The 57,671-nt window shown below is 59.3% G+C and carries 50 protein-coding genes, 1 pseudogene and 1 riboswitch (2 of these 52 cut by a window edge); of the genes and pseudogenes, 18 read left to right on the forward strand and 33 right to left on the reverse strand.

The genetic code is table 11. The features are described from left to right. The 5 genes from CORAM0001_RS10880 to CORAM0001_RS03550 form a co-directional block, all read right to left on the reverse strand. On the reverse strand, positions 1-318 hold the 5' portion of the coding sequence (locus CORAM0001_RS10880) for a hypothetical protein (protein ID WP_005510165.1). 390 nt of this gene lie to the left of the window's left edge; 318 of the gene's 708 nt are visible here — the first part of the coding sequence; the start codon lies at positions 316-318; its stop codon lies off the left edge, out of view. A 64-nt stretch (positions 319-382) separates the two neighbouring features. Next, positions 383-985, reverse strand: a complete 603-nt coding sequence (locus CORAM0001_RS03535; RefSeq protein ID WP_157752526.1) for a hypothetical protein — start codon at positions 983-985, stop codon at positions 383-385. Next, positions 978-1,925, reverse strand: coding sequence for a hypothetical protein (locus tag CORAM0001_RS03540; RefSeq protein ID WP_005510149.1), 948 nt, complete (start codon positions 1,923-1,925; stop codon positions 978-980). Before CORAM0001_RS03540 ends, CORAM0001_RS03535 begins: the two co-directional genes overlap by 8 nt. 311 nt (positions 1,926-2,236) lie before the next feature. After that, positions 2,237-3,448 (reverse strand): acyl-CoA dehydrogenase family protein, encoded by a 1,212-nt coding sequence (locus CORAM0001_RS03545; protein WP_005510085.1) that lies wholly within the window; start codon positions 3,446-3,448, stop codon positions 2,237-2,239. A gap of 42 nt (positions 3,449-3,490) precedes the next feature. Beyond that, positions 3,491-4,897, reverse strand: a complete 1,407-nt coding sequence (locus tag CORAM0001_RS03550; RefSeq protein ID WP_005510173.1) for an acyl-CoA dehydrogenase family protein — start codon at positions 4,895-4,897, stop codon at positions 3,491-3,493. Between the two features lie 307 nt (positions 4,898-5,204). Here CORAM0001_RS03550 and CORAM0001_RS03555 point away from each other — a divergent pair, with 307 nt between their 5' ends. Next, positions 5,205-5,636 carry a hypothetical protein gene (locus CORAM0001_RS03555; RefSeq protein ID WP_005510218.1) on the forward strand — a complete coding sequence of 144 codons (432 nt, stop codon included), beginning with the start codon at positions 5,205-5,207 and terminating at the stop codon, positions 5,634-5,636. Between the two features lie 114 nt (positions 5,637-5,750). Here CORAM0001_RS03555 and lysS read toward each other — a convergent pair whose 3' ends face one another. From lysS to dacB, 21 genes are all read right to left on the reverse strand, one after another. Beyond that, entirely contained in the window at positions 5,751-7,283 is a 1,533-nt protein-coding gene (gene lysS, locus CORAM0001_RS03560) for a lysine--tRNA ligase (protein ID WP_005510198.1), read from the reverse strand. A gap of 70 nt (positions 7,284-7,353) precedes the next feature. Next, on the reverse strand, positions 7,354-8,916 hold the full coding sequence (locus CORAM0001_RS03565; RefSeq protein ID WP_005510083.1) for a polyamine aminopropyltransferase: 1,563 nt from the start codon (positions 8,914-8,916) through the stop codon (positions 7,354-7,356). After that, on the reverse strand, positions 8,917-9,438 hold the full coding sequence (locus tag CORAM0001_RS11165; protein ID WP_005510183.1) for a DUF350 domain-containing protein: 522 nt from the start codon (positions 9,436-9,438) through the stop codon (positions 8,917-8,919). A 2-nt stretch (positions 9,439-9,440) separates the two neighbouring features. Beyond that, positions 9,441-9,905 carry a DUF4247 domain-containing protein gene (locus CORAM0001_RS10885; protein ID WP_005510135.1) on the reverse strand — a complete coding sequence of 155 codons (465 nt, stop codon included), beginning with the start codon at positions 9,903-9,905 and terminating at the stop codon, positions 9,441-9,443. A 4-nt stretch (positions 9,906-9,909) separates the two neighbouring features. Continuing rightward, a complete protein-coding gene (locus CORAM0001_RS03580) occupies positions 9,910-10,449 on the reverse strand; it encodes a DUF2617 family protein (RefSeq protein WP_005510230.1) in 540 nt (179 codons plus the stop codon). Between the two features lie 11 nt (positions 10,450-10,460). Continuing rightward, on the reverse strand, positions 10,461-11,075 hold the full coding sequence (locus tag CORAM0001_RS03585; RefSeq protein WP_005510127.1) for a DUF4178 domain-containing protein: 615 nt from the start codon (positions 11,073-11,075) through the stop codon (positions 10,461-10,463). Between the two features lie 171 nt (positions 11,076-11,246). After that, on the reverse strand, positions 11,247-13,424 hold the full coding sequence (locus CORAM0001_RS03590) for a PhoX family protein (protein WP_005510223.1): 2,178 nt from the start codon (positions 13,422-13,424) through the stop codon (positions 11,247-11,249). Between the two features lie 259 nt (positions 13,425-13,683). Beyond that, entirely contained in the window at positions 13,684-14,106 is a 423-nt protein-coding gene (gene panD / locus CORAM0001_RS03595; RefSeq protein WP_005510194.1) for an aspartate 1-decarboxylase, read from the reverse strand. A 137-nt stretch (positions 14,107-14,243) separates the two neighbouring features. Continuing rightward, the gene (panC, locus tag CORAM0001_RS03600; RefSeq protein WP_005510078.1) at positions 14,244-15,362 is read right to left on the reverse strand and encodes a pantoate--beta-alanine ligase; all 1,119 of its coding nucleotides are present in this window, start codon (positions 15,360-15,362) and stop codon (positions 14,244-14,246) included. A 97-nt stretch (positions 15,363-15,459) separates the two neighbouring features. After that, positions 15,460-16,380 carry a Rossmann-like and DUF2520 domain-containing protein gene (locus CORAM0001_RS03605; protein ID WP_005510213.1) on the reverse strand — a complete coding sequence of 307 codons (921 nt, stop codon included), beginning with the start codon at positions 16,378-16,380 and terminating at the stop codon, positions 15,460-15,462. Between the two features lie 64 nt (positions 16,381-16,444). Then, the gene (locus CORAM0001_RS03610; RefSeq protein WP_005510099.1) at positions 16,445-17,704 is read right to left on the reverse strand and encodes a DUF6779 domain-containing protein; all 1,260 of its coding nucleotides are present in this window, start codon (positions 17,702-17,704) and stop codon (positions 16,445-16,447) included. Then, complete coding sequence (locus CORAM0001_RS03615; protein ID WP_005510112.1) at positions 17,701-18,207, reverse strand: DUF3180 domain-containing protein; 507 nt, start codon at positions 18,205-18,207, stop codon at positions 17,701-17,703. The genes CORAM0001_RS03610 and CORAM0001_RS03615 overlap by 4 nt, the downstream gene beginning before the upstream one ends. 2 nt (positions 18,208-18,209) lie before the next feature. Further along, complete coding sequence (gene folK, locus CORAM0001_RS03620; RefSeq protein ID WP_005510148.1) at positions 18,210-18,722, reverse strand: 2-amino-4-hydroxy-6-hydroxymethyldihydropteridine diphosphokinase; 513 nt, start codon at positions 18,720-18,722, stop codon at positions 18,210-18,212. After that, positions 18,719-19,123: a dihydroneopterin aldolase gene (gene folB, locus CORAM0001_RS03625; RefSeq protein WP_005510214.1), complete on the reverse strand. Its 405-nt coding sequence runs from the start codon at positions 19,121-19,123 to the stop codon at positions 18,719-18,721. The genes folK and folB overlap by 4 nt, the downstream gene beginning before the upstream one ends. Before the next feature lie 4 nt (positions 19,124-19,127). After that, positions 19,128-20,069, reverse strand: coding sequence for a dihydropteroate synthase (folP, locus tag CORAM0001_RS03630; RefSeq protein ID WP_040361117.1), 942 nt, complete (start codon positions 20,067-20,069; stop codon positions 19,128-19,130). Positions 20,070-20,155: 86 nt separating this feature from the next. After that, positions 20,156-20,731, reverse strand: a complete 576-nt coding sequence (gene folE, locus CORAM0001_RS03635; protein ID WP_005510157.1) for a GTP cyclohydrolase I FolE — start codon at positions 20,729-20,731, stop codon at positions 20,156-20,158. A gap of 9 nt (positions 20,732-20,740) precedes the next feature. Next, entirely contained in the window at positions 20,741-23,425 is a 2,685-nt protein-coding gene (gene ftsH, locus CORAM0001_RS03640; RefSeq protein ID WP_005510184.1) for an ATP-dependent zinc metalloprotease FtsH, read from the reverse strand. 269 nt (positions 23,426-23,694) lie between these two features. Continuing rightward, complete coding sequence (gene hpt, locus CORAM0001_RS03645; protein WP_005510094.1) at positions 23,695-24,279, reverse strand: hypoxanthine phosphoribosyltransferase; 585 nt, start codon at positions 24,277-24,279, stop codon at positions 23,695-23,697. Between the two features lie 121 nt (positions 24,280-24,400). Further along, positions 24,401-25,474: a tRNA lysidine(34) synthetase TilS gene (gene tilS, locus CORAM0001_RS03650; RefSeq protein WP_244261984.1), complete on the reverse strand. Its 1,074-nt coding sequence runs from the start codon at positions 25,472-25,474 to the stop codon at positions 24,401-24,403. Continuing rightward, positions 25,467-26,747: an amidase family protein gene (locus CORAM0001_RS03655; protein WP_005510150.1), complete on the reverse strand. Its 1,281-nt coding sequence runs from the start codon at positions 26,745-26,747 to the stop codon at positions 25,467-25,469. Before CORAM0001_RS03655 ends, tilS begins: the two co-directional genes overlap by 8 nt. A 48-nt stretch (positions 26,748-26,795) precedes the next feature. Beyond that, on the reverse strand, positions 26,796-28,280 hold the full coding sequence (gene dacB / locus CORAM0001_RS03660; RefSeq protein ID WP_244261985.1) for a D-alanyl-D-alanine carboxypeptidase/D-alanyl-D-alanine endopeptidase: 1,485 nt from the start codon (positions 28,278-28,280) through the stop codon (positions 26,796-26,798). Positions 28,281-28,404: 124 nt separating this feature from the next. Between dacB and CORAM0001_RS03665 the strand changes: the two genes are divergently transcribed. The 5 genes from CORAM0001_RS03665 to CORAM0001_RS03685 all read left to right on the forward strand — a co-directional run bounded on the left by CORAM0001_RS03665 (position 28,405) and on the right by CORAM0001_RS03685 (position 36,195). Next, positions 28,405-28,878, forward strand: a complete 474-nt coding sequence (locus CORAM0001_RS03665; RefSeq protein ID WP_005510088.1) for an inorganic diphosphatase — start codon at positions 28,405-28,407, stop codon at positions 28,876-28,878. 153 nt (positions 28,879-29,031) lie between these two features. After that, on the forward strand, positions 29,032-29,328 hold the full coding sequence (locus tag CORAM0001_RS03670; protein WP_016421494.1) for a rhodanese-like domain-containing protein: 297 nt from the start codon (positions 29,032-29,034) through the stop codon (positions 29,326-29,328). A 157-nt stretch (positions 29,329-29,485) separates the two neighbouring features. Beyond that, complete coding sequence (locus CORAM0001_RS03675; protein ID WP_005510259.1) at positions 29,486-30,328, forward strand: MarR family winged helix-turn-helix transcriptional regulator; 843 nt, start codon at positions 29,486-29,488, stop codon at positions 30,326-30,328. Beyond that, entirely contained in the window at positions 30,325-34,377 is a 4,053-nt protein-coding gene (locus CORAM0001_RS03680) for a Pls/PosA family non-ribosomal peptide synthetase (RefSeq protein ID WP_005510160.1), read from the forward strand. The genes CORAM0001_RS03675 and CORAM0001_RS03680 overlap by 4 nt, the downstream gene beginning before the upstream one ends. 96 nt (positions 34,378-34,473) lie before the next feature. Then, entirely contained in the window at positions 34,474-36,195 is a 1,722-nt protein-coding gene (locus tag CORAM0001_RS03685) for an AMP-binding protein (protein WP_040361080.1), read from the forward strand. On the opposite strand, the gene metE is transcribed toward CORAM0001_RS03685, so the two are convergent. Then, a complete protein-coding gene (gene metE / locus CORAM0001_RS03690; RefSeq protein ID WP_005510219.1) occupies positions 36,185-38,509 on the reverse strand; it encodes a 5-methyltetrahydropteroyltriglutamate--homocysteine S-methyltransferase in 2,325 nt (774 codons plus the stop codon). The two genes, CORAM0001_RS03685 and metE, sit on opposite strands and share 11 nt — an antisense overlap. Positions 38,510-38,548: 39 nt before the next feature. Continuing rightward, a riboswitch (cobalamin riboswitch) is annotated at positions 38,549-38,746 on the reverse strand. A 192-nt stretch (positions 38,747-38,938) separates the two neighbouring features. Between metE and CORAM0001_RS03695 the strand changes: the two genes are divergently transcribed. After that, positions 38,939-40,060: a Dyp-type peroxidase gene (locus tag CORAM0001_RS03695; protein ID WP_005510196.1), complete on the forward strand. Its 1,122-nt coding sequence runs from the start codon at positions 38,939-38,941 to the stop codon at positions 40,058-40,060. Between the two features lie 315 nt (positions 40,061-40,375). Then, a pseudogene (locus CORAM0001_RS11020) lies at positions 40,376-40,714 on the forward strand (IS1249 family transposase); the annotation flags it as partial. Between the two features lie 106 nt (positions 40,715-40,820). Here CORAM0001_RS11020 and ppk2 read toward each other — a convergent pair. Continuing rightward, on the reverse strand, positions 40,821-41,720 hold the full coding sequence (ppk2, locus tag CORAM0001_RS03705; RefSeq protein ID WP_005510168.1) for a polyphosphate kinase 2: 900 nt from the start codon (positions 41,718-41,720) through the stop codon (positions 40,821-40,823). A 152-nt stretch (positions 41,721-41,872) separates the two neighbouring features. Between ppk2 and CORAM0001_RS03710 the strand changes: the two genes are divergently transcribed. Further along, positions 41,873-42,349: a DIP1984 family protein gene (locus tag CORAM0001_RS03710; protein ID WP_005510231.1), complete on the forward strand. Its 477-nt coding sequence runs from the start codon at positions 41,873-41,875 to the stop codon at positions 42,347-42,349. Positions 42,350-42,691: 342 nt separating this feature from the next. Here CORAM0001_RS03710 and groL read toward each other — a convergent pair whose 3' ends face one another. Continuing rightward, entirely contained in the window at positions 42,692-44,317 is a 1,626-nt protein-coding gene (groL, locus tag CORAM0001_RS03715) for a chaperonin GroEL (RefSeq protein WP_005510152.1), read from the reverse strand. Between the two features lie 327 nt (positions 44,318-44,644). Here groL and CORAM0001_RS03720 point away from each other — a divergent pair, with 327 nt between their 5' ends. The 8 genes from CORAM0001_RS03720 to CORAM0001_RS03755 all read left to right on the forward strand — a co-directional run bounded on the left by CORAM0001_RS03720 (position 44,645) and on the right by CORAM0001_RS03755 (position 53,780). After that, the gene (locus CORAM0001_RS03720) at positions 44,645-46,030 is read left to right on the forward strand and encodes a dipeptidase (protein WP_005510246.1); all 1,386 of its coding nucleotides are present in this window, start codon (positions 44,645-44,647) and stop codon (positions 46,028-46,030) included. Between the two features lie 238 nt (positions 46,031-46,268). After that, positions 46,269-46,823 (forward strand): 2-isopropylmalate synthase, encoded by a 555-nt coding sequence (locus CORAM0001_RS03725; RefSeq protein WP_005510166.1) that lies wholly within the window; start codon positions 46,269-46,271, stop codon positions 46,821-46,823. 219 nt (positions 46,824-47,042) lie between these two features. Continuing rightward, positions 47,043-50,195, forward strand: a complete 3,153-nt coding sequence (locus CORAM0001_RS03730; RefSeq protein ID WP_040361084.1) for a Na+/H+ antiporter subunit A — start codon at positions 47,043-47,045, stop codon at positions 50,193-50,195. Next, positions 50,192-50,707: a Na(+)/H(+) antiporter subunit C gene (locus tag CORAM0001_RS03735; RefSeq protein WP_005510181.1), complete on the forward strand. Its 516-nt coding sequence runs from the start codon at positions 50,192-50,194 to the stop codon at positions 50,705-50,707. Before CORAM0001_RS03730 ends, CORAM0001_RS03735 begins: the two co-directional genes overlap by 4 nt. Beyond that, positions 50,697-52,403: a Na+/H+ antiporter subunit D gene (locus CORAM0001_RS03740; protein ID WP_005510080.1), complete on the forward strand. Its 1,707-nt coding sequence runs from the start codon at positions 50,697-50,699 to the stop codon at positions 52,401-52,403. The genes CORAM0001_RS03735 and CORAM0001_RS03740 overlap by 11 nt, the downstream gene beginning before the upstream one ends. Further along, positions 52,400-53,026, forward strand: coding sequence for a Na+/H+ antiporter subunit E (locus tag CORAM0001_RS03745; protein ID WP_005510109.1), 627 nt, complete (start codon positions 52,400-52,402; stop codon positions 53,024-53,026). Before CORAM0001_RS03740 ends, CORAM0001_RS03745 begins: the two co-directional genes overlap by 4 nt. Beyond that, a complete protein-coding gene (locus CORAM0001_RS03750) occupies positions 53,023-53,433 on the forward strand; it encodes a monovalent cation/H+ antiporter complex subunit F (protein ID WP_005510176.1) in 411 nt (136 codons plus the stop codon). The genes CORAM0001_RS03745 and CORAM0001_RS03750 overlap by 4 nt, the downstream gene beginning before the upstream one ends. Beyond that, the gene (locus CORAM0001_RS03755) at positions 53,430-53,780 is read left to right on the forward strand and encodes a monovalent cation/H(+) antiporter subunit G (RefSeq protein WP_005510100.1); all 351 of its coding nucleotides are present in this window, start codon (positions 53,430-53,432) and stop codon (positions 53,778-53,780) included. Before CORAM0001_RS03750 ends, CORAM0001_RS03755 begins: the two co-directional genes overlap by 4 nt. A 73-nt stretch (positions 53,781-53,853) precedes the next feature. Here CORAM0001_RS03755 and CORAM0001_RS03760 read toward each other — a convergent pair whose 3' ends face one another. From CORAM0001_RS03760 to CORAM0001_RS03775, 4 genes are all read right to left on the reverse strand, one after another. After that, on the reverse strand, positions 53,854-55,077 hold the full coding sequence (locus CORAM0001_RS03760) for a glutamate--cysteine ligase (RefSeq protein WP_005510221.1): 1,224 nt from the start codon (positions 55,075-55,077) through the stop codon (positions 53,854-53,856). Between the two features lie 17 nt (positions 55,078-55,094). Next, positions 55,095-55,652 (reverse strand): hypothetical protein, encoded by a 558-nt coding sequence (locus CORAM0001_RS03765; protein ID WP_005510155.1) that lies wholly within the window; start codon positions 55,650-55,652, stop codon positions 55,095-55,097. A gap of 97 nt (positions 55,653-55,749) precedes the next feature. Further along, complete coding sequence (locus CORAM0001_RS03770; protein WP_005510229.1) at positions 55,750-56,670, reverse strand: LytR C-terminal domain-containing protein; 921 nt, start codon at positions 56,668-56,670, stop codon at positions 55,750-55,752. Between the two features lie 51 nt (positions 56,671-56,721). After that, positions 56,722-57,069, reverse strand: coding sequence for a DUF3263 domain-containing protein (locus CORAM0001_RS03775; RefSeq protein ID WP_040361086.1), 348 nt, complete (start codon positions 57,067-57,069; stop codon positions 56,722-56,724). 200 nt (positions 57,070-57,269) lie between these two features. On the opposite strand from CORAM0001_RS03775, the gene CORAM0001_RS03780 reads away from it, so the two are divergent. Continuing rightward, positions 57,270-57,671, forward strand: partial view of a peptide deformylase gene (locus CORAM0001_RS03780; protein ID WP_005510195.1) — the 5' portion only. 180 nt of this gene lie beyond the right edge of the window; only the first 402 of its 582 coding nucleotides appear in the window; the start codon lies at positions 57,270-57,272; its stop codon lies off the right edge, out of view.

The raw sequence follows: 57,671 nt of genomic DNA on the forward strand, positions 1-57,671 counted from the left end.
ATCTCCCTGCGGCGCGAACGCAGAGGTCGGGGCATCGGTATCAAAACTATTCTGGCCAAAACCGCTCTGGCCGAAGCCGGAGCCTCCACCAAAGGAATTCGGAGTTTGCCCAAACGAGTTCGGCGCCTGTCCAAACGATCCTGATGACTGACCGAACGAGCTATCGCCAGACCCAAATCCTCCAGCGCTCCCGCTGTTGTCATTTCCGGAGGGACCGGCACCCCATCCGCCAGTGCCACCTTGGGCTCCGAAGCCCGAGTTACTCTGACCTGAATCCCCTTGGGAACCAAATCCACCTGAGCCAAATCCATTAGTCATATCTGAAAACCTGTGTCCTTATTCCAATCGCCTTTTGCTCACTACCGTTTACGCTCGGCGGTGGTTATTTGTTGGTCCAGTCCTTTTGCTCTTCGGGCTTGGTGATCTTCCATGTGAAGTAGTCATCGAAGTCAATCGGGTAGTTACATTTCACAACAGGCTCTCTATTTTCCCTGTTTGCAGCAATTTCTTCTGCCGGGTCAGCGCTGGGAGTGTCTTCCACTGGAGATATGGGGTTTCCGTCGAGAAGAATTCGCTCGCACTTGCCGTCTTCTGTTGGCAATAGCGATTCTGTATAAAAATGAGATTTCGTCAACTCTTTATCGGTGAACGTGAACCGGTAATAGAACTCAGGCTTTGAATTCTCTATCATCTTCGAAGCCTCGTCTTCGAGGTTGTCGGTCAAAGAATATGAGAGTTCCTCTCGACGAGAAGTCTGACTGAACTTCCCCCCATCAGTCTTTTCAAACTGCTCCTGATTTCCCTCGAGCTTGATAGCGCTCTGCCCCATGCGATAGCCGTAGACATTGACAGCATGGCCAAAGGAAAATGCAACAATCGCACCAATCACGAGTGCGACAAACAGAAGCACAAGCCTTGGCATTACTTCAGGCTTCGGGGCCACCGAAGCTGATGTTGTCTCAACATTCTGGTTCTGATTAGTCATTGGAAGCACTCCGTCGGCTCGCGATTGGAAGGTAGCAAGACACTACAAAGATGAATGCAAGGAATTGACCAATAGGAAACTTCCCCAGTATTTGCATGAAAGCTAGATGAAGGTTCGTCGTGAGATACCAAGGCGCAACCCAAGGAACGCGGATTTCCTGACCACCTGACTGCCCGCCTGTGGCTATGTGATAGAAAAATGCAAACAAGCCAAAAACTGCGATTGGGAACAACAACGAGAGGAAGTAAGCTCCGGCAGTACCCAGCCGCTCACCTCGCGCATCCGCAATGATGCCCATAAACAAAAGCGCGATTGGGAAAACGATTCCCGCCAAGAGCACCAGAATTCCCAGCATCCAGGGGCGGTTATCCATGCGCAAGAAAAAAACGCTCAGCCACACAACTGCCAACATCGATGCCCACAGAAATGGCCGAGTATCGCTAGAAAGCCAGCGAATAAAAACAAATACAAGACCAAGTCCGAGATAGAGACCAAACTGGATATAAACCAGAAGAGAACTGAACCGATCGAAGTCCGCGACAAGGTCTTGCAAATAGGAAAAGACAAATAGAGAAAGCGCCGCAATAACAAGAGCAAGCGCTACCTGCGCGAAGTTGGGCCAGCCGGCGAGCGGCGCCTTCTTCGGCCCCGCTTTACGGGTCTTCTTCTTGTCCTTCACCGCAGGCTCTGGTACCGAATTAGTGGCTGCAGGTTCTGCCGTCGCAGGTCCCCTCTGAGGTGCAGCAGCATGAGGAACGCCAGCATTCACTCCGGCCTGACCACCCCACTGAGCATTGTTCCCAGGAGTGGCGGTGCCACCACCTGGAGATTGCCGAGATCCGCCCCAGCCCGAATTAGGCTGAGCACTTCCCCAGCCTGCGTTTTGACCGCTATTGCCATGTGGCTGCCAGCTTCCCCCCTGACGTGGCTGCTGATTCACCGCTGAATTCCTTTCACACAGAGCTCTTATCCTTTGTTTACCTTACCGCGGGGAGCGGATTACCCACACGATAATTCGAACAATCCCCCCGCTTTGATTCTATTTTTATAAAGACTCCCAAGCGAAAGAAGCCCGACAGTTTAACGTTTTTAACCCAGTGTTTATTTGCGCATTCCAAATATTAGGAATCAGTTAATCTACAAAAATAGGCGCCCGCAGTACCGTTACGGTACTGCGGGCGCCTTTCTGTAGTTGAACAGTTACCAGCGCAGCAATCTAGGAATTACACCGATTGCTAACGCGAGCAACGATTACTTGAGCTCCTTGGAGGACAGCCCCAGGGTGCGGCGAGCAACGACCAGCTGCTGAATCTGCTGGGTACCTTCGAAGATGTCCAGGATCTTGACGTCGCGGGACCACTTCTCCAGCAGGTTACGCTCAGAGTAACCGAAGGTACCTGCCAGCTGAACGGCACGGAGGCAAATCTCGGTGCCAGCACGGCCGGCCTTGGCCTTACACTCGGAAGCTTCCAGAGTGTTCGGCTGCTTGTTGTCAGCCATCCACGCAGCGCGCAGAGCCAGGAGGTATGCAGCCTCCCAATCGGACTCCAGCTTGAGGTACTCAGCTGCAGCAGCACTCTGGGTGTGTGCCGGTGCATCGTAGTCAATCTCGATGCCAGCCTCTTCGAGGATGCGACGCAGCTCTTCCAGCGAAGCGCGGGAGACACCGATGGCCATACCAGCAACCAGCGGACGAGTGTTGTCGAAGGTTGCCATTGCGCCGGCGAAGGACTTCTTAACGTCGATCTCCGGGGAACCCAGCAGGTTCTCCTTCGGAACGCGGACGTTGTCCAGGCGGAGCACTGCGGTATCCGAGGAACGAATACCCAGCTTTTCCTCCAGGCGCTCAACGGTGAAGCCCGGGGTGCCCTTCTTCACCAGGAAGGACTTAATGGCAGCACGGCCCTTGGACTTGTCCAGGGTTGCCCACACAACGACGGAGTCGGAACGCTCACCCGCGGTAACGAAGATCTTCTCACCGTTGATGACGTACTCGTCACCATCGAGCTTGGCGGTGGTGGAAACTGCGGAGGAGTCAGAACCGAAGGACGGCTCGGTAATTGCCATGGAAGCCCAGGTCTTACCGAAAGCCTCCAGCTGCTCATCAGTAGCAACAGCTGCGATGGCTGCGTTGCCCAGACCCTGGTACGGCAGGGACAGGGTCAGCCCCACGTCACCCCAGCAGGTCTCAATAACGTTGAGCAGCGAAGCCATGTTGCCACCGTTCTTTACACCGGTGCGCTTCTTTTTCTTTTCGTCGCCACGTCCACCGGAAGCACCGGAGAAGCCACGGCCACCATCTGCCATGCCGTCCATCATGGAGGCAAGGGTGTCGAGTTCCTTCGGGTACTCGTGCTCAGCGAGATCGTACTTACGGGAAATCGGTCGGAAGATCTCAGCGGCGGCCTGATGCGACTGGGACGCGCCCGCCTTGAGGAACTTCGGCAGTTCGAGGTTAATCATTTTCTTTCCTCTTAATTCTTTTCGGCTGAAGTATCTAGCGGTTTACAGAACGACGATGCCTTCGGCGACACCGATTGCGCGGAGGTCACGGTACCAACGCTCAACCGGGTGCTCCTTGGTGAAGCCGTGTCCACCGAGCAGCTGCACACCGTCGGAACCAATCTTCATACCCTTTTCCGCGGCGAAGGTCTTAGCCAGAGCTGCCTCGCGAGCGAAGCCGCGACCCTGGTCAGCGCGGAAAGCACCGCGGAGGGTGATCATGCGGAGACCATCGAGCTCAATCTTGATGTCGGCGACCATGAAGGCCACTGCCTGGCGGTGGGAAATCGGCTCGCCGAATGCCTGACGCTCATTGACGTAAGGAATGACGTAGTCGAGAACTGCCTGAGAAGTACCCATTGCAAGAGCTGCCCAGCCAAGGCGGGAACGACGCAGAATGTCGAGGTATGCCTCTTCACGGCCTGCAGCCGAGGTGCTAGCGCCGCCGAGAATGTTCTCGGCCGGAACCTTGACATCCTTCAGGATGACGCGACCCATTGCGGCACCGCGCAGACCCATGGACGGGTCAGCCTCAACGTGGAGACCTTCAGTGTCGGACTCAACGATAACCAGAGCCGGCTTACCCTCGAGCTCAACACCGATGATGAACAGCTCAGCTGCGCCGGCGTTCGGAACGAAGGACTTAACACCGTTGAGGACCAGCGAATCGCCCTCGCGCTTTGCGGTGGTTTCAGGCTTGCGTGCGTCGAAAAGCGGGCGCGGCTCTGCGAGTACAACAGCGGCAGCCGGGACGTTCTCACCAGCGAATGCGGGCAGGTAGGTCTTCTGCTGCGAGTCGGAGCCGTGAGCGGTCAGGGTGGCAGCGACACCGGCCGGAGCCAGCACTGCCAGAGCCAGACCCATGTCACCGTAGGACAGAGCCTCAGCGACCAGCGCGTTGGTGGTGACGTCCTCACCTGTAGCGATGCCCTCGAAAGCCTCCGGGACGTTGATCATGGTGACGCCCAGCTCAGAAGCCTCAGAGACGAGGTTCTCCGGCGGAGTTGCCTCGTGGTCGGACTTGTAAGCAGCCTCGCGCAGACGAGACTCAGCGAACTCCTTAACCGTCTCGACGATCATCTGCTGATCCTCGGTCGGGGTGAGGTCGAAGAGCTTCTTTGCCTTCTCCTCGGCTGCGGCCTCCTGTGCAGCCTGGGCTTCCTCAGCCGGACGCTCCGGCTTACCGGAACCGGAAATCTTCTTAAACTGACGGTTCGCGGCACCAAGGGTCTTGAAACCGGACTTGGTGGACTGGTACACCACACGGTCGATCTTTGGCTGAAGGTCGTACTTCTGGGCGAAGTCCGAACCAGTAATCGACGTGATGAACCGCATTGCCGCTCCGATAGCGTCGCGACCAGGGTTATTGCGGCCGACAGTCGAATCTTCGCGGTTCTTCTTCTCGCTCATGTGATCATGGCCTTTCGAGTCAGAACTATTACTGGCATAACAATAAATCAATCGCGTGACCGTTGTCACAGGAATTGAAAAAACATTGCCAAGTAACAGAACACTTTCAGGTTTTCAGCTCATAGGATCCAGCAATGTGGTGTTTACGGGGTAACAAAGGGGCGCTCTCAACTTCATCCATAAGCCCGACGGCGGGAGAACTCCCCTAGTCCTAGGTATTGAAGGCGAAATAAAGTCAAAACTGCAACATAACAAGACAGCGGCACTGAAGAGTTTTCAGAAGCCAACCTTTACTGAAAGGACCAACGTGAAATTAAAGAATCTTGCCATCATTGCAGTTTTACTTCCCGTCGCTACCGCTCTCACAGCCTGTGGCGAAGAAGGATTCGAAGCGAGCACCAATGATCATTTTTATGAAAAGGCTGCGGAGTTTCTCAATGCATTTGGCGAACCAGACAACGATAAGGTCATGGAACTCGCGTGCCCGGATTCTCGACTCTATGAGCGTGCGGAATCCGGCGAGCTAGACGGAGCTAAGGAGCCATTTGAGATTGATCTGTCGGACCCTAAAGTCTCGAAGGTCGGAGTAGAAGAAATGGGCAAGGAAGTCATTGCAATCATTAAACCTGACGATGACTACAAGGCGCTTGCTGTCAGCTTTGCGCACCCCTCGCCTGATTCTGAACGCTGGTGCGTAACCGGCATGGATCAGGACGACTATGGTTTTTTCCGCAACTAAAAACGTCTTGAGGTGACAGTGTTTAGCCACCTTATTTCGGATTACACTACCTCGAAAAGGATAATGAGCCACCCTGGCGTGGGCCATGGGTGACTCACCGAGCATTAGCGCCGCTTACGCTTCCGGCTTCACAATCGGGAACAGCACGGTTTCGCGAATGCCAAGGCCGGTCAGGGCCATCAGCAGGCGGTCAATGCCCATGCCCACACCGGTTGTCGGCGGCATGCCCTGCTCCATTGCGTGCAGGAAGTCCTCATCCAGAACCATGGCCTCGTCGTCGCCACCGGCGGCCAAACGCGCCTGATCCTCGAAGCGCTCACGCTGGACAACCGGGTCAACCAGCTCGGAGTAGCCGGTAGCCAGCTCGAAGCCGCGGACGTAAAGATCCCACTTCTCGGTCACGCCCGGCTTGGAGCGGTGCTGACGAGTCAGCGGAGAGGTCTCAACCGGGAAGTCGCGGACGAAAACAGGACCGTCGAGCTGGTCTTCACAGAGCAGCTCCCAGATTTCCTCGACCAGCTTGCCGTGGCCCCAGCCGCCCTTTTCCGGAACCTCAAGTCCAATCACATCGGCGATTGCCTTGAGCTCCTCGACGGTGGAGTCGATGGTCACTTCCGGCTGACCAGGGAACTTGCGAGCGAGTGCCTCGTTCAGCGACGGGTACATCTCAATCTGCTTCCACTCGCCGCCGAAGTCGAACTCCGTGCCGTCGGCAAGCGTGACAGTCGTCGAACCGAAGACCGCGACGCAGATTTCCTGAATGACCTCGCGGACGGTGCGAGCGGAGTCATCGTAGGTGCCGAAAGCCTCGTAGTACTCCAGCATCGCGAACTCCGGGCTGTGCGAGGAGTCGATGCCCTCGTTGCGGAAGTTACGGTTAATCTCAAAGACTCGCTCCATACCGCCGACAACGCAGCGCTTCAGATAAAGCTCAGGCGCGATACGCAAGTAGAGATCGATGTCCAAAGCGTTGGAATGAGTCACGAATGGACGTGCAGCAGCACCGCCGTGCAGGGTCTGCAGCATCGGAGTCTCAACCTCGAGGAAACCGCGACGCTCAAGTGCGTGGCGCAGCTCGCGGATGACCTTGATGCGAGTCAGTGCGTTAGTACGAGCCTGCTCACGCATAATCAGGTCCGTGTAGCGGTGACGCACGCGGCTGTCCTCGGACAAATCAGCGAACGACACCGGCAGCGGACGCAGAGCCTTCGAGGCCATCTGCCACTCGGTAGCCATCACGGACAACTCGCCGCGGCGCGAAGAAATTACGCGGCCAGTAATGAGGACGAAGTCGCCCATATCCACGTCCGCCTTCCAAGCAGCCAGGGCGTCCTCGCCGACCTCAGCCTTGGAAAGCATAGCCTGCAGGGTCGTGCCGTCACCCTCCTGCAGAGCGGCAAAGCAGAGCTTGCCAGTGTTACGAATAAACATGACACGACCAATGACGGTCACGACATCCTGAGTCTCCTCGCCGGCCTCGAGGTGGCCCCACTCTTCACGGACATCCTTGAGAGAGTGAGTACGGGGAACCTCAACCGGGTACGGCTGAATTCCAGCCTCGAGCAGGCGGTCACGCTTCTCGCGGCGAATGCGCAGCTGCTCAGGAACGGTGGCGGTGTTTTCAGGGGTCTTCTTCGCGTCAGTCACGGCTATAAAGGTTAGCCGACTACACCGCCGACCTGCTACTCGCCCGCCCCTTTGCGAAATACTCGGCGGACTACTCCCCTGCCTGCCGCCAACCTCGACGAATATCCTCCACAATTCGAGGATGCGCAAGTGTCGACGGTTCCAATTGTTGTGGACCATTATCGGCACCGAACACGGTCGCAGCCCGGGCCACGTCAGGAGTGAGGAATTTCAGCGGCGGGGCGCCGTCGTAAAGCTCGAGTGTAGGAAGCTCAGGTCCGGCCTGCGCGAGTACAAACCCCCAGTCCCCGAAGGTGGGAACATGCACGTGGTACGGAGTGGTCGACCACCCTGCGGCGCGAATCGAACTGTCGGTGCGCCAGAAGGCCTGCGGCGTCGAAAACGGCGAACCCGACTGCACCACCAGCTTCGCGCCCGGCGCGGCCACCGTGCGGATCAGCCCGTAGAACTCCTGAGAGTAAAGCTTGGCTAGCACTGCGTTGTCGGGATCGGGAAGGTCTGCATAAATGGCGTCGAACTTCTGCACCTGCGACTTACCACGTGCCTGCTCGTGAAGCCATGTGAAAGCATCCGCAGTAATCTTCTCCACTCGGGGATTGTCCAGGCTGCCGCGGTTGTCTTCCCGCAGCACAGTGCGGGCGACCTCGATGACATCCGGATCCAAATCGACCTGAACAATGCGTTCGATGTTGGGCATCCGCAGCAGCTCCCTGGCAGCCAACCCATCGCCTCCGCCGAGGATTAACGCCGACTTCGTGTCTTTATCCACCGCCGGGTAGACCAGCGACTCGGTGTAGCGGTACTCGTCACGACTGGAGTACTGCAATCCCCCGTCGAGATAAAGCCGCCGGTCCCCGCCAAATCGAGTGACGACGATGTCCTGGTACTTCGAGTGCTTGGCAAAAACAATGGGCTGCGCGTAGAGCGACTGCCGGGCGGTCGCCTCGATGTCCCGGATTCCGGCCAGTAACGCTACCAACCCAACCAGTGCTGCGACGAGGGCGGCGACAGATGCGACAAGTGCCCGGCGGGACAACATCTGTTTCAGTAGCAGCGCGGCGATTATCAATGCCGCGGTGACGTTGATCAGTCCAGCGATGGCAGTGGCCTTCAGCATGCCCACCGTAGGCAGGAGCACGAACGGCCAGATTAAACCGCCGACCAAGGCTCCGAAGTAGTCCGCAGCGTTGAGATTCGCCAGCACGCGACCGGTGTCCTCGGCGGAGGACGTCCGGCCGGTCTGCAGAAGTGTCATGAGTAACGGCACCTCGGCACCAACCAGCGTTCCGATTATGAAAGTGGCGGCGACCAATGCTCCGAGGCTCTCACCTGTAACCGAAAACACCCAGTACAGGGCGGTTGCGGAAACACCGCCGAGCAAACCCAAAGCGCACTCGATGCCGAGGAAAGACACCGCGGCACGGCACACAAACGGCTTCGCCGCCACGGCGCCAAAACCCAGCGCTGCGACATAACCGGCCACAATCAGAGAATTCGCAACGACGTCGCCGCGGCCAAGAGAAGCCGACAGCGCCAGTAGTGCCAGCTCATAGACCAGGCCGCAGGCAGCACAGGCCGCCACAGAGCCCAGCAGGAGAGCCCGCCAGCGCCGGGAAGTTGTGGTGGTCTCCATCTATGACAGCGCCACCGCGTTAATCACACCGATAACGATGAAGGTGGTAGCGGCCAACATCGCTCGGGGACGTACCTTCGCGTCCATCACGACATCGCGGAAGCGCCCCGGAATCAGGGCTTCCAGCACCAGTAACGATGCTGCCTGCAGCACAATGCCGAGGGCACCGTAGACGAGGGTCTCCCCCAGCCCCATCATCAGGTCGTCGTCGGATGCGCGGATTACCGAAACGACAATGCAGGCCAGCGCAATCTGCTGTGAGCCCGCTATCATCGCGGCGCCCGCACGATTTTCGAGAAACACCAGGTCGCGCAGCTTCCCAGGCGTAATCAGATCAAGGACAATGAAGCCGACTACGAGCACTAGGGCACCCGCAAGGAAGTAACCGATGGTGGCCGGCACTCCGACGGCCAGATGCTCACCCACTGTTGAGGCCACGACCGACTGCGCCGTCTCTGATGTCTCCGACTGCGCCGTGCGGATAGCCGTCCCGGTGGTGTCCATGTACGTTACTGGTCCCATGTTTATTTCGCTCCTCCGAATGATCCTGCCGATCCACCCGAACCGCTGGAGGGGGCGGATGGACCGAAACCGGGGCCGAGATAGATGAAGTGCCCACCCGAATAGCGGCCACTAAGTGATTCTCTGGTTATCAGGCACGTGTCCTTCGCCCCTGTCTCAGGGGTCTGACGCGAAACGATGAACAGGTGCTTCTTCGTCCTCAGGTACGCCGCCCCGCCATCTTCGTTGTATGCCTGTGGCTTGATCTCTTCTTTCAGCTCACGCCCCACCTCAATGGGGTCGCGGTCGCCACAGGTCCAACGTCGATCAATTCCGCTGCTGACCTGTGTCGCAGATGCTGCGCCTGGCGCAGACTGATAGCGCTCACTAATCCTCTCTTCCGCAGATTTCCCGCCGACGAAGAAACCGGCCAGCGTGACCATAATGCCGACAACAATCAGTGCGTAACCAATACTTCCGCGTCCCATAGACTCAGGAACCTCCCTTTACGCGGTCTGCCTCAGCCCCGTGGATACCAGCAACGGCAGTCCAAGTATTCGACGTCCACACGAGCTGCCCCGGCGGGTAGCCGTGCCACGTATCCCAGCGATACCCCTGCTCAATCGGCTCCGCGGACAACACAGTCAGCGCGCCGGGAGAACCGGGAAACTCTGCGACGACCGAATGGGGATGCCCCGCTCCGAACTCACGCCGTAAAGCATTTGCGCGCTGAGCGAAAGCTTCTGGCGAGAGGTTCTCCACACGAGCTTTCACCATCACTCCCGCCCCGCTCAGGGGCACACCGTGTGATGCGGTACAGGAGATCTCTTCGGTAAAGGACGGATTCTCCCGCTTACCGACGAAAACCACATGCGACGCTCCGAGGACTCCGAGTGTCAACGGCGGTGTCGTGCCGTCGGGGTGAGAGATAACCGCCTCGCAGAGGGTGTCCGGGACTTGGCCGTCAAAAGCAATGCGGAGTTGCTCCGCAGCTGTGTCTTTGAACGGCACATCTAGAATTGCCAGCGACATAGCGACCGCCACTAGCGATTGTCCGCGTCCGGATTATGGTCCGGCGCCGCCATAACATCAATCTCACCGGGGAGAATCCTAATACCGGTGGACGCCTCCCACATCGAGTCACCGTAGCGTTCCAGTCCGAGCAAGCGACCGTCACCGGACTTGTAGTCGACAAAGTCCGTAGCCCCCTCGGGCGGCAGCCCAGTAGTTCCGATCGCGGTGTAGCGGGCGGTCCCGCGTTCTTCCTCCCAGTACTCCACACCGTCGACAACGATGGGATTAGCTGGTTCGAAGCTACCTGGAAGCTTGCGCCACCAGGTGAGGATGACTTCACCCTCATCTTCCTCAACGCCGAACCAAGAACCATCTGCCCCACCGTCGACGAGATGCTCCCACCAGCGGAACGGCCCCTGAGAGAGCTCAAGTGATCCGCGCACAACATGGGAGGCACCACCGTAGTTCAGGATTGCGCCCGGCGCGACGGAGGTTGGGCCGTACTTGCGGTACTCATCAGTCATCAGCGGATCGACGAAGCGCTCCCGATCAGAACCCGGAACCTGAGTATTCCGACGCGCTACAACAACGACGATGACACCGATGACAACGAGGATGATGCCGATTATGACAATGCTGTTCACTAGGATTAATCCCATCGATAGTGCGGTGGCGCTGAGAAAAACGCCCGATTACTAACTTTCTACCGAACACAGTCGCGGCGCGTCGTCGAACAATATTTTCGTTCGAGACGCGCCGCGATAGGTCTACGCGCTAATCCGCGCGTATTTGCTTAGCTCCTTGCCAAGGGCAACCTACGCACCAATCTTCTTACCATCAGTGCGGACAACCTGAACGACTGCCGGGCGTGGCTGCTCCTTGCCACCGTCCGGCCAGTGCGAGGTCGGGTTGGTGGTCGGGTCCGGGTTGTCGCCGACCGGATGCCCCTGATCCGTCTCGATTTCGCCCGGGTGCTGGACGTTGACCATCACGCGGTTGGAGAAAATCTGCGGACCACAGGTCTCAGCAGCAACCGGAACAGTCAGGAAACACTTGGTCTCACCACGACGCTCCCCCTCAACAGCAACGGCGAACAGGCCGTCGTTAGAGTCCAGAGCGTTACCGTCAGTGGAAATCCACAGGTTGCCGTACTCGTCGAATGCCAGATTGTCCGGGCAGGAAATTGGCGAGACCGATTCCTTATCGAAACCACCGAAGTAGGTGTAAGCCTCGTTCGGGTCACCACAGACCAGCAGGAGGTTCCACTTACCCTTGGTGCCAGCGTGGTCATCTTCCATCTCCAGAACAAGGCCATTCTTGTTCTCAGTGACGGGTGCAACCTCGACGGCGTCGGCAAGCGGACGACCCGCACCATCAGTGCGTTCCTTGCCCTTGTCATCCTTCTCACCGGCCTTACCGCGGTACTTGTTGTTAGTCAGCGCCACGTAGACCTTGCCGGTCTTCGGCGATGGCTCGATGTCCTCCGGACGGTCCATACGGGTGGCACTGACCTTGTCACCTGCGATGCGGGTGTAGATACAGACCTCTTCTGCACTCATGCCGTCGACGTGGGATTCGTGCTTGCCGTCGGCCTTTGCAGTCATCAGCGGAAGCCACTCAATGTCACCGTCGAAACGGCCGTCCTTCGGCAGCTCACCGGAGCCGTCAATCTCGGACTCGGAGTTACCGCTGAACTTACCGACGTAGAGCGTGCCCTCAGACAGAATGCCCATGTTGTGCTTGAGATCGCCCTCCTTGACCTTGCGGGAGGAGACAAATTTGTAGACGTACTCGAAGCGCTCATCGTCGCCGGAGTAGCACACGACCGTGCCGTCATCGGTAACGTGAATCTGACCAGCCTCGTGCTTGAACCGCCCAAGAGCAGTGTGCTTAATCGGAGTGGAGTTTGGGTCAGACGGATCGATTTCTACGCACCAGAAGAATCGGTTCGGCTCATTCGGTTCCTTGGAGACATCGAAGCGATCGTAGTACTTCTCCCATGCGCGGTCAGACAGCTCCTTGTTCTTGACCGAGTAGCGCTTGAGCTTCTTAACAGCTTCCTTGTCCTCGAGCTTCTCAACGTTTCCGAAGTACTGGTCAACGTTTTCCTCACCGGACAGGTAGGTACCCCACGGAGTAACACCACCGGAGCAGTTGTTCAGGGTGCCCTCAATCTTCATACCGGTCGGGTCAGCCTTGGTCTTCAGCAGATCGTGACCAGCAGCCGGGCCGTCAACTGTGAACTCGGTGAAGCCAGTAATGCGACGGTTACGCTTGTCGCTCAGAATCGGCTTCAGGAATCCCTTGTCATCCTCTTCCACAGCAAGGATGGTCTGGCCGTGGGCAGCCAGTCCGATGTCGACCTGCTCCTTAGTAGCATCTTCTTTCTTGTAAGCACGGAACATCATCGGCTCGGTGGTGTACTCGTGCGAGCAGACGTACAGCAGTGTGCCGTCTTCAGCCTTAATCAGGCCAGCGAAGTCATTGTTGAATCCGAACTGCTTCTTCTGGTTTTCCGGAGTCTGCTTGTCAAAGTCGAACTCCGGGCCACCCTCGTGGATTGGGTCGCCCCAGCGAATCAGAACATTCTGCTCGTAGCCGTCCGGGATAACGACTGCGTCTTCCGTGTTCGGCTTAACGGCGTCGAAACGCATACCCTCCGGCGATTCGCCCTTGCTACCGTCACCGGCAGCGGCGGTACCGGAGGCATCGGAGCCACCTGCGGCGCTGCCCGAACCGTCAGAGGAGCAAGCGGCCAACACGGCGCCACCGCCGACCGCAAGAGCACTAGCACCAGTGACCTTCAGTGCAGCGCGACGGGAGAATGCGCGCTGGGAGAATGCCTCCTTCGCGACATCACCGAAGTACTCGTTGTCAGAGAACTCATTCGGGGCATCGTCAGCACAGGCATTACCACACTTGTAAGTGCAGGTCAGGGAGCTGCGAGAGGTAGCAAAAGGATTTGTCAGCAGATTCTTGCCAATACGAACCACGGGGAGACCGCCTTTGTATAGCTTCGACTAGGTGAGGAAATGGAAAACTAAAACTTTTAGATCCTCTAAGAAGCTAAGGACGTTGCGTTACCTTTCGGTTTCTAAAAATCAACTCGCCAATGAGCTTTAGCTGACGGTCTAATGACTTGCGCTTTAACGCAAAGTAAACACCCTGGTGTTGTGGTTTTCCCGCTCGACTTTTCTCTCCAGCTACCTCACACACTACACAGTCGAGCCCTAGCTCTGAGGGCTACGTGGACTAGCCCTGGTTCTCCGGGCTACGCGGATTCTTCAAATCAGAACCATCCGGCACATCCGCCGGGTCATTGCCACTTTCCAGAATTTTGTTGTCCTCATCGACGAAGATGACATTCGGCTTGTAAGCACGCGCCTCAGCGTCATCCATCATGCCGTAGCCGATGATAATAACCAGATCACCCGGCGAAATCAGACGAGCGGCGGCACCATTGATGGAAATGATGCCCGAGCCGCGCTCTCCGGTAATGCAGTAAGTGGTAAGCCGGTTGCCATTATTGATATCGACAATGTCGACGGCTTCACCTTCAAGCAGGTCGGCCGCTTCCATCAGATCAGCGTCAATCGTGCACGATCCAACGTAGTGAAGATCAGCCTGAGTCACCGTGGCACGGTGAATCTTGGACTTCAACATAGTGCGAAACATGAAAAAGGTAGGTCCCTTCCTGGATTTGTCCCCTGGATGCTTGCCTACCGCGGCACCCCTTAGCGTGGCAGGTTATTAGTCGGCACACTATAATACGACAACTTCCCAGCCACGAGAAACTACTTCTAAAAGCCGTCCTACTCGCTGTCCTGCTCAACGCCAAAGCCAGCGTTCTTCAGAGTTTCTCTGCTGGACTCATCTTTCAGACGCGCATCTCGAGCAGCACGAACCTTTTCCTGCAGCTCAGCCAACTCAGCGGCCTCTTCCTCAGTCAGTTCGCCGTCCAGTCCCGCCGCCGACAGAGCCGCCGACGCAATTTCGGCGTCCTTCTGATCGAGCTGCCCGAAACCATTTGCTGAATCCGGGCGCGGCGCACCCAGAATCAAGCCAACATTATCAATGAGACGAGTAGTGCCGACCTTCGCAGCAACCAGCAGGCGAGCTTCAGTCTCCTGGCTGTCGCCGCGCAACGCCTCGTCGGAAAGCGGGGCAAGCGCAGCGTCACGCAGCTCCAGGTAATCCAACTCGACTTCAGGCTGGCTGGCGAGCACACCACGCGCGGTCTCCAGCACAGCATCCGCACCACGGTCCGCGACAAAAGCACCGGCAGTCAGCGCAGCGGACAGGGTTACTGCGAGATTGCGCTGCTCCTCGGACAGGTAGCGGTTGCGGGAGCTCATAGCCAGCCCATCGGCCTCGCGAATCACCGGTACACCGTGCAGCTGCACCGGCATATTCAGGTCAGTGACCATCTGCTGCATCAGGCACAGCTGCTGGTAGTCCTTCTCACCAAAAACGGCATCAGTGCAGTTGGTGATGTTGAAAAGCTTGTTGACCACCGTCAACGCACCGGCAAAGTGCCCCGGGCGAGTAGCTCCTTCGAGCTCCGAAGCCAGCGGCCCTGGCTGCACGGTCGTGCGGAAACCGTTGGGGTACATCTCCTTCGCGTTCGGAGCAAAGACCAGCTCAACACCGACAGCGCGGAGCTTCTCAACGTCTTCCTCCAGAGTGCGCGGGTAGGCGTCAAAGTCCTCCCCCTCACCGAACTGCAGCGGATTGACGAAAATCGACACCACCACAACAGCGCGCGGCAGCGTCTTCGCGGCCTGTACTAGTTCAAGGTGCCCCTGGTGTAGCGCACCCATAGTAGGTACGAGCACCACCGGCCGCCCAGTCTTCCGCAACGCACGGGTGACCTGCGCGATTCCAGCAATAGTCTTGTGAACAGTTGTCTCTCCGGCGGTATACCCCGTCATGTTTCCTCCGCGTTCAGATCTACCGGACCAAACTTTTCGCCCGACGGCAATACCTTACGCCACATCCCGGATGACCAGAACAGCCAGCCCGCTCAGCTCATCGGCGTAGGTACCGCAAAACCTCGTTGGCGCCGCGCAGCTCGGCGATACGCTCGGCAAGAGCCAGGTAGGCGGTTCCCATTTCCGGCGCCACCGCTTCAATTTCACGTTCGTGCTTGACGACGGTCCCAAGGTCGTCCCGCGTCACCGGGCCAGTCAGCCCCCGGGAACCCCACCTCAAGGCATTGTCCAATGAAGCTTCCAGCAGTGGGCGGAGCAGCTCGGCGGCCTGGCCTCGACGCAGCTCAGCTAGGTCGGTGTCTTCGGCTGCCGCATCTCCGCCGATAGTGGTTGCCAACATTTCTACTGCATCGACCACAACTGCACCCAGACCGTTTGAGCCGTGGGCCATAGCCGCGTGATAGAGGCCGCGGTGCCGTTCGTTGATGAACACCGGACGACCGCCGAGTTCGCTAATGAGCAGTTCACTGACTGTTTTCGCGAGCTCGTCCCCGACCGTGATGCCCCATGGGCAACCGGTCAGGAGCTCGGAGTCGTCGTCAAGCCCTGCGAACGTCATTGCAGGATGGGCGGCGATGGTCAGCGCGCCGGTGAGTGCGACCGGATCGAGCACCGCACGCCCGAGGGAACCAGAAGTATGCATGACGATGCGCCCGGGGCCGACGTAGCGGGCGACTTCCTCGGCGACCTCTGCGATGACGCGATCCGGCACGGCAATGACGATGAGCTCGCAGGTGGAAGCTGTGTCGGCAATACTACTGACCTGTGCGTTCGGGAGACGTAAATGCGCTCGTGTGACAGATTCTGGTGAGCGCGCGACCACGTGAGTGACACGATGCCCACAGCGCTCTAACGCCTGGCCGAGCGCGACCCCGACTTTTCCGGCAGAAATAATCCCCACCGTCAACCGCGGAGCGGTTGTCCGATGGGGATGGGAATCATGCTGGCTTTGCGTCATGACTGACTAGGTTAGACCAAACCAGCTATGTGCGGTGAGTAGGCCGCGCACACTCGGTAAGCGACTAGGCTTCTTCGTCCTCGCGCTGCTCCCTCTTCTTGCGCATCTGCGCCATCAGCTCAGCAACCGTCAGGCTGCCCTTGTTGTCCTCAGCACGACGCCGACCGTGGCTTGCAAGCTCCTGCGCCGGAGCCTGAGCTGGCTCTTTTGCGAGGTCCTCATCGCGAATGGCCTGCAGCTGGCGAGTCGGAGAGTCCGAGGCGTCGTCCGATTCCGGCGCAGCGAATGGGTGCCATGCACCGTGTGCCTCGTGAGCGCCGCCCTGAGAATCATCTTCTGCGACATCCTCGGCCGGGGTTTCCATCCAGTTGATGGCGCGGAAAGAGTTAGTGGAGAACTTCTCCTTGGCAACGGTTTCGTCATCCTTGGAATCGGCGACTTCGTGGACGTCAACAGGCTGACCAGACGGCGAGAATGTACGGCGCATGTCGGTGGCCTCAGCATCTTCAACCGGCGAAGCGGAGGAAGCGGAGCCCGTGCCACCGTGCTGCGTATGAGCGCCAACAGTGCCGTTAGCGGTCATCTCAGCGCGGTGGGAAGTTGCGCGTGGTGTCGGCCGGTCGTGACCGGTCGGGTCCTTCATCGGTGAGGCCTGCTGTGGCGAGTCGAGCTCACGCAGACGCTCAGCCTGGGCGCGAAGGGCAACCTGCTCGTCGTCGAAATCCTCCCCCATGAACTCAGCAAGCTGGGCGCGCAGTGCAAAGACCTCAGCGCGCAGCGCCGCAATGTTGTCATCGTTATTGCCCTCAAGCGAGTCCAGGTAGTTCTGCTCGAGAATCAGTTCCTGCTCACGGTGAGTGGCCAGCTCGCGGTCAAGCTCCACCTTGTGCAGCTCCTCGATTGTCTCCAACCGCTTGCGCTCCAGCGCAATGGTCTTGCGGTATCGAGTCACCAGCACAGCCCCGATAACTGCCGACCACAACGCCAACAGCACGGCGACCTTCATCCATCCGGCAGAGGCGGCAAAGAGCATAACGATACTGGCAATCACCGCGAGCACCAGCAGCACAACCATGAGAATGACGGCGGTTTTCTCCGTCATACCGTCGGTAGATCTGGATTTCGTCACATCATTGCTCTGCTCATCTGCATATGCCGCATCAGCCCCGGAGTTAGCCCCGGCGGAGTAGCTTTCGAAGGCTGAAGAAGGCGACGGAGACGGAGACTCGGCCATATCCGACGAAGTAGGCGCCGCGTCGCTCTGAAAATATGCGGCATCACCCGAGCGCTTCGGGTCATTACCGGCGTTGGAGAGGTCAGTCATAACTCCCACCCTACCGAGTTAGTTCCCATTTCCCCGTTAGGAGGCGAAGAATTTTCGCCATCAGTTGGCAATTGGCAAACTTTTTCCAGCCACAGCCCCGCTGCAGCGAGCAAAATGCCGGATACTGTGCCGGCAATCATGATCGGTCCGTCGGCCTGTGCGGCCGCAAGCTCCGTCCACTTCGGCAAGGCCCACAGCACGCCACCGGCGTACAAACCTCCGAGAATCGCACCCAACCACGCGGATGCCGTACCGACCACCAGCCATCGCGACAACGTTAACGGCTGCACCTGGCTGCGATCCTGCCCGACCTTCCCTTCTTCCAGTACCGACTTAATCCACCGCGCTGCTGCCACACAGACAGCTGTGAGCAACCAGGGAAACCCAAGGTCCCACCAACTTCGTGGCCCGAGCGCACCGAAAAACTGTGCCAGAATCATCCATGACGCCAGCGCCAGAACCAGCGCAGATGCTGCCAACGTAATCGGTGAGGTCGGTTTCATCTCTAGGCCTCTTCTCCATCCGCGCTGTCTGCTAGGCGCACCGCGTTTACGTCTTCAGGTGCCAGCTTATCGACGAGTTCCGCGACCCGAACTCCCTCCAATTCGGCATCCGGGTCGGCATCGAGCCACGGCACCAGCACAAAAGCACGCTCAGTTGCCCACGGATGTGGCAGGGTCAGAGTCGAATCGGCCGAGATGATCTCCTCGCCGGAGTCCTTGTCGATGATCTGCACGATGTCCACGTCGAGCGCCCGTGGCCCCCAGTGAATTTCGCGCACTCGACCAGCGTCATTTTCCAGTTTCCAACCAGCTTCCAGTAGCTCCACTGGTGTCCGGGACGTATCGACAATGAGCACGGCATTGAGGAAGTCACCCTGCTCTACCCCACCCCAAGGCGGGGTGGCATAAATCTTTGAGGCTGCGACCAATTCATCGGCGAAGAAGGCCTGCACACCAGTTAGGTTTTCTCTCGCGCGGTCCATGTTCGCGCCGATAGAAAGAACTGCGCGAATCATGCCAACCGCTTCTTCCGCGAACGGCGGGCTGTCACCGCAGCGTCATCAAAGTCGAGCGGAATGGGCGCATGCGGTTTGTGAATGGTCACTTCCACCGCATGTAACAGCGGGGACAATCCGCGTTCGGCGCGGGCATCGTCGTCGGCAAGCACTGCTTCGGCAATCTCGGTCGCGACGGTCTCGATGAGGTTGCGCGGAGTGCCGGTCAAGATTCCGTGCGCTGTGGCTGCGATGTCGGCGTAGTTGACGGTGTCGTCCAGCTCGTCACTGGCAGCGGCACCGGAGAAATCCAGCCACAGAGTGACGTCACAGATGAAGTCCTGGCCATCGCGGCGCTCGAAGTCGAGACAGCCGTGGTAGCCGTGGGCTTTCAGACCTTTGAGTTCAATGCGATCAGCCACTGATTTACTCATCTCCTTCCAGAGCCGACTCGGCTGGCGATCCAGCAAGCGACTCATCGTGCTGCGCAGCGCGGTTAGAGCCACCTTCCGGATAGTCTCCGGCCGCGGTGTAACCGGTCAGTGAGCGGCCAAGGTTCCATGCCTGCGCCACCCGCACTGCGTCGAGGTTGTCGGCCACATTGTGAACTCGAACCGCCCATGCGCCCGCCGCTGCGGACAGCGCGGAAATTGCGGTAGTCGCAGCATCAGCCTGCTTTGGTGCGCGTGCCTCACCGCCAACGGCGGCGGCGAAACGCTTGCGGGAAGCACCGACCAACACGGGGAAACCGAGGTCAATTAGCTCCGGCAGGCCGTGAAGGAGCGCCCAATTGTCATCGGCGTTCTTGGCAAAGCCCAGACCTGGGTCGAGGACAATATTTTCCTCGACGATGCCGGCGCCCATGGCACCGTCGACAAGCTGAAGCAGGTGCTCACGGACATCGGCGATAATGCCGTCCGGGTGAGTTTCGGCGCGCCCAGAAGCGGAGCCGAAGCGGTCGGTCTTCCAGTGCATCAGACAGATGGACACATCGGCATCGGCGCAGACTGCGTACATGTTGGGGTCTGCGAGACCGCCGGAGACATCGTTGATGAACACCGCGCCCTCGGCGATTGCAGCCTCTGCGACACTTGCGCGCATAGTATCGACGCTAATCAGGTGCCCCTCCGACGCGAGCTCGCGGACCACCGGCACGACCCGGGCAATTTCCTCATCCTCGGAAACACGGTGTGCGCCCGGGCGAGTGGACTCACCACCAATGTCGAGAATGTGCGCGCCTTCAGCGAGCAGCTCGTACGCATGGGCAATCGCCGCGTCGAAGGTCTTGTACAGGCCGCCATCGGAAAAACTGTCTTCGGTGACGTTGACAATGCCCATCACCTTGCAGAGCTGATTCGCGATACCCATCTCCGCCTGCTGACCTGCCTGCGCTTGCAAGGGGGATTCAATCACCTTGTTGTCCAGCCTTTCCAATCGACCATTTAACTGTTGCGTTAGCTCTTGCGGATCAACGCCATTGCCTCTGCACGCGAACGGGCATCCGTCTTGAAACCACCGCGGACGGCTGACGTCACCGTGCGAGCACCCGGCTTGCGGATACCGCGCATGGCCATGCAGAGATGCTCCGCTTCAATGACGACAATCGCCGAGGCCGGATCCAGCCGCTCCACCAAGGCATCCGCAACCTGACTGGTCAGCCGCTCCTGCACCTGCGGGCGCTTCGCATAGCCATCGACCAGACGAGCGAGCTTGGACAGCCCGGTCACACGACCGTCCTTGCCCGGGATGTAACCAATGTGAGCAACGCCGAAGAACGGTACCAAGTGGTGCTCACAGGTCGAGTAAATCGGGATGTCCTTGACTAGAACGAGTTCCTGATGATCCTCGTTGAAGGTCTTCGCGAGCACCTCAGACGAATCTTCAAACAGGCCCGCGAAAACCTCACGGTACGCTCGCGCCACTCGCGCCGGTGTCTCTTTCAGACCTTCCCTGTCGGGATCCTCACCGACGGCAATCAACAGTTCACGAACCGCAGCCTCGGCCCGCTCCTGATCGAATTCGCGCTCCATGATGTGTACTTATCGCTCCTCGTTGGTGTCCGGCTTGTCCTGCCAGGCGCTGTTGTCGTCGTTTCGCTTGACGACGCCGTCCTTATCCGAATCGTGCATCTGTGCACCCTTGTCATCGGAGTTGTCGGCGCTCTTCGCGTTTTCCGAACGTTCTGTGTATTCCGGCTGCTCGTTATCCGGCAGGCGGAATCCGCGCAGCTCCTGCTGCTGTCCCGCCGACGGCATCACGGTAGTCGGGGTGGCATCGCTGCCAGAGTTGTCCTGGCGGTGACGTCCACTCTTCCTGTCCCACGGCATCTTCGGCGGGGCAGGGATATTCGCGGGGCCGTTGCCACCGTTGCTACCAGTACCGGTTGCCTTCGAGCCGAAGTCCGGTGAGCCTGCCGGGTAGTTAGCAGTGCCCGGGTGCTGGCCACGCCCGTTGCCCTGACCTTCCTGCGAACCCGGCTGGCTCTGTCCCTCCGGGCGAGGAGCCGGCGCCGGTGTCGGTGCCGGTGCCGGCGCGGGAGCCGAACCGTGCGGGCTGCCGGTATCCTTCGGCGGCCAACCTGGAGCGGTCCAACCAGCCGGCGGTGGGGTGCCACCGTAAACCGGAACATTCGGTCGGTCCTGCTGGGCGCCCGGCAGACCCGGGGTACTAGCATTACCGGTACCAGCGGAGCCTGCTGGCCCCTGACCGTTGCCGTTGTTGCCCGCGTCCTGGTTTTCCGGTTCGCGGCGACGCACCGGCGCGAAGATGTTGACACGCTTCGGCGGTTCCTCGCCGCGCTCGATTGCCAACTCCACCGGCGTCTTCACCGGCTCGCGACCATCGGCCGGGTGCTTGGTGTCGCTGTCGAAGAAGTTCAGGCGCTCACGCGGAACGACATCGGTGAAGATAACTTCCAGATCCGGACGACGCAGGGTCTCCTTCTCCAGCAGTTTCTCAGCCAGAACATCGAGAGTGTCGCGGTTTTCCTTCAAGATGGCGTAGGCCTCGTCGTGAGCCTTACTAATCAGCAAACGAACCTGCTGATCAATGGTTGCTGCCACCTCTGGCGAGTAGTCCAGAGAGCCGCTGCCACCGCGGCCGACGAACGGGTCGCCCTGCTCCTCTCCGTACTTCACCGGGCCGAGCTCTGGCGACATGCCGTACTCAGTCACCATGGCGCGAGCAATCTTGGTGGCCTGCTCAATATCGGCAGAAGCACCGGTCGTCGGCAGTCCGAAGACCAGCTCCTCGGCAGCGCGACCGCCCATGGCGAAGACCAGACGAGCAAAGAGCTCTGGCAGGTTATACATGCCCTTGTCGTCCTCGGGGACGGTCAGCGCATGGCCACCAGTGCGACCGCGAGCCAAGATGGTGACCTTGTAAACACGCTCAATGTCCTTCAGCGCCCACGCGGCCAGGGTGTGGCCGCCCTCGTGGTAGGCGGTGACCTTCTTCTCCTGCTCGGAAATCACCTTGGAGGTACGGCGCGGACCACCGATAACTCGGTCGACTGCCTCTTCCAGCGCATCCGCAGTAATGATGTTGCCGTTGACGCGAGCGGTCAGCAACGCCGCTTCATTCAGCACGTTCTGCAGATCAGCACCGCTCATACCGGCGGTGCGCTTGGCCAGCGATGTCAGATCCGCATCCGGCCCCAGCGGCTTGTTCCGAGCGTGGACCTTCAGAATTGCCTCGCGGCCCTTCAGGTCTGGTGCACCCACCGGAATCTGTCGGTCAAAACGGCCCGGGCGCAGCAGCGCCGGGTCGAGAATATCCGGACGGTTGGTCGCAGCCATGATGATCACACCCTGGCGATCACCAAAACCATCCATCTCCACCAGCAGCTGGTTCAGGGTTTGCTCACGCTCATCATGGCCGCCGCCCATTCCGGCACCACGCTGGCGACCGACGGCATCAATCTCGTCGATGAAGATAATGCACGGGCTGTTTTCCTTGGCCTGATTAAACAGGTCACGGACACGAGAGGCACCGACACCGACGAACATTTCGACAAAGTCCGAACCCGAGATGGTGTAGAAAGGCACTCCTGCCTCACCAGCGACGGCGCGGGCCAGCAAGGTCTTACCGGTACCGGGAGGACCGTAGAGCAGAACACCACGCGGAATCTTCGCGCCGAGCTCCTCGTAGCGAGCTGGGTGCTGCAGGAAATCCCTAATCTCGTCGAGTTCCTGGACGGCCTCATCGGCACCAGCAACATCCTCGAACGTATTGGTCGGGGTCTCCTTGTTCAGCAGCTTGGCACGGTTTCCGCCGAAGCCGAACATGCCGTTCTTGCCGCCTTGCATGCGGCTGAAGAAATACATGATGACGAAGAAGAAGATCACCATCGGCAGCAGGAAGCCCAAGGTGGACATCAGGAAGGATTCCTGTGTGACCTTGGTATCGAACTTCTCCATGCCCTTGGCGGCAGCGACCTTGTCAAAGACCTGGTCGGTCGCACGCGCTGGGTACTTAGTCATCACCTTCGTGACGTCCTCAGTACCCTCGACCTCTACGCCCTTCTTCAGGGTGAGGCGAATTCGCTGTTCGCGATCGTCAATCTGAGCTTCCGTGACATTACCCTTGTCCAACTGGGTCAGGGCAACGGACGTATCCACCTCGCGGTATTCCCGGGAATCATCCGCCAGCTGGGTAATAGCAAAGAGGATGATCAGGATGATGCCGGCAACGGTGGCAAACCGGAACACCTTTTTCTTGTCCATACAGTGGGTTCGCTTTTCGCTCTCTACATCTATTAGTTGCTTTTATTAATTGTACGCATCAACGAGTTCTTCTCGAAGACACATCAATGACACAACGTGGGGCCAGGGCTCATGGCACCTGACCCCACAGTAGGCATAACGCATCGCAACCGAAAAAAGTTTCCAACTCCTACTTTTCATAGCTAGAAGCCAGCTAGAACTGCGGGAGGGTACGCGCGCAATGCCCGTCGTAAAGCATCGGCACTGTGCAATAAACGCCGAAGACAGACCTAGCCCTGGTAAACGCGCGGGTGAAGCGTGCCGACGTACGGCAAATCGCGGTAGCGCTCGGCGTAATCCAGGCCGTAACCGATGACGAACTCGTTCGGAATGTCGAAGCCAACATCCGCAACATCCAGGCTGGTGCGCACAGCCTCCGGCTTACGCAGCAGCGTAATGACCTCCAGGGAGCGCGGATTCCGGTTGCGCAGGTTCTTCATCAACCAGGACAGGGTCAGGCCGGAGTCAATGATGTCCTCGACGATCACAACATCGCGTCCCTCAATATCGCGATCCAGGTCCTTCAAAATACGCACCACGCCTGACGACGAGGTGGAGTTTCCGTAACTGGAAACCGCCATGAACTCCATCTGGCTGGGAATGCTGAGCTGACGAGCGAAGTCAGTCAGGAAGAACACCGCACCCTTGAGCACTGCGACCAGAATCAGATCGCTATCGGCATCCTTGTACTTCTCATTCACACGATGCGCCATCTCGGCAATGCGAGCATGCAGCTCCTCTTCGCCAATGAGAACTGCCTCTACCTCATCGCCGTAGGGGTTTGCGGGGACGTTGAAATCCTTCACATCATGCATCGCATTTCCTTTCCGCACTTCTATGGCGGCGTGTCGATGGAGCGTAACTGCCCCAGTGCAAGTTCGGGGTTAAGGCGACTGATTGTTCTCAGCCGCCGGAAGTTGGATTGCGGCACCCTTCTTAAGGCACCGCGGGACGATTCATTACCAATTGTAGAGTGCCATCTTTTCGCTCAACGACCAACCTGGCATTTCTGTCAGCACCATCGCGACCGCGGGTCACCGGCACTTCGCCCTGGCCGTGATAGCGGTGCACAAGCGCCATAACCATATCGATTTGTTTACTGCTGGGCTCCGCCCCCGCCTGTCTCAACCAACGAGCGAGGACGCGCACCGCGATGGCGTCGTCAAGCTCGGCCACCCCTCGCACAGACAGACTCCCGCTTGCCGACGTCACTTCCTCCCCCAGCAGCGCATGCAGAGCCGAGTCGGCATGAGCGTCCAAAAAGTCATTGTCGACTGCTGCAATCGCCGCAGTCTTAGCGAGATTTTCCGCAACTCCCGGACCCAGCTCCTTCTCCAGCAGCGGCAAAATCGTCTTTCGAACCCGGACGCGGGCGTAATGGTCGTCATGGTTGTGCGGGTCGTGCCAGACCTTCAAGCCCAGCTCTTCGCAGCAGAGCTGCGTGTCGGTGCGTCGCACGCCGAGCAGCGGGCGCAGAATCCGAGTCCCGTCCGACCACGTGAGGTTGTCGCGGATGGCGGACAGCGCCTGCGGACCGCCTCCCCTGGCCAGCCGCAGCACAACTGTTTCCGCCTGGTCGTCCAAGGTGTGGGCGAGCATCAGCGCCGCACCTCGAGATTGGGCGACCTCCCGTAGCACTGTGTGTCGTGCCAAACGCGCCTCGTATTCGGGACCACGGTCGGAATTGTTGTTGATATCGACCGCGATAACCTCGGCCGTAGCCCCCATCTCCCGAGCCATGTGGGCGGCACGCTCGGCGACTTCTGCAGAGCCCTGCTGAAGCTGATGATCCACAACGACGGCGTGGACTTTGCGGCCGGCCAGCGCACCCTTGGGCCCGAGAGCCTCCGCACAGGCTCCGGCGGTCAGGGCGAGTGAATCCGCACCTCCGGAAAGCCCAATGACGACACCACTGCCTAGCTCCTGCCCCACCTGCTGCACTATCGCGCGGACAGCTTGCCGAATGATGAGGAAATGAGGGCTGCGGTCCGGCCAAAAAGGTCTAGCCAACGTGCCCACCACTTGCGATGGTTTCCATCGCGGTAAGCAAAATTCGCTCCTGGGTCGGGCGCGCAATCAGTTGCACCGGCAACCCAGAGGTCGGTTCCACAACGATGCCAGCCGGGAATCCCAGGTAATTCCACGTCGAGACGTAGGGAGTGAAGCGCAGATTGGACAGCAGGTTCACAATCCAGGGCATACGATGCCATGCGCGGATCCGCGGGGGATTCTTGGCCAGAGCCGGGGTAATCAAAATGGTGTCACCCGGCAGCTCACGCTCGATGCGGGCGCCATCGCGTGCCACCTGGCGACCATTGATTGTGAAACGCAGCAAGCGACCAATGCCGGCGTGGACTCGGTTGCGCCACTCCAGGTGATCAGGGCGCGGCTCGTCGCGAAGTTGATCTGCCACCCCCGCAGTCCAGCGTGCGAGCATCGGCAGCGGGTTCAGCGGGTACGGCATGTTCTTTTCCGTGACGGCAAAGCCCTTGTCCGCGAATACTCTCGCCGCCTGTTGCGCCGCATCGACGTACTCCGGCGCAGCCTTCAAACCGAATACGGGTGCAGTGGTGTCTACGCTGACGGCGAAGTTTTCAGGAAGGGTTTTCGCCGGATCCTCCGCATCCACCATGCCATTTGTGAGGATCTTGGTAATCAGGCGCAAGTCCTCGTTGTTGACCGTGAGCACCCCTTGGACAGACATTCCGTACCAGTCATTGCCTCCCACGCGCCCCGGCATTGTTCCCGGGGTCGCCTTCAGGGTCGAAAGCCCGCAGCACGCTGCAGGGATACGCAGTGACCCCATGCCGTCGTTGCCCTGCGCAAACGGAACTATCCCAGCGGCGACAGCCGCTGCGGAACCACCGGAGGACCCACCCGGAGTGTGCCCCGGCAGAATCGGATTGTCGACGGCCAGCCCCGGCAGCGTCGTCGTCCCCCACGTACAGAACTGCGGATTCACCGTAGTTCCCACCGCGATTGCACCGGCGCTAGTCAACTGCTGGACAAACGGGTTCTCTAGAGCGGTGTTTTCCTTCAGCGCGAATGGCACACCTGCGAGCGGCAACTCCGAGAGTTTCCCGTTTTGCTCGAGTTCCCGCGCAGCCTGCAAAGCCCTATCCGCCCACACTTCACGGAAGGCATGAATCCCTCCATCCAGTCTGGCGATAGCGTCGAGACTGCGCTGCACGCTGTCCACCGGGCTTAGCTTTCCCTCGCGAACCTGTGCGGCAATCTCGTGAACGGTTGGCAAGTTCCTAATCGCGGAAGTGTGAGAGGCCATTGCGGATTCATCTCCTCAAATTATTTTCAGCGGCAAATGAATCTCAGTTTAGATATCCGCAAGGGCGCTCGCTGCCTTATCGGCCGCAGCTCTTGCCGGCAACAGGCTCGCCTCGTTGGAGATCAGTGCGAACGTCAGCACCTGTCCCGACTTCGTCACCACATATCCCGCCAACGCCGAGGCTTTATTCAGCGTGCCCGTCTTCGCACGGACGATGCCCGCCCCGGACTGACCAGCAAAGCGCGTCGCCAGAGTGCCGGACACCGCCGCCACCGGCAGGCTATCCAGCAGTGGGCGCAACCGCAACGCAGTGCTTTCCGACGACTCCTGCGACTCCGCCAGTCCCCCCTGCTCGGCCGACTCCACCGGACCCGCGGCCGAATTGAGCACCTCGGAGAGATGCTGCGGAGAAATACGGTTATCAGTGCTCAGGCCGCTGGAGTCCGACAGCACCGCGCCATCGAGAGGAAAACCGTGCTCCGCGAGAGTGTCCCGCACGGCACGTGCGGCACCCTCAAAGGTCGGCGGCAGGCCGCGAGAGATAGCCACCTCACGGGCAATGGACTCAGCAAGCACGTTGTCGCTGTAGTTCATCATCTCGTGCACACGGGTAACCAACGGAGCCGACTGCACCAGCGCGACGGGGTCTGGATCCAGAGGCGGTGACTGACCATCCTTGGCCGCATCCCTCAAGCTGCCTCCGTTTTCCGCACCAAGCGCCTTGGCCAGTGCATCAGCGGCATCCGCAGCCGGTGTGGCGCTGCGCTGCGATTCTTCATTCGTCGGATCGATACGACCGGCGTCCATCATCACCGACTCCACCGGTGCGATGTAGCCGTCCTCCAGCCCCGCGCGCTCCCAGGTCTCGTGGAAACTCTCAGTGAATAGAGAGTTGTCGAGATAAACCTTGCCGACCCCCTCCGGAATGACCACGGAAATCTTTTTCGCCAACTCAGCGATGGAAGCCGAGTCCTGGAAGAACCCTTCCCCGTCCTTGCTTAAAGTGGGGTCGCCCCCGCCGTGCAAAACGATGTCATTAGTCCCCGTGACCCGGGAGACGCGGGTGGAAACCCGATGATCTTCACCTAAGTCCAACAGTGCGGCAGACGCGGTGAGAATCTTCATGCTGGACGCCGGCATGGCCACCGCGGTGTCATTAATCCCCCACAGTTTCTGACCGGTCGTAGCGTCGCTGACAATTCCATGCAGCTCACCGAAGGCTGGATCGGCCGCAGCAGCGTCCATGATGGCGCTGACTTTTTGGGCCAGAGTGCCGTCGTCAAGCGAAGACTGTGCAGCCGTCACGGGAGCAGAAACATGACTGACGGCCGGCGGCGCATCGACCACAATCTGACGATTGTTATTGACGACAACCGCTACGCCGCCGCCCGCTGCGATAACGAGAACACCGGCGATGGCACCGCCGATTTTCAGTCCGTGCGACTTCTTGGATGTGCCGGATTTTACGGAACTGGGCGATTTTTGCGTGCCCTTAGCGGCGGTTTTGGAGCTGTCAGAGTCGGTACTACCCACGGTCACAAACACCTTCTTCCTGAAAACAAAACCTCACTTAAGGTGCACAAATAAACGGTTTTGAGCGGGTTTCGCATAAGATAGCCGTCAGAGAAGTGTACACCGATTATAAGGAGTCATCGCCGTGAGCGTTGAGGTCACTATTGAGATCCCGAAGGGTCAGCGCAACAAGTACGAAGTCGACCACGAGACCGGCAAGGTCTACCTCGACCGCTACCTGTTCACCCCAATGGCCTACCCGGCCGACTACGGCTTCATCGATGAAACCCTCGGCGAGGATGGCGACCCGTTGGACGCTCTCGTGATTTTGCCGGAGCCGGTTTTCCCGGGCGTTATTGTCAAGGCTCGTCCGCTCGGCGTTTTCAAGATGACTGACGAGGCCGGCGGCGACGACAAGCTGCTGTGCGTCCTGGATGATGTCCGCTTCGATCACTACCAGGACATCGACGATGTTTCCCAGTTCACCAAGGACGAGATTGAGCACTTCTTCGTCCACTACAAGGACCTGGAGCCGGGCAAGGAAGTTTCCGGTTCTGGTTGGGGCGACAAGGCCGAGGCTGAGCGCATCCTGGCTGAGGCTATCGAGCGACACAAGTAAGAGCCACAAGTAAGAATTGCGCTGACCAATCCCCGTTCCTAGGGCGCGTACCTTTGACGCAGTTCCTGTGATTCAGCGCTACGGCCGTCGGAGTTTTCCTCCGGCGGCCTTTCTGCTTCCGGCGATAAGGCCGGATTGCGTATAGTGCGCACTATGGAAACCGTAAACGTATCTGAAGTACCCGAAGACGCACAGATTATTGATGTCCGCTCACAGATGGAGTGGGATGACGGCCACGCCACCGGCGCCGTTCACATCCCCATGGAAGAGATTCCGTCCCGCTACGGCGAGCTGGATTTGGATTCCGACATTTACCTGATGTGCCGCTCCGGTGGACGTGCCGCTCAGGTTTCTTCTTGGTTGGAGAAGAACGGCATCGACACCATCGTCATCACCGGCGGCATGATCGACTGGGAGCACTTCGGCCGCCCGATGGAGAAGGCCAACTAAATCAACTACCACTGCCCTGCCTACCTGCAGGGCAGTTTTTCATTTATTTACCCACCCCAAAGCACCGACCTTCTAACAATCCACAGGCAAACAGGGGCATTATTAGTTGGCCATGTCCCATTATTGATGGTTCCCCAGATTGTCTAGTATGGGAAGTATGTCTGATTCATCCGTACTTTCCTCGGCGGACTCAGCCAACACCAGCGGTGGTGTGGCAGCCGACGTAGACGCGCAGGTGCCTGCTGTCGGCACACAGGGCGGCACCAAGGCGAAGAAGGCTCGCAAGGGGGCGAAAACCAAAACCAAGGCCAGCACTAAGTCCAAGTGCAAGCCAGGCTCCGCAAGCGACCCCGCCGTCGCACCGGCGGCACTGCGCAAATCCGCGTCCTGGTGCCTGGCACAGCTCGATGCGGCTGTCCGCGCCAGTGTCAACGCGGCTCTTGGCCGCACTCAGATTGAGTCGATTTCCATCCGCGGGTATTGGGTTCTGGAGGCCATCGCCGATGGTGGCGACATGGCTCAAACCGAGCTCAGTGCTCTGCTCGGCATGGACCGCTCTGACATGGTTCGCCTAATCGACTCTCTGGAGTCGGCAAATCTGGTTGAGCGCACGCGTGATGCCAAAGACCGTCGCCGCCAGCTCATCGCGCTGACAGAAACGGGCAACACCACCCGCGCATCTCTGCGACGCTCACTCCGCAGAGCCGAACGCGCCGCCGTCGCCGAATGCGCACCCGAGGTACGCGCGTTGCTCGCATCGCTTGCCGACGACTCCGCTGCAAGTCCCGAAACCGACTCCGGCACTCCGCCTTCTGGCAATGCCGACGCGAAGAAGCCTGAGACCGCTACTCCAGAGGCCACGGCCACTGAGACAGATACCAAGGGCATGGCGGAGAATAAGACGCAGGCGACGTCGTCAAGCGATGCCCAGCGTCCTAAACGGAAGAAGTCGAAGAAGAAAAAGCGCAAGAAGAAGAATAAGAAGGGGTCCTCTAAGTGACAACCACTGAAGCGAAGTTCCTGCGCGCTACCGAACAGCCGCTTGAGCGCACTCTCATTGACATTGTCCGGGCGACCGCGCGAAGGTTCCCCGAGGCTGAGGCCATTGATGACGGCGAGGTTGTCGTCACGTATGCGGAGTTGATCAACGAGATTGATTCCACAGCTACGTGGCTCTATGAACAGGGCATCCGTCGCGGCGACCGCATTGGTGTGCGGATGCCGTCGGGAAGCCGCGAACTCTACGTGGCAATCTTGTCCATCATGGCTGCCGGTGCCGCCTACGTTCCGGTGGATGCGGACGACCCCGACGAGCGTGCAGAAATGGTCTTCGGCGAGGCCGGTATCGCCGGTTACTTCGATGCCGAAGGCCTGCATTTGGCCGGCTCCACGGCACGTAATCGCCCCCGTCCGCTGGACTCCGATGCCGACTCCGACGAGGACTCGGAGGAAGCAGAACCGACGCCACCGAGCGCACGCGAGGTCATCTCACAGGAGCCCACTCCTGACGATGACTGCTGGATCATTTTCACCTCTGGCTCCACCGGCAAGCCGAAGGGCGTGGCGGTCACCCACCGCAGCGCCGCCGCTTTTGTCGATGCGGAGGCCCGCTGGTTCTTGGCCAACCACCCGGAAGGACCGCTCGGCCCGGATGACCGCGTTCTCGCCGGCTTGTCCGTCGCCTTCGACGCCTCCTGTGAGGAAATGTGGCTGGCCTGGCGAAATGGCGCCTGCCTGGTGCCGGCCCCGCGTTCGCTGGTGCGCTCCGGCGTGGACCTGGGCCCATGGCTGATTTCCCGCCACATCACCGCTGTTTCCACAGTTCCGACGCTGGCCGGCCTGTGGCCCGCCGAGGCGCTCGACAGTGTGCGCCTGCTCATTGTCGGCGGCGAGGCCTGCCCGCAAGAGCTGGTCGATCGCCTGTCCACCCCAGAGCGCGAGATGTGGAACACCTACGGCCCCACCGAGGCCACCGTCGTGGCCTCCGGCATCGAGCTGAAGCCCGGCAAGCCCGTGACCATCGGTTTCCCCCTGGACGGCTGGAACCTCACAGTCATCGATGAGGAGGGCAACCCCGTCCCACCGGGTACCAAGGGCGAGCTGGTCATCGGCGGTGTGGGACTCGCACGCTACCTGGATCCGGAAAAAGACGCCGAGAAGTACGCACCGCTGCCGGCCCTCGGCTGGGAGCGTGCGTATCGCACCGGCGACCACGTCATCATGGATGAGGACGGACTGTTCTTCACCGGCCGGGTCGACGATCAGGTGAAAATCGGCGGTCGGCGAATTGAGCTCGGCGAGGTCGAGGCGCACCTGGCTGCCCTCCCCGGCGCTACTCAAGCGACTGTCGTGGTACAGAAGACCGGTGCTGGCGACTCCATCCTGGTCGGATACGTCGGCGCCGGTGGCGACGCCGCAGCCATGGACTACGACAAGTGCATGGACACTCTCCGCGATGCCATGCCAGCCGCGATGGTGCCACGCCTGCACATCATGGATGAGCTGCCGGTTCGCACCTCCGGCAAGGTCGACAAGGCGGCGTTGCCGTGGCCACTGCCTGCACGTGCGGGTGAGGGCGACGTCGACAAGCTGAGCCCTGTAGAGAAATGGCTGTCCGATATCTGGGCGGACGTGCTGTCCGTACCTGCGCCCAGCGCGGCCTCGGACTTCTTCGCCCTGGGCGGCACGTCCCTGGCGGCGGCGAGCGTCATCGCGCGGATTCGCCAGCGCGCCCCGCAGGTCGCCGTGCGCGATCTCTACGACCACCCGCGCCTGGGCAATCTCGCCGAGGAACTGGTCGCGCGCGGTTTCATCAGCGACGACATGCTTGCCGACGCGCCAGACCCCACCGCGCACCTGGAAAAGGTGCCCGAGCCGACGCCTGTGTCTCGCAAGACCCGCTGGGCGCAGGTCGGCCTCATGGTGCCGCTGCAGTGGGCACGCGGCATGCGCTGGGTAACGTGGCTTGCGATTATCAACTGGGTCATCGGCGGGCCGCTGACGCTACCAGGCTGGTTGGTGGCCGTACTGGCTGTGTTGTTCCTGACCCCGCTGGGGGTCATGCCCATCAACGCGGCGACGACACGCCTGCTCACGCGCAACATCACCCCGGGTGATTACCCGCGTGGTGGTTCGGTACATCTGCGCCTTTGGGCGGCCGAACGCCTGGCAGAGAGCTCCGGTGTGCACTCGGTGGCGGGTGCTCCGTTCGTGCTGTGGTACGCCCGCATGCTGGGTGCCCGCATTGGTAAGGGCGTGAATCTGCACGCGCTGCCGCCGGTGACGGGCCTGGTCAAACTGGATAATTACTGCTCGATCGAGCCTGAGGTGGATCTGTCTGGCTACTGGGTCGATGGCGATGTCGTCCACGTCGGCGAGGTCACTATTGGCAAGCACGCCCGCATCGGTGCCCGTTCAACGCTGCTGCCCGGCGCGCGTATTGGCAATGACGCTCACATCGAGGCGGGTTCCACTGTCACCGGTGAGAAGAAGGTCAAAGCTGGCGCGCGCTGGTCGGGTTCCCCGGCTCGCAAGGTCGGCCGGTCCAAGCACCGCTTCCCGGAGGAAGTTCCGCCGGCGCGCCGCCACTGGGTGGCTATCTACGGTCTCACCGCTGTCTTGCTGACACTGGTGCCGCTGTCCGCTGCAGTCGCGATGGCTGCTGTCATCGGTTGGGGCACGGGGCTTATCGACGGCACCACCGAGCTAACCACCTCGAATCTCTGGACAACGCTGGGCAGCGCCGTGCTGTGGGCTATTCCCGCGACCTTCGTCGGTGTTGCGGTGTATGCCCTGCTGACGCTGATTCTCGTGCGCCTGTTCAGCATCGGCCTGAAGCCGGGTGTGTTCCCGGTGCGTTCGCGCGTGGGTTGGCAGTCCTGGGCGACGATTCGCCTGATGGACGCTGCTCGCCACGACCTGTTCTTCATCTACGCTTCCATGCTGACCCCGCTGTGGCTGCGTGCGCTGGGTGCCCAAATCGGCCACGACAGCGAAGTCTCCACCGCGATCGGTATTCCGAAGTTCTTGCACGTCAAGGACGAGTCCTTCTTGGCTGACGACACAATGGTCGGCAGCTACGAGCTCGGCGGCGGGTGGCTGCTGGTGGGCGACTCCCGCATCGGCAAGCGCGCCTTCCTGGGCAACTCCGGTATCACGCTTCCAGGGCGCAAGCTGGCGAAGAACTCCCTGGTGGCCGTGCTGTCCTCTACCCCGAAGAAGACCAAGTCCGGCTCCAACTGGTGGGGTTCGCCGCCAGAGCGCATGCGCCGCGTGGGCACTGTCTCCAGCGATGAGTCAGCGCAGACCTACCGTCCGACTACGGGGTTGAAGGTCGCCCGCGGCATTGTGGAGACGCTGCGCGTCCTGGCGCCGATGGTCTCTCTGATGCTGGCGACGATCACGCTGTTGAGCCTGCAGGGAATTGGTCTGTTCACCGCGGAGCTGGTCACCGCAGGTGGCGTTAGCGCCGCCCTGCTCGGCCTGGTGGTCACGTGGCTGCTCTCCCCTGCCGTGCTGCTGATTGCTGGTGTGCTGGGGCTGTTGGTCACGGTCGTGGCCAAGTGGGTGTGCGTCGGCAAGCACGAGCCCGGTGACCACCCATTGTGGAGCAAGTTCGTCTGGCTCAACGAGCTGCAGGATGCGTTCGTCGAGATGGTTGCCGCGCCGTGGTACCTGAACCCGGCGATGGCCACCGGCGGTATCGCACGCGCGATGCGTCTGCTCGGCGCGAACGTTGGCCACGGCGTGTGGCTGGAGACGTACTGGCTGCCCGAGACCGACCTGGTCACCATCGATCGGGGTGCTTCTGTCGGCCGCGGTTGTGTCGTTCAGACTCACCTATTCACCGACCGCGTGATGACGCTCGACACCGTCCGCATCGGACGCGGCTCCGTACTGGGACCGCACTCAGTCGCACTGCCGGCATCTGTGCTTGACGACGGCTGCCGCGTCGAGCCCGGTTCTCTCGTCATGCGCGGTGACCATGTTCCTGCGCACACTTCCTGGCGAGGCAACCCAATTGAGCCGGTGGTGGCCAAGACGAAGTAGGGCTGCGCGGGTGGAGTGACAGCCACCCGCGAAAACTTTCCCCCTATTTTGCGAAATCCTTTTCGTATTGCAATCCAACCATTTACCCTAATTCCTATGACTATTTTCCCTGACAAAAATGGTTTGGATCAGCCAATTACCCCACTGCGTTTTCTAGAGCGCAGTGCCCGCGTCCACCCGAACAAAGTTGGCTTCGTCGACGGCCCACGTCGCATCACCTTCGCCGAAATGGCCGCCGACGCGCAGGCCTTCGCACATGCACTTATCGACGATGGCCTCCAGAAAAACGACCGGGTCGGTGTACTCGCGGCAAATAGTTACGAGGCACTCCTCGCACAGTTCGCTATTCCACTGGCAGGTGGCGTCGTTGTCGCTATTAATACTCGCCTGGCTGCGAAGGAAATCGAATACATCCTCGAGCATTCTGAAATCACCACGCTGCTCGGTGAACAAACTTTGATTGACCAAGCGCTTCCGACAGTCGGGCACCTACTTGAGCAGGTCATCTACATCGCAGACGGCGAAGGCAACGAACCCGAGATCGCTGACACCTCGGCATACCAGGCTGAGAATACGGCCGCTGCTACCTTTAGCCAGTACTTGGCTGGGGACGACGTCGTCAAGCGTGGGAAGAATCGTCCGAACCTGCCCTACAGCGTCGATGACGAGCACGACCCCATTGCGATCAATTACACCTCGGGCACGACGGGAAAACCGAAAGGTGTGGTGTACACGCATCGCGGCGCATATCTGAATGCGCTTGGCCAGGTACAGACTATGCATTTCAATCACTACACCGTCTACCTGTGGACTCTGCCGATGTTTCACTGTTCCGGCTGGTGTACAGGGTGGGCAGCGATGTCGACGAGTGCTCGCCAGGTTGCGATTCGCGCTGTCCGCGGGCCGGAAATGTGGCGCCTGATTGTAGAGGAGGGTGTTACCTCAATGTGCGGTGCGCCTGCTGTGCTGACCACACTCGTCGATGACGATAACAAGCGCCGCGTCACCAACCTGCGCATTATGACTGCTGGTGCACCGCCGAGTCCGACAATCATCACGCGCTGTGAGAATATTGGCGTCGAAATCACGCACGTGTATGGCCTCACTGAATCTTACGGCCCCTTCACGGTCTGCGAGTCCCAACCCGATTGGAAGGACATGACCGTGCGTCGCCGCGCCGTCCTCAAGGCTCGTCAGGGTGTCGCTACCGTAACTAACCAGGATGTTCGCATCGTCGAACAATCCGACGCACTCGATGCACCTCTGATTGACGTACCTAACGACGGTGCCACCATCGGCGAAATTATTATGACTGGCAACGGTGTCATGAATGGTTATTTCAAGGATCCCGAGGCCACCGAACACGCGTTCCGCGGCGGCTGGTTCCACACCGGTGACCTTGGCGTTATGCATCCGGATGGCTATATTCAGCTGCTCGACCGCGCAAAAGACGTTATCGTCTCCGGCGGTGAGAACATCTCCACTATTGAAGTCGAGCAGGCTGTGGTCAGCTACCCAGATGTATCCGACTGTGCTGTCATCGGCGTGCCGGATGACAAATGGGGCGAGCGTCCACGCGCCTACGTTGTATTGCGCCCGGAGGCTCGCTGCCAGGGCACCGCGGAAGAAGTTGCCGAGCACAATAAGAACGTGGCCGAAGTTGTCATTGCCCACTGTCGCGCTCACATCGCCGGTTACAAGATTCCACGCGATGTTGTCGTAATTGATGAGTTGCCGCGAACATCCACGGGCAAGGTGCGCAAGAACGAGCTGCGCGACCTAGCCTGGGCAAGCGAAAAGACGCGCATTAAGGGATGATGGCTGACCTCGAGACCTTCACACGGGCGCGTTTTGCAACTGAAACCATTACTCTTAGAGAAGCGGTAGTTTCCTCCCAGCATCGGGTCTTCAGACCGCAATCTGGATTAATCCACAACAAGCTGGGATCAACGCTTTCGAGCGCATCTTCCACAAGTTGGCTAATCTCTCCCTCCGTCGGCACACGAGGAGAGTGGATATCCCAGACGCCTGGGCCAATCCCTCGCGAGTACCCATCGTCCTTCAGCGCTGCGAGCACATGCATGCCATTGCGCGCTGCTTCGATGGACGTGACATCCGCGTTGAGATCATCGACGGTGTCGATCAGCTCATTAAAGTCCGAGTAACACATATGCGTGTGGATCTGAATATCGTCAGCCACACCGGAGGTAGCGAGGCGGAAGGAGCCCACTGCCCACTTCAGGTAGGCGGGCTGGTCCGCTTCGTTCAGGGGTAGCAGCTCGCGAATGGCTGGCTCATCGACCTGCACAATCTGTGCTCCAGCAGCCACGAGATCTGCAATTTCATCGCGCAAGACCAGCGCCACGTTATCCGCAGTGTCCCCAATTGGCTGGTCATCACGAACAAACGACCATGCCAACATGGTCACTGGCCCTGTGAGCATTCCCTTGACGGGAAGGTCAGTCATGCTTGCCGCTGCTTCGTACCACTGCACCGTCATCGGCTTTGGCCTGGTGATATCACCGTAGAGAATTGGCGGTCGCACGCAGCGGGAACCATAGCTTTGAACCCAGCCATTGGTGGTCGCAAGGTAGCCATCCAGCTGCTCCGAGAAGTATTGCACCATGTCGTTGCGCTCAGCTTCACCGTGAACCAGCACGTCGAGTCCCAGTTCTTCCTGTTGCTCAATGGCGCATCGAATTTCAGCGAGCATTGCTGAGTCATAGTCCGCTGGAGTTAACTCTCCCGCGCGCAGTTGTGCACGTGCACGTCGAATGCGCTTGGTCTGCGGGAAGGAACCGATTGTAGTGGTCGGTAGCGGAGGCAAGTTGATGGCCTCGGCCTGAGCCGCCCGACGAAGTGTGAATGGGGAGCGAGTACGGTCGCTCTCTTCGATTGCCTCCAAGGTTTCACGAACCTCAGGTTTAACAATCCGATTCGATTCTGCCCTCGACGCCAGGGCGGCCCGGGACTCCCTCAACGCCTTCAAATCTTCGGCATCGAGTTGGCGGTCATTCAACTTGGCATCGAGGGCCCTCGCCAGGAGGGTCACCTCGGCGATCTTCTCATCACCGAAGGCCAGCCACTGCAGCACCTCGACATCTTCTTCGCTGGGGTTTTCTGCGGCCAGGGAGTACGGGACGTGTAGCAGCGAACAGCTGGTCGACACCGCGATGGGGCCTCGGGCTGCCAGTTTCTCCAGCGTCGCCAGTGCAGCATCCAAGTCGGTGCGCCACACATTACGACCATCGACAATGCCCGCAACCAGCAGTTCCTTGCCAGTCCAATGCGGCAACTCGGAGCTACCCGCTACCAGATCGCAACCGATGGCCTGCACGCCTGTGCCAGAAAGGGTTTCCAGCGCCTGGTCACCATCACCAAAGTAGGTCTGCACCCACAACTTGGTGTTTGCGGACTCCGCCACGCTAGCCAACTTCTCATAGACCTGGCTGGTCCTGGCAAGGGTCACTTCATCGAGGTCAGTGACCAATACCGGCTCATCGAGCTGAACCCACTCAAAGCCCTTCTCGCCCAGTTGAGCGATGATTTCCGAGTACGTATCGGCCAACTGTTCCAGAAGGCCAAGTGGGTTCGAACCATCGTCGGTACGCGACAGGCTCAAGTAGGTCACTGGACCAATCAAATGAGGACGCAGCATGGTGGTGGCGCCATTGTTCAAGCTGCAGGAATCGTCCAACCAGTCAATGAGGTCAGAGGTAAATTCAGTATCGGCTGACAGCTCCGGAACGATGTAGTGGTAATTAGTGTCGAACCACTTGGTCATTGCGGATGCCGGTTGCGTCTTCGTACCGCGAGCGGTGGCGAAGTAGTGGTTGATCCATTCCGGCAGGTTGGAACCGTCCGTTTTCGGGACATCCTGGAAGCGGGCTGGAAGCACTCCGAGCAGCGCCGATGTATCCAGCATGGAGTCGTAGAACGAGCGCCCAATTGTCGGAACCGAGTCGATTCCTGCCTTCAGCGCTGCGCCAATGTAGCTATTGACAGTGTTGCGCGCCGTAGCAGCCAACAGGCCGCCGGTCGCCGGGTCGCGCCAGTAGTTTTCCAGAGCTCTTTTGAGCTCACGATTACGCCCTATCCGCGGAATGCCCGCGAGGGTTGCGTGAATTGCCATGATCTCGTGATTTCCTCGTCAGTCGTGATCAGCATCGGATATGAAATTGCACAACCGGCAGGCATTCGGACTTGTCATCACTGCAAGATTGGTTATCAAAGCGTCGAATAAACCAAAGTTCTGGCAGTGATGCTTACCGTTGCGGGACAGTTCCGGACTTGCACCGGGATTCCCCTGCATAACTCGAGGGCTTCATGCGCGCTAAGCTCAAAACACACCTTGCGCGGAAAACGTGCGATATGCAGCACTTTCCTTCATGAACACCTTCGAGGCGGCTGTGGATGTGAAGTATATCGCAATATACAAATATGCCATTCACTTAGCCCCTCCCCGAGTCTTCGCTTTAGTGCTCTCCTGCTGGGGCCAATGTGATTAAGCTCGTAGTCATAAAGGCTATTTATCCCACCTCTTTTCAAGGAGTGACCTCGAGTGACACAGGCTTCCGAAACTTCCCTGAGGGGCGCCAAGATTCCGTTCGATGGGCCGGTTCAGTCAGGCATTGAACAGCCCGGCCAAGCGCATCTTCGCCTTGTCGCATTCGATTTGAAGGACGGCGTCGACGCAGCAGATCTGAAGGAACTGTTTTCCTCGCTTACCGACGTTGCCCGCCGCCTCACCCAAGGCCAGGACATCGAGGGGTATCTGGAACCGGAAATGGTTGCAGCCACTGCAAACCTGACCATTACCGTCGGTTTCGGCGAGCGCATCTTCGATATCTTGGGCAAACCAGAGCGTAAGCCGGCTGGTCTGCACGATATCCCCGCATTCCAGCATGACATGCTCCGCCCCGAGTGGGGTCAGTCTGACTTCGCTCTGCAGCTGTGCGGCGACGACCTCGTCACCGTTACTGCCGCGTCTCGTTTGCTGGAGAAGAAGGCAGCTCCGTGGGCTAGCGTGAAATGGTTCCAGAAGGGCTTCTCCTACGCCTGGGGTTCGCAGCCACACGGTGCCACTCCGCGCAACCCGCTGGGTCAGCTCGACGGCACCGTCAACCCGTCCACTCCGGATGAATGGTCCGAGCAGGTGTGGATTGACTCCAAGGACAAGGCAATCAACAACTCCTGTGTCATGGTTGTTCGCCGTATCGCACTCGACCTGAACAGCTGGGATGAACTCAGCACCGACGAACGCTCCATCGTTATCGGCCGTGACTTCCACACCGGTGCGCCGCTTTCTGGCGGTGATAACGAGTTCGACGAAGAGGACATGGACGCCGTCGATGACCAGGGCGAGTACCTCATCCACCGCCAGTCTCACCTGGCGCTTTCCCGTGAGCAGGATGGCCAGCCTGACGACGCCCTGCGTCGCCGCGCCTATGCCTACGAAGACCAGCCCGGTGAGTCGGCCTTCCCATTCGAGGGACCGAACGTTGGCCTGGTCTGGGTTGCATTCCAGAAGAACCCGGACAACCAGTTCAGCGCAATTCAGGCCCGCTTGGATCGCGGAGATCTCCTCAATGAATGGAACCGCCACATCGGCTCCGCTGTGTACTGGATTGCCCCAGGCACCACCCCGGATTCTTACTGGGGCCAGGAGCTGATTGAGGGGTAGAGGCTGCAAGCTGGCGGGCCGACGCATCCGACGACTTGTGGCCACGCTATTCACCTATCGATGCGCTGCAGCGTGGCCACAAGTGAATAGCGCATCGACAAGTGAGAGGACCTGGCCCACAGCGTGCGCATAAGTGCCGAAAAACCATCGATAAGTCAGGGGAATCTATCGACAAGTGCAAGAAATACATCGATAAGTCCCCGAAACCTGGCCATAAGTGCCGGACAAGCCAACAACCTGCCCCTGCTTCAACCCAAGTCCCACTCCAACCACGGGTTAAGTGACAAAACCCGATGCCCCATATGTACTGGGCAAATGAAGAAAAATGGCACCCCAACCAAAGGGACAATCAGGTGGCGGTGTAAAAACCCTGACTTTGGAACCTCCACCACACACCGCCGCCTCGATCAGACCCAGACCCGGGATTTCAAAGCGTTTCACGCCTACGCCACCGGCACTGCGTCTTTAACCGAGGTCGCCGGCACCTTGCACGTCTCCCGGCGCACGCTCGACCGCCGGTTCACCTCGTTGCGGCTCATCGATGTCCCCAATACCCCAGCCCCCAACCGAATCTACGACCAAATCTTCATCGACGGCACCTACACCGCCGCCGGCTGCCTGCTCGTAGCCGCAAGCCGTGACCACGTCATCGCCTGCCAGCGCCACCGCCCGCCAGCAATAAGAAAACGCCCGCCGAGTGCCTGGCACTCCTGCGGGCGTTACTTCTAGACAAGAACTTTGTCAGTCACGGACCACCGAACTAGTCACCAATCTGGTCGCGGCCACGCTTAACAATCTTCGGGTCCGGAGTACCAACCAGCTCGTGGTCCTTCTCCGTGTACTCAAACTTGCTCAACACGTAGCGCATCGCGTTGATGCGGGCACGCTTCTTGTCGTTGGACTTAATGGTGATCCACGGAGACTCATCAGTATCCGTGTAGCGGAACTGCTCTTCCTTCGCACGGGTGTAGTCACCCCAACGATCCAGCGACGCGAGGTCCATCGGAGAGAGCTTCCACTGACGCACCGGGTCAACCTGGCGGATAGCGAAGCGAGTGCGCTGCTCCTTCTGAGTCACGGAGAACCACAGCTTGGTCAGCGAAATACCGGAGCCCAGAATCATGTTCTCCAGCATCGGAACCTCACGCAGGAACTCTGCGTGCTGGGACTCAGTACAGAAACCCATCACGCGCTCAACGCCCGAACGGTTGTACCAGGAACGGTCGAAGAAGACGATCTCGCCAGCGCATGGAAAGTGCTCGATGTAGCGCTGGAAGTACCAGGAGGTGGACTCACGCGGCGACGGCTTTTCCAGAGCGACAGTACGAGCACCACGCGGATTCAGGTGCTCGTTAAAACGCTTAATGGTGCCGCCCTTACCAGCGGCGTCACGGCCTTCGAAGAGGATGATGTGCTTCTGACCAGTTTCCTTGGTCCAGTTCTGCCACTTCAGAAGCTCAATCTGCAGCTTCCTCTTAATAGACTCATATTCCTTGCGCGTCATGCGCTCCTCGTACGGGTAGCCATCGCGCCAGGTATCAACCCGCTCACCGTCTGGAGTGACCAGTACCGGATCGTCCTCATCAGAATCATCGACGACGTAACCTTCGGTCTTCGCCAAATCGACGATGTGGAATTCCTCTTCATTCTTGTCAGCCATACCCCTTATCCTACTGAATTTCTCTGCCACGCGTCCCCCATGCGGGTGCCCTTACCTGCAATTTCCCAGCAGTTAACGTTCCGTCTTACCGAAACTGAGGGGTGGGACTGCACGCTGCGACCGTCGATTAGCACTGGCGTACAATAAATGCCATGTTGTTATCCGAAGCTCTTGCCGCACGATCCGAAGTTTCCGACCGGCTGGCTGAGATTAATCGCCGTCTCGCGCTGGTAGCGCAGGTCCAAGAAGGCGATACGCCTGATGAAGATCCGCAAGCGCTTATTGCCGAAGCCGAGCGTCTGATGGCGCGCTTCGAATGGCTGGTGCGCTCGATTAACGCAACGAATTCCGCTACTGCCTTCGAGGACGGAACGCTTAGCGACGCACTTGCGAAGCGCGACCACCTGCTAACACGGCGGCGGTTCTACACCTCCGTAGCCGATCAGGGCTCGGGTCGGCGGGATCGATACTCAGCTTCGGAAATTCGCTATGTCGCCACCGTGGATATCCGGTCGCTGCGCCAGAAAGCCGACAAGGCAGCGAAGGAATACCGGGACTTGGATACCCGTATTCAGCAGGCGAACTGGTCAACCGAGCTTATCGAGGCCGCGGATAAGCCGGCCGAATAGCAAGCAGGGTTCGGTAGCGAAACCAGAAGAATTTCACACTTTGATAAGTCGGTAGTTGCATCCAGATTGTCGGCGAGCGCGACGGCCTGTCTCTGGCCTTAAAGGGACTCCAAGGATCTCACCTCTGTACTGAGGCAGCAGGATTAATAACAGACAGTCCTCGGCATTGCGTACATGGGTACAGATCATCGGTTATTTTTCACTACCAAGCGCTGAGGCATCTGATGCGACGAGGGTGGGTCCGGGGACTTAAACTTTTCTCAAGTTACAGAGCAAAAGCGCCGCTGAGGGAAAACCCTCAGCGGCGCTTTTTAAGGCTAACTCAAGCAGTTGGGACCTCTTTTAGAAGCCCATGCCGCCCATCTCGTCGCCACCCGGCATTGCCGGCATAGCCGGTTCCGGCTTGTCGGCGACAACAGCCTCGGTGGTCAGGAACAGAGCCGCAATGGAAGCAGCATTCTGCAGTGCGGAGCGGGTAACCTTCACCGGGTCGTTGATGCCGGCTTCCATCAGATCGATGTACTCACCGGTAGCAGCGTTCAGGCCCTCGCCCTGCGGCAGGGAAGCAACCTTCTCGGTGACGACGCCGGCCTCGAGGCCAGCATTCAGAGCAATCTGGCGCAGCGGAGCTGCGAGAGCCGCACGCACGATGCGGACACCGGTTGCCTCGTCGCCGGTCAGACCCAGCTCGTCGTCAAGCACGTGCGAGACCTGCAGCAGTGCGGAACCGCCACCAGCGACGATGCCCTCTTCCACAGCAGCCTTTGCGTTGCGGACGGCATCCTCGATGCGGTGCTTGCGCTCCTTGAGCTCGACCTCGGTTGCGGCACCAGCCTTGATAACTGCAACACCGCCGGCGAGCTTAGCCAGACGCTCCTGCAGCTTCTCCTTGTCGTAGTCGGAGTCGGAGTTCTCGATCTCAGCGCGAATCTGGTTGACGCGGCCCTCGATAGCGGACTGGTCGCCAGCGCCCTCGACGATGGTGGTCTCGTCCTTGGTGACGACGACCTTGCGAGCGCGACCCAGCAGCGGCAGGTCAGCGGTCTCGAGCGACAGGCCGACCTCCTCAGAGATGACCTGGCCATCGGTCAGGATAGCCATGTCCTGCAGCATTGCCTTACGACGGTCACCGAAGCCCGGTGCCTTCACAGCGACAGACTTGAAGGTGCCGCGGATCTTGTTAACGACCAGGGTGGACAGAGCCTCGCCCTCGACGTCCTCAGCAATGATCAGCAGCGGCTTGCCGGACTGCATGACCTTCTCCAGCAGCGGCAGCAGGTCCTTGATGTTGGAGATCTTGCCGGAAACCAGGAGGATGTACGGATCCTCCAGAACGGCCTCCTGGCGCTCCATGTCGGTGGCGAAGTAACCGGAGATGTAGCCCTTGTCGAAGCGCATACCCTCGGTCAGCTCCAGGTCGAGACCAAAGGTGTTGGCCTCTTCCACGGTAATGACGCCTTCCTTGCCGACCTTGTCCATAGCGGTGGCAATCAGCTCACCGATAGCCGGGTCAGCAGCGGAGATACCAGCGGTAGCAGCAATCTGCTCCTTGGTCTCGATGTCCTTAGCGGACTCCAGCAGCTTCTCGGTAACGGCCGCGACAGCCTTCTCGATGCCGCGCTTGATACCCATCGGGTTGGAGCCAGCAGCAACGTTGCGCAGACCCTCGGAAACCAGAGCCTGAGCCAGAACGGTAGCGGTAGTAGTACCGTCACCAGCGACGTCGTCGGTCTTCTTGGCAACTTCCTTGACCAGCTCAGCGCCGATCTTCTCGTAAGGATCCTCAAGTTCGATTTCACGTGCAATGGAGACACCGTCGTTGGTGATCAGCGGTGCGCCCCACTTGCGCTCGAGGACTACGTTGCGCCCCTTCGGGCCCAGCGTGACCTTGACAGCGTCTGCCAGGGTGTTCAGACCCGTTTCGAGACCGCGGCGGGCCTCCTCGTCAAATGCAATCATCTTAGCCATGAGGTTTGAAGAATCCTCCGTCTATTTATGTGGCACTTACATTGGAAGTTGACCCAGGCGCCCGCGACGGCATGTGATTCGAGGGAAGCGCCGCCCTCTCCATCACCGGAGTCAACACTGTACTTTTTAACGACTTTTCAACACTTGTTTCAGCACACGCATACACAAGGTGTGAAGTTGTTTTTATTAGCACTCAATTAGAGCAAGTGCTAATTCACTTTTCTAGCACTCAACCCCATCGAGTGCAAGGATAAGCACTGTCACTCCTGGCGTCACTCCTTATGCCACTTCCAACGCCATCATGGTTGTGCGCCTACACTGTCGCACATGAGCATTATTAATAAGGAACTCACGGAGACCCTGCGAGACCACATCTCCAGCCAACGCGAGACCATCCGTACCCAGCTGACCGAGCTGGTGGCTTTCCCCTCCGTACACGGCACCGAAGAAACCAAGCAGGCTTGCATTGACGCAGCCCAGGCGGTTACCGACATGTACGCAGAGCTGGGAATCGAGCTGGAGGCGCACCACACTGTCGACGGCTCGATTGCACTGTCGGGTTTCGTCCCCGGGTCGTCGGAAAGCGCGAAGACCGTACTGCTCTACTCTCATTACGATGTTCAGCCGGCGGGCGACAAATCCGCTTGGACCGCAGATTCGTGGACGCTCGACGAGCGCGACGGTCGCTGGTACGGCCGTGGCACCGCCGACTGCAAGGGCAACGTGGTCATGCACCTAGCTGCGCTACGCGCGCTGCGTGACGACGCGCTTGCGGGCCGCGTCGACATGCCAAACATCAAGCTCATCGTAGAAGGTTCCGAGGAGCGCGGATCGGCGGGCCTGAACAACCTCATCGCCACACAGCCGGAGCTTTTCGACGCCGACGTCATCCTCATCGCGGATGTCGGCAATGCCGAGGTTGGCCAGCCGACACTCGTAACCACCCTGCGCGGCACCGCCGATGTGGAAGTTCGCGTCGATGCTCTGGAGCAGCCGGTGCACTCGGGCATGTTCGGCGGCGCGGCTCCGGATGCCCTGGCGGCGCTGATTCGTATGCTCGACAGCCTGCGCGATGAAAATGGCTTTACCTCTATTGACGGTCTGGACTGCTCGCAGCGCTGGGAGGGCCTGGACTACGCGCCAGAAACTTTCCGCGCCGATGCGGGAGTGCTCGACGGCGTGGACCTGATTAGCAACGAGGACGCTTCCGTCTCTGACCTGACCTGGGCTCGCCCATCGGTGATTGTGACCGGAATCGACTGCCCACCAGCAACCAATGCTGTCAATGCAATTCCATCGACCGCTATGGCGCACATCAACTTCCGCATCCCAGGCGGCGTCGACCCGGCCGAAGCACAGGACGCACTGGAGAATCACCTGCACGCGCATGCTCCGTGGGGTGTGAAGGTGACGGTTGAGCGCGACGAGCTAGCGAACCCATTCCGGGCCAATGTTGAGGGCAAGGTTGTGCAGCTGGTTGCCGACAGCCTGTCGGCCGCCTACGGCAAGGAGACCGCAAGCATGGGCGAGGGGGCCTCAATTCCGCTGTGCGCCACCTTGCTGGAGGCCGTACCAGGTGCTGACATCGCACTCTACGGCGTGGAAGAGCCGCAGGCACGCATTCACTCGGCTGACGAGTCGGTGGACCCGAACGAGATTCGCGACATCGCTATTGGCGAGGCAGTTTTCTTGGCTTCCGTCAACGGAATTTAACGGGCACATAAAAAATATCTGCCAGATTATTCGATGAATGACTTGTGTCACATCTTTTTTCTGTAGTAAGGTTCGACCCATGCAGCAGAACATTCTTATTCGAGTAGCGAAGGCTACGAACCCCGGTGGAGGCCGACAGGACTGACCCCTCCACACGGGGTCTCTGGCCGCAACTTCTCGAAGCACTTGGTTGGTCCGCCACTCACAGCAAAGCAATTAAGCAAAGGACCAGAAAAGAATGTTTTCCACTCGCACCCAGAAGAACATGTCCACTTCGACGACCTTCACGGGCAAGCGCCCTTCGTTGGAACACCAGGACAACGGCAATGTGCGAACTTATTCCGACGATCCGTTTAGGGCTCGCTTCGGACATCGCCTGCCTCGTGGCTTGAGGCAGGAAGCTCGTGGCATGAACTGGCAGAAGTTCAAGGACACTTACTCCCCCACAAACGGCCCAGTCCAAATCAAGAATTTCGAGGCAACCCGTGGCACCCTGGGCCGCTGGAACTTTAACGCTGATTTGTCGCTGACCGACAAGGACGGCCACACCCGCACCTTCAACCAGGAGATCACCGCTATGGGGCCGGTGTCGGCTTGCACCAACTTGCTGGCTGATGCAGGTTACCGCGTTGAAATCGTGGAGTTCCACCAGTTCGAGATTTTCGAGGCTACGGCTACCTTTGTCTACGCAGGTCACAACAATGACCATGTGTGGACCATGGGCTTTGGCCAGACTCCGGAGGCTTCCGTGCTCTCCGCTTTGGTCTGTGCTGCTAACCGCCTGCATGGCTAATGCACAGGTGACATTCGAGTAGCACACGAGTAACAAATGCGCCAATCGTGGGGCTTGGCAGTCGATTGCCAAGCCCCAAAAAATGCCTAAATTCCCACCCCCGAATTTTCACCACACCGGAAAACTTTTCCCGTTTTCCCACACTCGGTTAACCCCGTTTTGAATACTTAAGTCCCTAAAACGGGGTTGCAGGAACCGGTGTGTTCCATTCATTATGGAATGGTGACTTCTCTCCTGTGCATCCTGTTCCTTACGGCAGCGATTGCACCATGGACGATTAAGTGGCTCGGAACCCGCGGGTTTCTCGTTCTCAGCCTCCCTCTGGCAGGTGGCGCTATCTACACCGGCGCCCATCTGGTTCGCTTAGCTCTAGCGAATGCAAACGGGGAAACCTCCGCAACCACGCAACCCGCCGTCACGCATTTTTCGTGGATGCCCATTATCCACTTGGATGTAAACCTGCGATTAGGTCCTATTGAATCGCTCTTCGGCACACTGGTTTTGACCATTGGCTTTCTCGTACTGGTGTATTGCTCCGGATACTTCGTCAACCCGCCGTCCGGAAAACGTCGTCGCATAGGCTCCTTCGCAGCTCAAATGGTTGCCTTCGCCGCGGCTATGTACGGCCTGGTCATCAGTGACAACATCATGCTGATGTTTGTCTTCTGGGAAATTACCTCGGTTCTTTCCTTCCTCCTGGTGGGCTACTATGCCGAGCGAGCTTCCTCCCGTCGCGCAGCGGGCCAGGCGCTCCTGGTCACAACGCTGGGCGGACTGATTATGCTGGTCGGTATCGTCCTGATGGGAGTGACCACCGGCTTCTGGAACTTCTCCGATCTCACAGCACCTGGCGCGCTGACCACGTCGCAGCTGAACTCCGCAGCAGTCTCCACAGCCGCAATCCTGCTGGTCATCGGCGCACTTTCTAAGTCCGCTATCGCGCCCTTCCACTTCTGGTTGCCCGGCGCAATGGCCGCCCCTACCCCGGTTTCTTCTTTCCTGCATTCGGCAGCGATGGTCAAAGCCGGTGTGTTCCTGGTCGCTCGACTTGCGCCAACTTTCAATGCCACCAACGCGTGGCAACCAATCATCATCCCGCTCGGCCTGTTGACCATGATTATGGGTGGCTGGATGGCTCTGCGCCAGATGGATCTCAAGCTGATCATAGCGTATGGCACTGTCAGCCAGTTGGGATTCATCATCACGGTAGCGTCGATAGGCACGCGTGCGACGATGCTGGCAGCCCTGGCGCTGACTCTCGGACACGCCATGTTCAAGGCCGCGCTGTTTATGATCGCGGGAACGATTGACAGGCTGACGGGTACGCGCGATATCCGTAAGATCTCTGGCCTGGGCAAAAAGTCGCCACAGCTGCTGGTGATTTCGATTCTCGCCGCCGCCTCGATGATGGGTGTGCCGCCGTTCTTCGGCTTTGTCGCAAAGGAAGCGGCTCTGGAGGCCACGCTCAATGCTGAACCACTGCACGGTATGCCGTCGGTGTTTACCACCATTGGCCTGGTCGTAGGCTCGATTCTTACCGTGGCGTACTCGCTTTACCTGCTGCGTGCCGCGTTTGCGACCAAGTCCAGCACGCACGCCAGCGGCGGTGGCACTTCCCCCGCCGTCGCCGAGATGGATTCCCCGACCTGGGACCAGATTGGCCCGGCATGGCTGCTGGCGCTGGCAGGTCTGGTTTTCGGTCTGATTCCACGGGTCCTCGACTCGACTATCTCGCCCTACCTCACCAGTGCCTTCCCGAATGCGGAAGCAGAATCGCACCTGGCTCTCTGGCACGGTTTCACCCTTCCTCTGGCGCTGACAGCCACAATTCTGGTCACAGGCGGCATCATGCACTGGCAGCGCAAACTGGTGCGTCAGCTACAGTTTGAGCAGCCGGCTCTCGGTAGTGCCGATGCGCTTTACGACGGCATCCTGGACTTGGCCCGCCGTCTTTCTCTCCGTGCCACTGCTGCGACCCAGCGCGGTTCCCTTCCGTTGAATGAAGCGGTCATTTTGCTGACCCTCATCGTGCTGTCCATCGGCGCGTTGTTGCTCGGTGAGCGTGATGAGCTCCGGATGGAACTGTGGGACTCCGCACCGCAGGGCGCCGTCGCACTGATTATGATCATCGCGGCTCTGGCCGCTACCCAACAGAAAAACAGGCTCTCCGGCGTCATCCTGGTAGGTGTGACCGGCTATGGCTTGGCCATTATCTTCGCCATGTACGGCGCGCCTGATTTGGCTCTGACACAGCTGCTGGTTGAGACGGTCTCAATGATTGTTTTCGTGTTGGTGCTGCGCACGCTCTCGCCGCGGGCACCGGCATCGAATCCGAGATGGATACGACACCGTGCATGGCTAGCCATCGCAGTCGGTGTCACTGTCCCCGTGTTGGCCGCCTACGCTATGGGCTCCCGTCGTACTGAGCCGATCTCCGGCGACATTCCGCCGCTTGCTCACGACATTGGACACGGCCAGAATGCGGTCAACGTGCTTCTTGTCGACATCCGCGCATGGGATACCTTCGGTGAAATCACCGTGCTGGTGATGGTGGCACTGGGGATTACCTCGCTGGTATTCCGCACGCACACGATGCACATGCGCTCAAAGATTAAGCCGCAGCGGAATCGTGCTCGCCGCACCACCCGCTGGTTGAACACCATCGATGAGTCCGGTGAAGCCGAGCGGTTGCGCTACCCAATCATGGTTCTAGTGGCATCGCGCGTGCTCTTCCCCGCCATGATGGTGGTTTCCATCTACCTCTTCTTCGCCGGCCACAACGATGTCGGTGGTGGCTTCGCAGGTGGCCTCGTGGCTGCGCTGGCACTGACCATGCGTTATCTCATCGGCGGGCATCGTGAATTGGCAGCAACTCTGCCAATTCCTACCGAGGTACTTCTCGGCGGCGGTCTGCTGGTGTCGGCTCTTAGCGCCGTATGGCCACTGTTCGTGGGTTGGGCTCCGCTGACTTCCTGGTACGGCTCGAGGGAGATTCCGCTGCTCGGCGATGTCACTGTTGTCTCCCCCATGCTCTTTGACCTGGGCGTGTACATGATCGTGGTCGGCACAATCGTCTACATCCTGCGCAGTTTGGGCGGTGGCATCGATGTTCAGATGAACCTTCGCGCTGAGCGTGATCGTTCACGTCGTGTGAATCGAGCCGCACTCGGCCAGTCCCGCCAGCTGCGCAGCAAGTTGGCGGCGGCTAAGCCCGCAGGTGTTAAGCCCGCAGGTGCTAACCCCGCAGGTGTTAAGCCCGCAGGCGTTAAACCTGCTGGCACTAACCCCTCAGGCACTGCCAACACGGCCACCTCGGAGGCCTCAGAACCGACATCCTCAGCTAGGACCGAAGGAAAGGACACTCACCAGTGATTCTCAATTTTGTTCTGCTAGCTACTGTCGGCACGCTGATCGCCACAGGGGTGTACCTGTTCCTCGATCGTTCGTTGACCAGGATGCTCATGGGCCTGTTGCTGATGGGCAACGGTATCAACCTGCTCATCCTGCTTGGCTCCGGTTCCCCGGGGCAGCCACCGATTTGGGATAGGGAGTCGCTTGTCAGCGATGCTCAGGCAGACTCACTGCCCCAGGCCTTCATTCTCACCGCAATTGTTATTTCCATGGGCATGACCGCCTTCCTGTTGGCTCTGCTCTATCGCCAGCACCGCTACCGCATCGGCGATCACGTGCAGGATGACCACGAGGACCGCAGCCTGGCACAGCGTCGCGCCAGCGACCCGTCAGCTGCGCCGGATCACGACAAGTCCGATGACCCCACCACCGGTCGCCCCACGGAGGCCGGCGATAACTTCGGTCCGGCCAGTTTCGAAAAGCCTGTGACCCCACCATCCAACACCCCAGGAGGTGACGACGATGACGACTGAGCAATTAATCCTGGCGCTAATCCCGCTGCCAATCATCGTCCCCGCCGCCACCGCCGCAATTGCTCTGCTGCTGGCGCGTTTCCCAAAAGCACAGCAGGCTATCGCATTGATTTCACTCGGCAGCCTGCTGGGAATCGCCAGCGCGCTGGTGTATCTCATCTACGCCCACGGCATCCACACGGTCCAGGTGGGCGGCTGGGACGGTCCAATCGGCATCACGCTCGTGGCCGACAACCTCGCAGTGCTGATGATTACCGTCTCTCAGCTGGTCCTCTTTGCCGTGATGTGGTTCGGCATCGGCCAGGGTATTAGCGATGGTGACGAAGATGAGCCGATCTCCGTCTTCGTTCCGACGTACATGCTGCTCAACATGGGTGTCTCGATGGCCTTCCTGGCTGGCGACCTGTTCAACATGTATGTCGGTTTCGAGGTTCTGCTCGTAGCCTCCTACGTGCTGCTCACGCTGGGGGCATCGTCGTCACGCACTCGCGCAGGCGTGTCGTATGTGATGGTCAACATGCTGTCCTCGATGGTGTTCCTGCTGGCGATTGGCCTGGTTTATCAAGCAGTCGGCACGGTGAACTTCGCGCATATTTCCCTGCGTATGGAGGACATTCCCGATGGCACCCGCACCGCGATCTTCGCCGTGCTGCTCGTCGCCTTCGCGGTGAAGGCGGCGGTGTTCCCGCTGTCGGCGTGGTTGCCGGACTCCTACCCCACCGCACCGTCAATGGTCACCGCGGTCTTCGCGGGTCTGCTGACGAAGGTGGGTGTCTACGCGATCATCCGCACGCGCAGTGTCGTCTTCCCCGACGGCAGGCTTGACGACGTCCTGATGTGGGCCGGCCTAGCGACAATGCTCATGGGCATTCTCGGCGCCATGGCCCAAAATGACATCAAACGTCTCTTGTCATTTACGCTGGTGTCCCACATCGGATACATGATCTTCGGTATTGCCGTCGGCAATACGCTGGGACTCGGCGGCGCGATTTTCTACATCGTCCACCACATTCTGGTGCAGACAGCGTTGTTCCTGGTGGTCGGGCTTATCGAACGCCAGGCGGGCTCCTCCTCCCTGCGCAGCCTGGGCGGCCTGGCCAAATCCTCACCATTGCTGGCGCTGCTATACCTCGTGCCCGCGCTCAACCTCGGTGGTATCCCGCCGTTCTCGGGCTTCTTAGGCAAGGTCATGCTCATTGAGGCCGGCGCACAGAACGGATCCGCCACCGCGTGGATTCTGGTTGCGGGTTCGATTATCACCAGCCTGCTGACCCTCTACACCATGATTCTCGTCTGGTCGAAGGCCTTCTGGCGCGACCGTTCCGATGCCCCAGAGGGTGACACCGTGCTGGCGCAGCCAGCTGCACTCCGGGAAAGGACTCAAATGGTCGCTATCGCAGAGCGTGACGACGTCGGCAGGATGCCACTCGGCATGGTGATGCCGACGGCCCTGCTGGTGATGGCCTCTGTGGGCGTGACCGTTCTGGCCGGGCCGCTGTCTAATGTGGCTACCGAAGCGGCAAGCAACGTCGCAAATGTTGATGAGTACCGCGCGGCAGTTCTCGGTATCGACTCGGCCGATGATAAGGGCCTAGAACAGCTGGAAAACCCGGGCCGCACCAAGAGCCCGTGGGAGTCGACCCCGGTGACCGAACGTCCCACCAGCACATTGGAAGGGGCAGGTGAAAGCTCATGAGTAAAGCTCGCGCCAAGGTGGCCGCAAAACGACCACCGCGTATTTCAATCCTGCTGTTCCTGTTCACGCTGATTATTTGGGTCATGCTGTGGGGCGAGGTGACATTTGCCAATGTGCTTTCGGGAATCCTGGTAGCCACGTTGCTCAACCTCGCCATGCCTATCCCGCCAAACAGCGCGCTGGATATCAACTTCGGTGGCATGGTGCGACTGTTCGGTTCCTGGACAATCGACTTTGTGAAGGCCTCTATTAGTGTCTCCTGGCTGGCCATCCGACGAGATGATCCGCCGCCGACGGCCATCATCAAAGTCCCTATGCGCACCAATGACGATATTTCGCTCACGACTGCAATGGCACTAATTAACTTGCAGCCGGGCGGCATCATTGTGGACATCGATAAGCGGAAAAAGACGCTGACCATGCACATTCTCGACGCATCGTCGACGGGCAAGGTAGCCGAGCAAATCAACCAGCTAACTCGAATTGAGCGACGGGTGATTCGTGCGTTTGAAAACCGCGATGTCCATGAGCATCCGGCTAAGCCGGCCTCCGGCGGGGAGCAGCCGAGCAATGCGAAAAGCGGCGAAAAGAGCGAAAAGGGCAGCGTAAGGAGTAGCCGATGAACCCGGAAGTTTTTAACACTCTGCTCGGAGTGGCTGCCGCGGGCTATTTCATTGCGGTACTAATCACTCTCGGGCACATGATTGCTGGACCAAATTCGTTGGATCGCTTAGTGAGTCTGGAGTCCATGACCGCAATGCTGCAGGGCATGCTCGCTGCGTTTATGGCATGGAGCTTGGACACCTCAGTGGTCTACCCGATGCTCATCATTGCACTACTCGGATTCCTATCTTCCTTGGCAGTGGCCAAGTTCCGCGTCCCGGACGATGGAAAGACGCCCGCGAAGAGCGCCCGGAAGGGTGTGTCGAAAACAACAAGTAAGGTCATCCCAAAGAAAACCGCTCAGAAAGCAGCGCCTAAGGCAACACCGACGACGGCTCCGAAAACAGTGAAGGGAGAGTCCAAATGATTCTCGTGGCTGACATTATCGCCATCGCACTCATAATCACCGGAATGCTACTGTGCGTTGCAGCGTCCGTGGGATTGATACGCTTCCGCGACACCATCAGTCGCATGCACGCATCCTCCAAGCCACAAACGCTGGGGCTAATTCTGACGCTGTCGGGCTCGCTTGTGCACGTCGCCACGCACGCGTCAGCTCACACAACTACTAGCAGTGACTTGGCTCTGTTGACCCTGATTATCCTGTTTGCTCTGGGTACATCGCCGATTGTTAGTAACCGCGTTGGCCACGAGGCGTTCAAGGAGAGGCTCGTCGACGAGGACAGCCTGGCCCGCGATGACAGCCGGGAATAACGAGAGGACAATGGCCTTAAGTTACTGACTGGGTTCATGACAAAGTGACTAGGCACACACCGCTTAACGACGGCTAGTCGTCTACCTGCTCGCGGAAATCTGCAGGCGCTATCGGATGCCCGGCACGCAGCTCCTGCACCGCAAGATCCACGGCGGCCCGCCACGGGGTATGGCCAATGCGCTCTTCGTTCGCCCGTACCTCGTCCTCGGTAGCCATAGAAGGCAGCGCCCCGGCCGCATCCGCCACAGTGCGCTGACGCTCGTATGCCGCGCCAATTTCCACGATGTTGTTGACGAATTCCAGTTCGGCTCGGCAGCCCAGTTCGTCGGCAAGCGGGGCGAGCTGAACCACAAGCTCACGGAGTTCATCGCGAACCCACCGCTCGTCGGTATCGCGATTGACGATGACCAGCGCGTCCATGCCGTAGCGGGCGGCGCGCCACTTGTTTTCGGCGATGTGCCAGGCCTGCAGCGACGGTAGTTCCTCGCCAGCCTCCCACATGCGGTCGTAGTAAACCGTCAGACAGTGCGTCAATGCCACGATAGCGGCGAGTTCCTGCAGGTTAGAGGTAGCGTCGGCGACACGAATCTCGATGGTGCCGTACTTTGATGCCGGGCGGATGTCCAAGTGCATCGAGCCGGTGTGGTTGATGACGCCGGAGCGGGACTGGTCGTGCATGTAGGACTCCCACTCGGGCCAGGTGTAAATCGCCGGCGGCTGACCCGCGGTGGGCAGCTGCTGATAGAGCAGGCTTCGGTTGGAAGCGTAACCCATGTCCTCACCATTCCAGGCCGGTGAGGAGGCAGACAGCGCCAACATGTGCGGCAGCTTCGTTGCCAGGGCCTGAATAATCGGCCAAACGCGTTCGGAGTCCTTAATGCCAACGTGGATGTGGACTCCCCAGATAATCATCTGGTTACCCCACCACTGAGTGCGGTTGATGATTTCGGAGTAGTGCCCCTTGGCGCTGACCTGCTGAGCAGTACCGCGGGCGAACGGATGCGAGCCCGATGACCACACATCCACCCCAACGCGGTCAGCGGCGTCGAGAACCATGTCCAGCTGGCTTTGGAGCTCCGCTACGGCATCGGGCACGTTCATGTGCACACCGGTGACGAGCTCCACGGTGTTGGCGAGGAACTCGCGCTGGAGCCCATGTCCGGGATGCTCCGCATCGATGATGTCGAGCACCTCGGCAGCAGCGGGGGCGGTGTCGCGCGTTCGTCGGTCGACGAACGCCACTTCCCATTCCACGCCCAGAGATGGCTGCGCCGATCCGGAAAATTGCTCAGTCATACCGTTATTTTTTCACACTAGGAATCGTTTTCCTCAGTTGGCTCCGTCCAGGTGACGGTTTTTGCGCAGGAGGCAAGGTCACCGTTGGAATCGACAAGCGCAACTGTGGTGAAACTGTCCTCGTCCACCTTGGACGGCACGTTCCAGACATCTGCATTCTGTTTGCTATCGACGTGCACTTCGCCGATGACGCCTAACCCCTCAGCCGCGGGGCTTCCGATGCCACTGCAGCCAGATGCACCGCGCGCCTGCACTGTGTACTTGCCTTCCTCCAAAGTAGTGAACTGACCTTTTTCGTCGGAAAGGCCCATCCACCCCTTGGAGCTCATGACCTGGACAGTTGCCAGCATTTTCATTGATCCGTCGTCGTTTGTGCGGATGAAGTTATAGGCGCTGACGCGCTCGGTCAGCTTCGGTGCAGCCGGATCTACGCTCACTGGCGCAGTGCTTGTCGACGCGTCTGCGTTCCCGTCCTTGTCACCGCTGGATTCAACCCCCGAACAGGAAACCAACAGTGTTGCAGCACAACCCAACGCGGTGGCGACAGCAACGCGACGACGCATTACGGCGAACATAAAAACCTCACAGACCTCACTGGCTACTAGCAGAATACTAGTACCCCTTAGTGAGAGACCGAAGTCTGGTGGGCCGGGAGTCTAGTGAGCTGGGAGTCTAGTGAGCCGGGTCAGTGGCGACCACGACGATTCCCGCAGGAGCGTCCCGGAGACGGTCATCGCGCGGTGCGGCTTCCCAACCGTTGTCGTGCGCGATCTGCTCAGCGGCGGCCTTTTCCTCTTCGTTCCTCGGGTCGAAGTAGACGGTGGTCTTCTCCCACACACCCATCTTTTCTTCAGGAGCGTTGCCGGTCTCGCCGGCGCCCCAGCCCTGCTCGCCCATCTGCTTGGACAGGTCATCGGCAAGGCCCACGACCTCAGAGTTGTTCAGGACACTGACTTTGACAGTCTTGCGGTCAATCTGTGGCGCTTCGTTGGCCTCACCCTGTGCCGGCGGATTCTCAGCGGGAGGAACCGGTTTGCCCGGCTCATTTGCCGGTGGCGGCGGCGGGACCTCGCCGTCACCATCTCCAGCAGCACCATCCTTTGCCGGATCACTGCCGTTGGCCGAGTCAGCAGGCGCACCAGAGTCAGCCGGAGCGGATGCCGAGGTGTCATTCTGGCCGGTGTTCTCGGCATCGTCGCCACGCGTGCTCAGGGCGTAGGCACCGTAGGCGACCAGGCACACGCCGATAGCAAGCAGCACGATAGCGAGAACGCGCATGTAGCGGCCATCACCGGCACCGTCGCCGATGTCGCCGTCATCAACACCATCAGCAGCTGCGGAATTGCTAGCAGCAGCCCGAGAGCCAGCACCAGTAGTGGCAGCAGTGGTGGCACCAGCAGCGGCTGCGCCAGCGGCCGGAGCCGCAGATCTGGGCGCTGCGCGTTGAGCATCCGACGGCTCGGAGTACGCATGAGCGCCGCCAGCGGCGGGAGCCTCTGCGTAATCGCTGTACTCATCGAAGTCGTCGAAGTCGTCATCGAGTCGATGACGGCCCGGACGCGGCGAATTCTGAGGGTTTAATTGGTCAGACACATCCCACATCCTATATGTTCCGCCGCCGAACCGTGAAGTGAAACTTGAACCTTATGCGTCTTGGTTGTCCCGCACGGCGCGCAGCCGATGAACCAGCACGGGCTCGGCAGCTTCCGCTGCGGGCGAATCCAAAAGTCGCGAAAGCACCTGGTGGTAACGGATTGTGTTGTTGCCAAAGTCCTCGGCAAAGCGACGTCGAATTGCCTCCTGCCGCGCACCGGCCATACGCGGTCCACGGCGGGCAACTTTCAGCCATTCCTTCTCAAAATCCAGCATTTTCTGTGCCAAAACGGGTTCAATACCGCTGGTATCCCCCGCGAGTCCGAGATGCTCGGCTGAGTCAGGCCGCAGCTCGGTCTCAGGTTCGTGGCTGCCGCCTATGGGCTTCTTGCTCGCCATTTTCCGCACCCCACTTTCCTTCTCGCTCGGCCTGATTTTCTATTCTGCACGACACTGCCTATGCAGATACTTAGTGAAGATACATCGTAAGATCCAGCCACCCAGCCTCACCCAAAAATCCAGCCCGGTCTACAAACACCGAACCCTCCAGACATCACCAGGGGATTTAGAAAACATGGACGCCGAGTAGAATCAGCGGCATGACTATCCGCCCCATTGTGATTGCCGGAGACCCCGTTCTCCACACTCCTACCCAGCCGGTAACCGAGGACGTCTCCGAGCTGCGCGAGCTCATCGAGGACATGTACGAAACCATGGACCGCGCCCACGGTGTGGGGCTGGCTGCCAACCAGGTGGGTGTCGGCAAGCGCCTGTTCGTCTACAACTGCCCCGATGACGACGACGTCTGGCACCGCGGCTGCGTCATCAATCCGGTGCTGACCACCAGTGAAATCCCGAAGACCATGCCTAACGACGACGGTTCCGACGACGAAGGCTGTCTCTCTGTGCCCGGCCTGTCCTTCCCCACCAACCGCGCGGAGAAGGCCGTCGTCACCGGTCTGGATGAAAACGGTGAAGAGGTCCGCATCGAGGCCACCGGT

It is taken from the genome of Corynebacterium amycolatum SK46, from assembly GCF_000173655.1.
In the GTDB taxonomy this organism is placed as follows: Bacteria; Actinomycetota; Actinomycetes; order Mycobacteriales; family Mycobacteriaceae; genus Corynebacterium; species Corynebacterium amycolatum_A.

Bases quoted from the DNA above. Each gene is read 5' to 3' on its own strand.
- CORAM0001_RS03535 (WP_157752526.1), bottom strand. From the start codon at position 985: ATGACTAATCAGAACCAGAATGTTGAGACAACATCAGCTTCGGTGGCC.
- CORAM0001_RS03545 (WP_005510085.1), bottom strand. From the start codon at position 3,448: ATGATTAACCTCGAACTGCCGAAGTTCCTCAAGGCGGGCGCGTCCCAG.
- CORAM0001_RS03550 (WP_005510173.1), bottom strand. From the start codon at position 4,897: ATGAGCGAGAAGAAGAACCGCGAAGATTCGACTGTCGGCCGCAATAAC.
- CORAM0001_RS03565 (WP_005510083.1), bottom strand. From the start codon at position 8,916: ATGGAGACCACCACAACTTCCCGGCGCTGGCGGGCTCTCCTGCTGGGC.
- CORAM0001_RS11165 (WP_005510183.1), bottom strand. From the start codon at position 9,438: ATGGGACCAGTAACGTACATGGACACCACCGGGACGGCTATCCGCACG.
- CORAM0001_RS10885 (WP_005510135.1), bottom strand. From the start codon at position 9,905: ATGGGACGCGGAAGTATTGGTTACGCACTGATTGTTGTCGGCATTATG.
- CORAM0001_RS03580 (WP_005510230.1), bottom strand. From the start codon at position 10,449: ATGTCGCTGGCAATTCTAGATGTGCCGTTCAAAGACACAGCTGCGGAG.
- panD (WP_005510194.1), bottom strand. From the start codon at position 14,106: ATGTTTCGCACTATGTTGAAGTCCAAGATTCACCGTGCCACGGTGACT.
- panC (WP_005510078.1), bottom strand. From the start codon at position 15,362: ATGACGGGGTATACCGCCGGAGAGACAACTGTTCACAAGACTATTGCT.
- CORAM0001_RS03605 (WP_005510213.1), bottom strand. From the start codon at position 16,380: ATGACGCAAAGCCAGCATGATTCCCATCCCCATCGGACAACCGCTCCG.
- CORAM0001_RS03610 (WP_005510099.1), bottom strand. From the start codon at position 17,704: ATGACTGACCTCTCCAACGCCGGTAATGACCCGAAGCGCTCGGGTGAT.
- CORAM0001_RS03615 (WP_005510112.1), bottom strand. From the start codon at position 18,207: ATGAAACCGACCTCACCGATTACGTTGGCAGCATCTGCGCTGGTTCTG.
- folK (WP_005510148.1), bottom strand. From the start codon at position 18,722: ATGATTCGCGCAGTTCTTTCTATCGGCGCGAACATGGACCGCGCGAGA.
- folP (WP_040361117.1), bottom strand. From the start codon at position 20,069: ATGGGTATCGCGAATCAGCTCTGCAAGGTGATGGGCATTGTCAACGTC.
- folE (WP_005510157.1), bottom strand. From the start codon at position 20,731: ATGGAGCGCGAATTCGATCAGGAGCGGGCCGAGGCTGCGGTTCGTGAA.
- ftsH (WP_005510184.1), bottom strand. From the start codon at position 23,425: ATGGACAAGAAAAAGGTGTTCCGGTTTGCCACCGTTGCCGGCATCATC.
- hpt (WP_005510094.1), bottom strand. From the start codon at position 24,279: ATGCATGATGTGAAGGATTTCAACGTCCCCGCAAACCCCTACGGCGAT.
- CORAM0001_RS03655 (WP_005510150.1), bottom strand. From the start codon at position 26,747: ATGGCCTCTCACACTTCCGCGATTAGGAACTTGCCAACCGTTCACGAG.
- CORAM0001_RS03670 (WP_016421494.1), top strand. From the start codon at position 29,032: ATGGAAACCGTAAACGTATCTGAAGTACCCGAAGACGCACAGATTATT.
- CORAM0001_RS03675 (WP_005510259.1), top strand. From the start codon at position 29,486: ATGTCTGATTCATCCGTACTTTCCTCGGCGGACTCAGCCAACACCAGC.
- CORAM0001_RS03685 (WP_040361080.1), top strand. From the start codon at position 34,474: ATGACTATTTTCCCTGACAAAAATGGTTTGGATCAGCCAATTACCCCA.
- metE (WP_005510219.1), bottom strand. From the start codon at position 38,509: ATGGCAATTCACGCAACCCTCGCGGGCATTCCGCGGATAGGGCGTAAT.
- ppk2 (WP_005510168.1), bottom strand. From the start codon at position 41,720: ATGGCTGACAAGAATGAAGAGGAATTCCACATCGTCGATTTGGCGAAG.
- CORAM0001_RS03710 (WP_005510231.1), top strand. From the start codon at position 41,873: ATGTTGTTATCCGAAGCTCTTGCCGCACGATCCGAAGTTTCCGACCGG.
- groL (WP_005510152.1), bottom strand. From the start codon at position 44,317: ATGGCTAAGATGATTGCATTTGACGAGGAGGCCCGCCGCGGTCTCGAA.
- CORAM0001_RS03720 (WP_005510246.1), top strand. From the start codon at position 44,645: ATGAGCATTATTAATAAGGAACTCACGGAGACCCTGCGAGACCACATC.
- CORAM0001_RS03725 (WP_005510166.1), top strand. From the start codon at position 46,269: ATGTTTTCCACTCGCACCCAGAAGAACATGTCCACTTCGACGACCTTC.
- CORAM0001_RS03730 (WP_040361084.1), top strand. From the start codon at position 47,043: ATGGTGACTTCTCTCCTGTGCATCCTGTTCCTTACGGCAGCGATTGCA.
- CORAM0001_RS03740 (WP_005510080.1), top strand. From the start codon at position 50,697: ATGACGACTGAGCAATTAATCCTGGCGCTAATCCCGCTGCCAATCATC.
- CORAM0001_RS03745 (WP_005510109.1), top strand. From the start codon at position 52,400: ATGAGTAAAGCTCGCGCCAAGGTGGCCGCAAAACGACCACCGCGTATT.
- CORAM0001_RS03750 (WP_005510176.1), top strand. From the start codon at position 53,023: ATGAACCCGGAAGTTTTTAACACTCTGCTCGGAGTGGCTGCCGCGGGC.
- CORAM0001_RS03755 (WP_005510100.1), top strand. From the start codon at position 53,430: ATGATTCTCGTGGCTGACATTATCGCCATCGCACTCATAATCACCGGA.
- CORAM0001_RS03760 (WP_005510221.1), bottom strand. From the start codon at position 55,077: ATGACTGAGCAATTTTCCGGATCGGCGCAGCCATCTCTGGGCGTGGAA.
- CORAM0001_RS03765 (WP_005510155.1), bottom strand. From the start codon at position 55,652: ATGTTCGCCGTAATGCGTCGTCGCGTTGCTGTCGCCACCGCGTTGGGT.
- CORAM0001_RS03775 (WP_040361086.1), bottom strand. From the start codon at position 57,069: ATGGCGAGCAAGAAGCCCATAGGCGGCAGCCACGAACCTGAGACCGAG.